Annotated in this window: 57 protein-coding genes and 2 pseudogenes (1 of these 59 running past the window's edge); 44 read left to right on the top strand and 15 right to left on the bottom strand. The window is 57.6% G+C overall.

The genetic code is table 11. From position 1 onward, the window contains the following. Together KRR23_RS21580 and KRR23_RS21575 are read left to right on the top strand one after the other, a co-directional pair. Positions 1-622 carry the 3' portion of a LysR substrate-binding domain-containing protein gene (locus KRR23_RS21580; RefSeq protein WP_216744162.1) on the top strand. 287 nt of this gene lie to the left of the window's left edge, so 622 of the gene's 909 nt are visible here — the last part of the coding sequence; the start codon falls outside the window, past its left edge; the stop codon is at positions 620-622. After that, the gene (locus tag KRR23_RS21575) at positions 619-978 is read left to right on the top strand and encodes an MmcQ/YjbR family DNA-binding protein (RefSeq protein WP_216744161.1); all 360 of its coding nucleotides are present in this window, start codon (positions 619-621) and stop codon (positions 976-978) included. The genes KRR23_RS21580 and KRR23_RS21575 overlap by 4 nt, the downstream gene beginning before the upstream one ends. Here the strand turns inward: KRR23_RS21575 and KRR23_RS21570 are convergent. Continuing rightward, positions 975-1,379, bottom strand: coding sequence for a DUF1294 domain-containing protein (locus KRR23_RS21570; RefSeq protein ID WP_216744160.1), 405 nt, complete (start codon positions 1,377-1,379; stop codon positions 975-977). The genes KRR23_RS21575 and KRR23_RS21570 overlap by 4 nt on opposite strands. Next, the gene (locus tag KRR23_RS21565; RefSeq protein ID WP_216744159.1) at positions 1,376-2,206 is read right to left on the bottom strand and encodes an undecaprenyl-diphosphate phosphatase; all 831 of its coding nucleotides are present in this window, start codon (positions 2,204-2,206) and stop codon (positions 1,376-1,378) included. The genes KRR23_RS21570 and KRR23_RS21565 overlap by 4 nt, the downstream gene beginning before the upstream one ends. Positions 2,207-2,504: 298 nt before the next feature. On the opposite strand from KRR23_RS21565, the gene KRR23_RS21560 reads away from it, so the two are divergent. From KRR23_RS21560 to KRR23_RS21520, 9 genes are all read left to right on the top strand, one after another. Further along, on the top strand, positions 2,505-4,139 hold the full coding sequence (locus KRR23_RS21560; protein ID WP_216744158.1) for a methyl-accepting chemotaxis protein: 1,635 nt from the start codon (positions 2,505-2,507) through the stop codon (positions 4,137-4,139). A 204-nt stretch (positions 4,140-4,343) separates the two neighbouring features. After that, positions 4,344-4,907: a nicotinamide riboside transporter PnuC gene (gene pnuC, locus KRR23_RS21555; RefSeq protein WP_216744157.1), complete on the top strand. Its 564-nt coding sequence runs from the start codon at positions 4,344-4,346 to the stop codon at positions 4,905-4,907. Further along, positions 4,904-5,428: an AAA family ATPase gene (locus KRR23_RS21550; protein ID WP_216744156.1), complete on the top strand. Its 525-nt coding sequence runs from the start codon at positions 4,904-4,906 to the stop codon at positions 5,426-5,428. The genes pnuC and KRR23_RS21550 overlap by 4 nt, the downstream gene beginning before the upstream one ends. 358 nt (positions 5,429-5,786) lie before the next feature. Next, on the top strand, positions 5,787-6,227 hold the full coding sequence (locus tag KRR23_RS21545) for a hypothetical protein (RefSeq protein WP_216744155.1): 441 nt from the start codon (positions 5,787-5,789) through the stop codon (positions 6,225-6,227). Further along, positions 6,224-6,796, top strand: a complete 573-nt coding sequence (locus KRR23_RS21540) for an adhesin (RefSeq protein WP_216744154.1) — start codon at positions 6,224-6,226, stop codon at positions 6,794-6,796. Before KRR23_RS21545 ends, KRR23_RS21540 begins: the two co-directional genes overlap by 4 nt. Before the next feature lie 53 nt (positions 6,797-6,849). Then, positions 6,850-8,085: a heme utilization protein gene (locus KRR23_RS21535; RefSeq protein WP_216744153.1), complete on the top strand. Its 1,236-nt coding sequence runs from the start codon at positions 6,850-6,852 to the stop codon at positions 8,083-8,085. A 71-nt stretch (positions 8,086-8,156) separates the two neighbouring features. Continuing rightward, positions 8,157-8,837 (top strand): C39 family peptidase, encoded by a 681-nt coding sequence (locus KRR23_RS21530; RefSeq protein ID WP_216744152.1) that lies wholly within the window; start codon positions 8,157-8,159, stop codon positions 8,835-8,837. A 33-nt stretch (positions 8,838-8,870) separates the two neighbouring features. Next, the gene (locus tag KRR23_RS21525; RefSeq protein ID WP_216744151.1) at positions 8,871-9,611 is read left to right on the top strand and encodes a hypothetical protein; all 741 of its coding nucleotides are present in this window, start codon (positions 8,871-8,873) and stop codon (positions 9,609-9,611) included. A gap of 46 nt (positions 9,612-9,657) precedes the next feature. Then, positions 9,658-10,932, top strand: a complete 1,275-nt coding sequence (locus KRR23_RS21520; RefSeq protein ID WP_216744150.1) for a hypothetical protein — start codon at positions 9,658-9,660, stop codon at positions 10,930-10,932. 65 nt (positions 10,933-10,997) lie between these two features. Here the strand turns inward: KRR23_RS21520 and KRR23_RS21515 are convergent, their stop codons facing one another. Beyond that, positions 10,998-12,323 carry a sigma-54 dependent transcriptional regulator gene (locus KRR23_RS21515; protein ID WP_216744149.1) on the bottom strand — a complete coding sequence of 442 codons (1,326 nt, stop codon included), beginning with the start codon at positions 12,321-12,323 and terminating at the stop codon, positions 10,998-11,000. A 345-nt stretch (positions 12,324-12,668) separates the two neighbouring features. Between KRR23_RS21515 and KRR23_RS21510 the strand changes: the two genes are divergently transcribed. The 3 genes from KRR23_RS21510 (at position 12,669) to nhaB (ending at position 16,126) form a co-directional block, all read left to right on the top strand. Next, on the top strand, positions 12,669-12,935 hold the full coding sequence (locus tag KRR23_RS21510; protein ID WP_216744148.1) for a hypothetical protein: 267 nt from the start codon (positions 12,669-12,671) through the stop codon (positions 12,933-12,935). Between the two features lie 281 nt (positions 12,936-13,216). Beyond that, entirely contained in the window at positions 13,217-14,506 is a 1,290-nt protein-coding gene (locus tag KRR23_RS21505) for a hypothetical protein (RefSeq protein ID WP_216744147.1), read from the top strand. 117 nt (positions 14,507-14,623) lie between these two features. Beyond that, positions 14,624-16,126 (top strand): sodium/proton antiporter NhaB, encoded by a 1,503-nt coding sequence (gene nhaB, locus KRR23_RS21500; RefSeq protein ID WP_216744146.1) that lies wholly within the window; start codon positions 14,624-14,626, stop codon positions 16,124-16,126. A gap of 64 nt (positions 16,127-16,190) precedes the next feature. On the opposite strand, the gene zwf is transcribed toward nhaB, so the two are convergent. Next, positions 16,191-17,705: a glucose-6-phosphate dehydrogenase gene (zwf, locus tag KRR23_RS21495; RefSeq protein ID WP_216744145.1), complete on the bottom strand. Its 1,515-nt coding sequence runs from the start codon at positions 17,703-17,705 to the stop codon at positions 16,191-16,193. After that, complete coding sequence (gene gnd, locus KRR23_RS21490; RefSeq protein ID WP_367880664.1) at positions 17,702-18,706, bottom strand: phosphogluconate dehydrogenase (NAD(+)-dependent, decarboxylating); 1,005 nt, start codon at positions 18,704-18,706, stop codon at positions 17,702-17,704. Before gnd ends, zwf begins: the two co-directional genes overlap by 4 nt. Before the next feature lie 251 nt (positions 18,707-18,957). Between gnd and KRR23_RS21485 the strand changes: the two genes are divergently transcribed. The 3 genes and pseudogenes from KRR23_RS21485 to KRR23_RS21475 all read left to right on the top strand — a co-directional run. Then, positions 18,958-19,125: a DUF6026 family protein gene (locus KRR23_RS21485; RefSeq protein ID WP_216744143.1), complete on the top strand. Its 168-nt coding sequence runs from the start codon at positions 18,958-18,960 to the stop codon at positions 19,123-19,125. 92 nt (positions 19,126-19,217) lie between these two features. Beyond that, complete coding sequence (locus KRR23_RS21480; protein ID WP_216744142.1) at positions 19,218-19,355, top strand: phosphoethanolamine transferase CptA; 138 nt, start codon at positions 19,218-19,220, stop codon at positions 19,353-19,355. After that, positions 19,336-19,518 (top strand): annotated as a pseudogene (locus KRR23_RS21475) (hypothetical protein); the annotation flags it as partial. The gene KRR23_RS21480 and the pseudogene KRR23_RS21475, both read left to right, overlap by 20 nt. Before the next feature lie 304 nt (positions 19,519-19,822). Here the strand turns inward: KRR23_RS21475 and KRR23_RS21470 are convergent. Next, positions 19,823-20,314 carry a GNAT family N-acetyltransferase gene (locus tag KRR23_RS21470; RefSeq protein WP_216744141.1) on the bottom strand — a complete coding sequence of 164 codons (492 nt, stop codon included), beginning with the start codon at positions 20,312-20,314 and terminating at the stop codon, positions 19,823-19,825. A gap of 417 nt (positions 20,315-20,731) precedes the next feature. Here KRR23_RS21470 and KRR23_RS21465 point away from each other — a divergent pair, with 417 nt between their 5' ends. The 13 genes from KRR23_RS21465 (at position 20,732) to KRR23_RS21405 (ending at position 37,068) form a co-directional block, all read left to right on the top strand. Further along, positions 20,732-21,856: a C45 family peptidase gene (locus KRR23_RS21465; protein ID WP_216744140.1), complete on the top strand. Its 1,125-nt coding sequence runs from the start codon at positions 20,732-20,734 to the stop codon at positions 21,854-21,856. A gap of 141 nt (positions 21,857-21,997) precedes the next feature. Next, positions 21,998-23,536 (top strand): ABC transporter substrate-binding protein, encoded by a 1,539-nt coding sequence (locus tag KRR23_RS21460; RefSeq protein WP_253912206.1) that lies wholly within the window; start codon positions 21,998-22,000, stop codon positions 23,534-23,536. 10 nt (positions 23,537-23,546) lie between these two features. Further along, positions 23,547-24,488, top strand: a complete 942-nt coding sequence (locus tag KRR23_RS21455) for an ABC transporter permease (RefSeq protein ID WP_123581713.1) — start codon at positions 23,547-23,549, stop codon at positions 24,486-24,488. Beyond that, positions 24,485-25,345 carry an ABC transporter permease gene (locus KRR23_RS21450; protein ID WP_216744138.1) on the top strand — a complete coding sequence of 287 codons (861 nt, stop codon included), beginning with the start codon at positions 24,485-24,487 and terminating at the stop codon, positions 25,343-25,345. Before KRR23_RS21455 ends, KRR23_RS21450 begins: the two co-directional genes overlap by 4 nt. 2 nt (positions 25,346-25,347) lie before the next feature. Then, complete coding sequence (locus KRR23_RS21445; protein ID WP_216744137.1) at positions 25,348-26,997, top strand: ABC transporter ATP-binding protein; 1,650 nt, start codon at positions 25,348-25,350, stop codon at positions 26,995-26,997. Positions 26,998-27,099: 102 nt separating this feature from the next. Continuing rightward, positions 27,100-28,374, top strand: a complete 1,275-nt coding sequence (locus tag KRR23_RS21440; RefSeq protein WP_216744136.1) for an OprD family porin — start codon at positions 27,100-27,102, stop codon at positions 28,372-28,374. Positions 28,375-28,593: 219 nt separating this feature from the next. Beyond that, positions 28,594-29,904, top strand: coding sequence for a sugar ABC transporter substrate-binding protein (locus KRR23_RS21435; RefSeq protein ID WP_216744135.1), 1,311 nt, complete (start codon positions 28,594-28,596; stop codon positions 29,902-29,904). Positions 29,905-30,124: 220 nt separating this feature from the next. After that, positions 30,125-31,024 carry a carbohydrate ABC transporter permease gene (locus KRR23_RS21430; protein WP_237143007.1) on the top strand — a complete coding sequence of 300 codons (900 nt, stop codon included), beginning with the start codon at positions 30,125-30,127 and terminating at the stop codon, positions 31,022-31,024. 8 nt (positions 31,025-31,032) lie between these two features. Continuing rightward, the gene (locus tag KRR23_RS21425; RefSeq protein WP_216744133.1) at positions 31,033-31,863 is read left to right on the top strand and encodes a carbohydrate ABC transporter permease; all 831 of its coding nucleotides are present in this window, start codon (positions 31,033-31,035) and stop codon (positions 31,861-31,863) included. 35 nt (positions 31,864-31,898) lie between these two features. Further along, positions 31,899-33,002: an ABC transporter ATP-binding protein gene (locus tag KRR23_RS21420; RefSeq protein ID WP_216744132.1), complete on the top strand. Its 1,104-nt coding sequence runs from the start codon at positions 31,899-31,901 to the stop codon at positions 33,000-33,002. A gap of 15 nt (positions 33,003-33,017) precedes the next feature. Next, entirely contained in the window at positions 33,018-34,493 is a 1,476-nt protein-coding gene (locus tag KRR23_RS21415) for a mannitol dehydrogenase family protein (RefSeq protein ID WP_216744131.1), read from the top strand. A 126-nt stretch (positions 34,494-34,619) separates the two neighbouring features. Then, positions 34,620-36,110, top strand: a complete 1,491-nt coding sequence (gene xylB / locus KRR23_RS21410; protein WP_216744130.1) for a xylulokinase — start codon at positions 34,620-34,622, stop codon at positions 36,108-36,110. Positions 36,111-36,123: 13 nt separating this feature from the next. Further along, positions 36,124-37,068: a carbohydrate kinase gene (locus KRR23_RS21405; protein WP_216744129.1), complete on the top strand. Its 945-nt coding sequence runs from the start codon at positions 36,124-36,126 to the stop codon at positions 37,066-37,068. 125 nt (positions 37,069-37,193) lie between these two features. Here KRR23_RS21405 and KRR23_RS21400 read toward each other — a convergent pair whose 3' ends face one another. After that, positions 37,194-38,495 (bottom strand): OprD family porin, encoded by a 1,302-nt coding sequence (locus KRR23_RS21400; RefSeq protein WP_216744128.1) that lies wholly within the window; start codon positions 38,493-38,495, stop codon positions 37,194-37,196. A 383-nt stretch (positions 38,496-38,878) separates the two neighbouring features. On the opposite strand from KRR23_RS21400, the gene KRR23_RS21395 reads away from it, so the two are divergent. From KRR23_RS21395 to KRR23_RS21360, 8 genes are all read left to right on the top strand, one after another. Continuing rightward, entirely contained in the window at positions 38,879-39,052 is a 174-nt protein-coding gene (locus tag KRR23_RS21395; RefSeq protein ID WP_216744182.1) for a hypothetical protein, read from the top strand. Between the two features lie 129 nt (positions 39,053-39,181). Further along, positions 39,182-40,054: a hypothetical protein gene (locus KRR23_RS21390; protein WP_216744127.1), complete on the top strand. Its 873-nt coding sequence runs from the start codon at positions 39,182-39,184 to the stop codon at positions 40,052-40,054. A 131-nt stretch (positions 40,055-40,185) separates the two neighbouring features. Continuing rightward, on the top strand, positions 40,186-41,124 hold the full coding sequence (locus KRR23_RS21385; RefSeq protein WP_216744126.1) for a type VI immunity family protein: 939 nt from the start codon (positions 40,186-40,188) through the stop codon (positions 41,122-41,124). 169 nt (positions 41,125-41,293) lie between these two features. Next, positions 41,294-41,971 (top strand): hypothetical protein, encoded by a 678-nt coding sequence (locus KRR23_RS21380; protein ID WP_216744125.1) that lies wholly within the window; start codon positions 41,294-41,296, stop codon positions 41,969-41,971. 81 nt (positions 41,972-42,052) lie between these two features. Continuing rightward, positions 42,053-42,586, top strand: a complete 534-nt coding sequence (locus KRR23_RS21375) for a hypothetical protein (RefSeq protein ID WP_216744124.1) — start codon at positions 42,053-42,055, stop codon at positions 42,584-42,586. Beyond that, positions 42,583-43,251, top strand: coding sequence for a hypothetical protein (locus KRR23_RS21370; protein WP_216744123.1), 669 nt, complete (start codon positions 42,583-42,585; stop codon positions 43,249-43,251). Before KRR23_RS21375 ends, KRR23_RS21370 begins: the two co-directional genes overlap by 4 nt. A gap of 171 nt (positions 43,252-43,422) precedes the next feature. Further along, a complete protein-coding gene (locus tag KRR23_RS21365) occupies positions 43,423-43,686 on the top strand; it encodes a DUF2790 domain-containing protein (RefSeq protein WP_216744122.1) in 264 nt (87 codons plus the stop codon). Between the two features lie 90 nt (positions 43,687-43,776). Beyond that, positions 43,777-44,175 carry a hypothetical protein gene (locus tag KRR23_RS21360; RefSeq protein ID WP_216744121.1) on the top strand — a complete coding sequence of 133 codons (399 nt, stop codon included), beginning with the start codon at positions 43,777-43,779 and terminating at the stop codon, positions 44,173-44,175. Here the strand turns inward: KRR23_RS21360 and KRR23_RS21355 are convergent. Then, positions 44,172-44,444, bottom strand: a complete 273-nt coding sequence (locus KRR23_RS21355) for a DUF1652 domain-containing protein (protein WP_216744120.1) — start codon at positions 44,442-44,444, stop codon at positions 44,172-44,174. The two genes, KRR23_RS21360 and KRR23_RS21355, sit on opposite strands and share 4 nt — an antisense overlap. Before the next feature lie 319 nt (positions 44,445-44,763). Here KRR23_RS21355 and eco point away from each other — a divergent pair, with 319 nt between their 5' ends. Both eco and KRR23_RS21345 read left to right on the top strand, forming a co-directional pair. Next, positions 44,764-45,243 (top strand): serine protease inhibitor ecotin, encoded by a 480-nt coding sequence (eco, locus tag KRR23_RS21350; RefSeq protein WP_216744119.1) that lies wholly within the window; start codon positions 44,764-44,766, stop codon positions 45,241-45,243. A gap of 14 nt (positions 45,244-45,257) precedes the next feature. Further along, positions 45,258-45,563: an NIPSNAP family protein gene (locus KRR23_RS21345; protein ID WP_216744118.1), complete on the top strand. Its 306-nt coding sequence runs from the start codon at positions 45,258-45,260 to the stop codon at positions 45,561-45,563. 15 nt (positions 45,564-45,578) lie between these two features. Here KRR23_RS21345 and ilvA read toward each other — a convergent pair whose 3' ends face one another. From ilvA to KRR23_RS21330, 3 genes are all read right to left on the bottom strand, one after another. After that, positions 45,579-46,604, bottom strand: a complete 1,026-nt coding sequence (gene ilvA / locus KRR23_RS21340; RefSeq protein ID WP_216744117.1) for a threonine ammonia-lyase, biosynthetic — start codon at positions 46,602-46,604, stop codon at positions 45,579-45,581. Positions 46,605-46,820: 216 nt separating this feature from the next. Further along, a complete protein-coding gene (locus tag KRR23_RS21335; RefSeq protein ID WP_216744116.1) occupies positions 46,821-47,861 on the bottom strand; it encodes an asparaginase in 1,041 nt (346 codons plus the stop codon). Positions 47,862-47,963: 102 nt separating this feature from the next. Further along, the gene (locus KRR23_RS21330) at positions 47,964-49,550 is read right to left on the bottom strand and encodes a RimK family protein (RefSeq protein WP_253912205.1); all 1,587 of its coding nucleotides are present in this window, start codon (positions 49,548-49,550) and stop codon (positions 47,964-47,966) included. Positions 49,551-49,642: 92 nt separating this feature from the next. Between KRR23_RS21330 and rimI the strand changes: the two are divergent. After that, positions 49,643-50,098 (top strand): annotated as a pseudogene (rimI, locus tag KRR23_RS21325) (ribosomal protein S18-alanine N-acetyltransferase); the annotation flags it as partial. A 41-nt stretch (positions 50,099-50,139) separates the two neighbouring features. Here the strand turns inward: rimI and KRR23_RS21320 are convergent. Together KRR23_RS21320 and lpxO are read right to left on the bottom strand one after the other, a co-directional pair. Continuing rightward, positions 50,140-50,517, bottom strand: coding sequence for a hypothetical protein (locus KRR23_RS21320; protein WP_216744114.1), 378 nt, complete (start codon positions 50,515-50,517; stop codon positions 50,140-50,142). Positions 50,518-50,689: 172 nt separating this feature from the next. After that, positions 50,690-51,589: a lipid A hydroxylase LpxO gene (gene lpxO, locus KRR23_RS21315; protein WP_103316590.1), complete on the bottom strand. Its 900-nt coding sequence runs from the start codon at positions 51,587-51,589 to the stop codon at positions 50,690-50,692. A 599-nt stretch (positions 51,590-52,188) separates the two neighbouring features. Between lpxO and KRR23_RS21310 the strand changes: the two genes are divergently transcribed. From KRR23_RS21310 to KRR23_RS21300, 3 genes are all read left to right on the top strand, one after another. Further along, positions 52,189-53,619 carry a GGDEF domain-containing protein gene (locus tag KRR23_RS21310; protein WP_216744113.1) on the top strand — a complete coding sequence of 477 codons (1,431 nt, stop codon included), beginning with the start codon at positions 52,189-52,191 and terminating at the stop codon, positions 53,617-53,619. Between the two features lie 310 nt (positions 53,620-53,929). Beyond that, positions 53,930-54,565: a LysE family translocator gene (locus tag KRR23_RS21305; protein WP_216744112.1), complete on the top strand. Its 636-nt coding sequence runs from the start codon at positions 53,930-53,932 to the stop codon at positions 54,563-54,565. A 687-nt stretch (positions 54,566-55,252) separates the two neighbouring features. Next, positions 55,253-55,456, top strand: a complete 204-nt coding sequence (locus tag KRR23_RS21300) for a hypothetical protein (RefSeq protein ID WP_216744111.1) — start codon at positions 55,253-55,255, stop codon at positions 55,454-55,456. Between the two features lie 82 nt (positions 55,457-55,538). Here KRR23_RS21300 and KRR23_RS21295 read toward each other — a convergent pair whose 3' ends face one another. Further along, on the bottom strand, positions 55,539-55,742 hold the full coding sequence (locus tag KRR23_RS21295; protein ID WP_216744110.1) for a hypothetical protein: 204 nt from the start codon (positions 55,740-55,742) through the stop codon (positions 55,539-55,541). A 103-nt stretch (positions 55,743-55,845) separates the two neighbouring features. Further along, complete coding sequence (locus KRR23_RS21290; RefSeq protein ID WP_054597555.1) at positions 55,846-56,061, bottom strand: hypothetical protein; 216 nt, start codon at positions 56,059-56,061, stop codon at positions 55,846-55,848. Positions 56,062-56,149: the final 88 nt, after the last annotated feature.

The raw sequence follows: 56,149 nt of genomic DNA, 5'->3' as shown, positions 1-56,149 counted from the left end.
TTCCTGCCCCGTTGGGCTGGCTCATGAGTTTTTGCCTTCGGTCATCAGCACGTTTCTGGAACGCTTCCCCCAAGTGCAATTGGAGATGCAGTTGCTCAATCGCCGGGTCGACCTGGTGACCGAAGGCATCGATGTTGCCTTGAGAGTGCGCGATCTGGGTGATGAAGACCCGCTGCTGGTCACCCGACGTTTGCGCCAGGCGCAAATGGTGATGATCGCCAGCCCGGTCTTTCTACGTGATCACCCGATCAGCAACCCGGAAGATCTGAAGCAGGTTCCGGTGCTCGGCGCCCTGGAAGCTGATCGCATGGTGCATGTGCGCATGCTCGACGCTCAGGGCACAACGTGCGACCTGTCGCTGGAAGCACGACTGGGGATCGATGATTTCATCGTGCGCAAAGCCTGCGCGCTGGCGGGACTTGGCTTCACCCTGCTGCCGATGATGTACTGCGAAGAAGAACTCGAAAACGGCTCGCTGGTGCAACTGCTGCCCGAGTGGTCGCTGCCTGGCGGTTGGCTGCTGGCAGTCTACCCTCATCGGCGCGGTTTGCTGCCGGCGGTGCGCGCCTGGATCGACCATTTGATCGAATCATTCAAAGCCTGTGGGGATCGACTGTTATGAAGGCCAAACCGATGACTGAAGAAGACGTGGCACGTTTCTGCCTGGCATTGCCCGGCGCGCAAGAAGATTACAAATGGGGCGGCGTACGGGTGTTTTCAGTGGCGGGAAACAAGATGTTCGCCCTGATAAACCTGCGGGGTGAGTCATTGGCGTTCAAGGTCGACAAAGAGCTGTTTCTGGGGCATGTCGACCGCCCGGGTATCGGGCCTGCGCCCTATCTGGCAAGGGCGCAGTGGATCATCATGCAAACGCCCTACCCACTTGGCGCCGATGAACTGCAAGGCTTGCTGCAACGTTCTCACCAACTGGTGGTGAGCAAGTTGCCCAAGCGCGTGCAGGTCGGGTTATTGATTTAGAAGAGCCTGAAGAGGCCGGCATCGATAAACAACTGGTCGATCCAGAACACTTCATGCAACAGCACGATGATCCAGAACACCAGTTGATAAGACACTTTGCGGGTCTTGTGCCGAAACACTTGCTGGGCGAGCAAAGCGCCCGGCCAGCCACCGGTCAGTTCGATTGCGTGCAACACGTTTTCCGGTGTACGCCAGCTGTCTGCCCGGGCCTTGCGCTTGTCGCTCCAGTACAAGCAGAACGCCAGCAGGCTGACAATCGCATAGGCTGCGAGCGGAATCAGCGAAATCCCGCGCCACCAGAGAAGCATCGAGCCAAATGCCGGCAAAGCGCACAGCGCCAGGAACACCAGGCCTTTGAGGCGCGGGTTTTGAATCCCGCGCCCATTGCGTGGCTCAATCATGATGTAGCCGCCGCCCAATCGACCCAACCGAACTGCCAGGTCGCCAGGATCAACAAGCCGAACACGATCCGGTACCAGGCAAACGCAGCGTAGCTGTGGCTGGCGATGAACTTGAGCAAGCCCTTGACCGCGATCATCGCGAATATAAACGCAGTGACGAAGCCGATGGCGAACACCGGGAGGTCAGCGGCCTGAAACAGGTCGCGATACTTGTAGCCGGAGTACACCGCGGCGCCGACCATGGTCGGCATGGCCAGGAAGAACGAAAACTCGGTGGCGGTTTTGCGCGACAGGCCAAACAACAAACCGCCGATGATCGTCGAACCGGAGCGCGAAGTGCCGGGAATCATTGCCAGGCACTGGGCAAAACCGACCTTCAGGGCATCTTTCCAGGTGATCTCGTCGACGGTTTCGGCGTGCACGGTGTGCTCGCGACGCTCAGCCCACAACATGATGACCCCTCCCACTACCAGCGCCGTCGCCACGGTGATGGGGTTGAACAGGTATTTGTGGATCATATTGGCGAAGATCACACCCAGCACCACCGCTGGCATGAAAGCGATCAACAGGTTGACGGTAAACCGTTGAGCGTTGCGCTGCGTTGGCAACCCGGTCACCACGTCGAGGATCTTGCGGCGAAACTCCCAGACCACGGCCAGGATCGCGCCGAGCTGGATGATGATGTTGAATGCCTTCTCGCGCTCGCCACCGAAGTTGAGCAAATCCGCGACGATAATCTGGTGCCCGGTACTGGAAATGGGCAAAAACTCTGTCAGTCCTTCTACAACGCCAAGAATCAAAGCCTGAACGGTGGTCCAAAAATCCATTAATCCCCCAATGAAACGATGCCTCCAAGGCATGCCTCGCTAATAAAATTCAAGCGTCCACTGCGATCAGCGTCACCAAATGACAACACGCACGATCCTCACGCAAAACCGTAAAAACCCCATGAAAAATCAGCGCAACTTCAGGTTTTTGCTGATGCGGCCGAAATCCTATCAGACATGCCTGAATAACGCTGCGCCGTAATTGGACTTGAGTCGGATAGGCTCAACAGCAAAAACATGCCTGAATGCTGGCGGTCGTTTATGACAGAACAAGAACAAAAAACGGAGTAACAAGGTTATGAGTAGCTTGCGCAGTGTGTCGATCAGCCGCCGTCTGTGGCTCATCCTGATTGTGGCTGTGCTGATGCTGTTGACGTTGGGTGTGCTGATGCTCAAGCAGATCCACGATGACCTTTATCAGGCCAAGGCACAGAAAACCCAGCATGTGGTGCAGACAGCCAGCGGCATTCTGGCCTACTACCACGACCTGGAAACCGCCGGCACCCTGACCCGCGAAGCGGCGCAGAAACAGGCATTGAGCGTGGTGCGCGGATTGCGCTACGACCAGAACGACTACTTCTGGATCAACGACCTGACGCCCGTGATGGTCATGCACCCGACCAATCCGAAACTCGAAGGCCAGAACCTTTCCACGATCAAGGATCCGGACGGCTTCGCGTTGTTCAACGAGATGGCGGCCATCGCCAAGGCCAAGGGCGCCGGTATGGTTGACTATCGCTGGCCAAAACCGGGCGCCAGTACACCTGTCCAGAAGACTTCCTACGTGAAACTCTTCGAGCCTTGGGGCTGGGTCATTGGTTCGGGTGTGTACATCGATGACATGCAGGCCGAGTTCTACGCACAAATGTGGCAGACATCGCTTGTCGGGCTTGCCATTGCTGTCCTTATGGCACTGCTGGTGATCCTGATTGCGCGCAGTATCGTGCGCCCACTCCAGGAAACCGTGAACGCTATGGCCAATATAGCCAGCGGTGAAAGCGATCTGACCCGTAGCCTTGATACCCATGGTCAGGACGAAGTGACCGAATTGGCGCAGCATTTCAACGCCTTCACGGAAAAACTGCGCCGGGTCATCACTCAATTGCAACTGTCCGCCAGTGCCCTGGGGCAATCATCCAGCGACTTGGGCAACGATGCGGCCCAAGCCCAGGCGCGCAGCCAGCAACAGTCCCAACAAATGGAGCTGGTGGCGACCGCGATCAATGAAGTGACCTATGGCGTGCAGGACGTGGCCAGGAATGCCGAACACGCCGCCAGCGAAATGCGCGATGCGCAAGCGCAGGCACAGCAGGGACAAGTAAACATCGATGGGAGCTTGCAGCAGATCGATCAACTGTCGGGCACCATCGATCAAGCCGTTGAGGTTATCCGTACCCTGGCCACCGAAAGCACACAGATCGGCAGCGTGCTCGAAGTGATTCGTTCGATCGCCGAACAGACCAATCTGCTGGCGCTCAATGCGGCCATTGAAGCGGCACGTGCCGGTGAGCAAGGACGGGGTTTTGCGGTGGTGGCCGATGAAGTCCGGCTGCTGGCGCAGCGCACGCAAAAGTCCACGGCCGAAATCCAGTCGATGATCGAGCGCTTGCAGAGCCATTCCGAGGCGGCAGTCAAAGTGATCGGCGACAGCAGCCGCGCCTCGCAACTGACCATTGAACAGGCCGGGTTGGCGGGTGCCAGCCTGAACGCGATCGGCCAGGCCCTGAATAATCTCAACGGCCTGAACGCCTCGATTGCCAGCGCAACCCTGCAACAGGCGCATGTGGTCGAGGACATCAACCAAAACGTCACCCAGGCCGCGGGTTTGTCCCACAGCACCGCCTTGGCCGCTGAGCAGTCGAGCGTCGCAAGCGTGCATTTGAAAGAACTCAGTGAGCAGTTGAATGGCCTGCTCAAGCAGTTTCGGGTGTAGACACATTTCGCGCTGAAACACCGCTCCTGTGGGAGCGGGCTTGCTCGCGAAGCGAACACCGCAGTTTTCAGGTGTTGCGCGTCATCGTTCTTCGCGGGCAAGCCACGCTCCCACAGGATCCGCGTCTTAACTGACTGGTATTCGGGCAAGTCCCCTCGCCTGCGTTACAATCGGCGCCCTTTTCAACTTCACCAAGGATCCGTCATGTCCGGGCTTGAACTGTTTGCCGCCGTACTCGGCGTGATTGCCGTCTGGTTGACGGTCAAACAGAACCCCTGGTGCTGGCCGATCGGACTGGTCATGGTGCTGCTCTATAGCTGGATCTTCTTCGAGGTGAAGCTGTATTCGGACATGCTGCTGCAGGTGATTTACGCCGGCTTGCAGCTCTACGGCTGGTGGCAGTGGACCCGTGCCGGCGAAGCGCAGCATGGCCGGCAAGTCACGCAACTGGACAATGCCTCGGTGCTTTTCGGGCTGACGCTAGGGGCCGCCGGCAGCTTGCTGCTGGGCGCGGCCATGGCTCATTGGACCGATGCCGCGCAGCCCTGGCTGGACGCAGCATTGACCGGTTTCAGTCTGATAGCGCAATTGTGGATGGCACAAAAACGCCTGCAATGCTGGCCGCTGTGGATTGCCGTCGATGTGATTTTTGTCGGGCTGTTTATCTACAAGGGCTTGTACCTGACGGCTGCGCTCTATGGCCTGTTTACGCTGATCGCCGTGCAAGGCTGGCGCGAATGGCAGGCCGATCCGGCGTTGCGCGCATGAAGGTCCTGGTACTCACCGGCCCGGAGTCCAGTGGCAAAAGCTGGTTATCGGCAGAGCTTCAACGCCACTTTGGTGGGTTGCTGGTAGGTGAATACGTTCGTTACTTCATTGAGCAGAACCCTCGTGATACCTGCCTTGCCGATATCCCGCAGATTGCCCGTGGTCAGATAGCCTGGGAAGACAGCGCCCGAGCCCAGCGCCCCGCGCTGCTGATTCTCGATACTCACTTGCTGAGCAATGTGTTGTGGAGCCAAACCCTGTTTGGCGATTGCCCCACCTGGATCGAAGACGCGCTGCTGGCCAGGCAGTACGACCTACACCTGCTGCTTTCCCCCGAGTCGGTTGACTGGACGGATGATGGCCAGCGCTGCCAACCGGATCTGAACCAGCGCCAGGCGTTCTTCAACGCAACAAAAGCCTGGCTGGAACAACACCAGCAACGACTGCAGGTCATCAACGGCGATTGGGCTGAACGCCGTCGTCAGGCCTTTGCTGCCGTGGAGCAATTGCTCACGCCGTGAAGTTACCCCTGCTCGGAACGTCCCCCGTTTCCCCCTGCTTTTTGGGCCATGTGTCCGTTCCTGAAACACTCCAGTGCAGCGCAACTGCCCTATCAGCGGCCTTCATCCTCTTGTCATGCTGACTGTTAAGTCATTGATACACTCGCCCGCGAACACTTGATTTAGAGCTTTTCGACCGATGGGGGCGGCTCGCGATGGCGGGCACCGTCTCACGGTTGATACAGCTCAAACATCCCCCTGCCTGCCCTATTCCATAACGTATTGAATTAAATCAATAAATAAAAAGCGGCACAGCTTCTGCTCTCTCCTTCACAACGCTGACCAGAGCCAGCGCAAAAAAAGAAGAGGGAGTGCCGACGTGGAGACAATCGATAAAGGCTTTATCCGCCTCCTGCTGATCGGATGTGCGTTCAGCTCTGTCATCAGTCTGCCTGTCCAGGCCGCCGATGGGATCATCATCATTCAGCGGGATGTCCAAACGCGTAACGCGACTCGCCGCCCCCTGGTTCCCGACCCTAGCCCCCTGACCGTCAATGCCAACCCGTCCAAACAAGTCATCAGTGCAACCAATGAACTGACGGACAGTGACATTTCCGGCATCAGCAGCGGCGCAAGCATCGCCGGCACGATCACTCAAGCCACCGGCACGCTGAGCGGCAACATCAACGGTCAGTCACAACTGCCCGGCTTGTCCGCAGGACATTCCGCAGGCTCCGGCAACGGTGTTGCCAACAGGATCAACGGCACCATCCAGCAAGGCCTGGGCAGTCTGAATGTTATCGGGGGGACAATGAAATGAATCGCACTCTGCTGATTCTGGCCATGTTTTGCAGTGCGCCGACCTTTGCCCAACCGCCAGTCATCGATACGGCCACCATCGACAACTCCGGCAGTCAGTACCAGGGCAACTTCTCGGTCAACCAGGCTGCCGGCGATCAGCAACAACAGGCCAACGCCCGTGCCATCGCCATTGACACCGACGCCAGCGCCACCACGCAGATTCGCCAACGGTTGCGTACTCATGTCGATCCCAGGATCGATGCCCAGTCAGCCATTAAAGGCAACGCCTTCAGTAACGGCAATGGCGTACTGGGGGTCAACCAGAGTTCGGGCGCCAGCAACCAGCAAGCCAACGCCCTGCGGATAAGCATCAGTGCTACGCCGCAAAGTATCGACGACAGCGTCCTCAAGCAACAGAACGTGGCGCTGCTCAACAGCTCCGATTCAACGGATCTTACTCCTGGCCATCGCCAGGTCGCTATCAGCGACCAGGCCTTCACCGGTAGCCGTGGGGTGATCCAGTTGAATCAGAGCGCCGGGGTGGGAAACCGAACGGCCAACACCCTGAGCGTACGGGTCGCGGATTGACCCAAAAGGTAAAAAACAACACTTAACCTAAAAATAAAGTACGGAGAATCAGCATGAAACCTTCAATGGCACTCAAGCCTCTGGTTTTCGCAATCGCTGCGGTAATGGCTATAGCTGCACAAGCTGGCCAGGGTGGTGGTGACGACCATCACCACCACCATCCAAAACCAGTAGTCAATCCAAAAGACACCACCAATGCTGGCGCCACCGCCAACGCCACAGATACTCAAACCAGCACTAACAACTACATCAGCAATGAAGGGACTAAAAACACCGCCAACATGACCAACTCGGCCACGGGCGCCTCCGGTAACGTGGGTGTCAACGTTGCAGCAGGCGACGGCAACCAACAAGACAACGCTGCCGCCATTGCCAGCGGCGATGGTTCGTTTGTCTTTGGTTCTGTGGCGGCAACCGCCAAGGTCACGCAAAAACAAAACAACAACGTGGTCGACAACTACTCCACCAACAACAGCGCCAACATGAGCGGTTCGGCCAACGGTGGCAGCGGCAACCTGGGCATCAACATGGCTGCTGGCGACCTTAACCAACAGAAAAACACCATGGCGATCGCTGTGTCTGGCGGCAAGTACGCTACCGCAACCGCGAGTGCCGATCAAACAGGCCCAGGCCTGAAGGTGTATAACGACGCCGATCGGACATACCGCGTGGATACGCTGTCGCGTACCGTCTCAGCCAGCGGACATGAGTCTTCCAGCGAGGCATCCGCTTCGCACTCTGCTTCGGACTATGCCAAGTACTCTGCTTCGGCCTTTACTTCGGACTTTGATGCGAGTTCTGCTTCGAAATCTGCCAGCGCCTCTGCTTCTCACGCAGCTGTGAAAGCTAGTCTGGATGCGAACGTGGACGTGGACCTTAGCTCTAGCAAGACTAATGGCTGGCACCACAGCAGCAGCAGTGCGAATTTCGACGCAGATATCGACGCATCGCTCGCCGCATCGATCGACAAATCGCACAGCAAATCGAGCAGCAAATCGAGCAGCGTATCGATCGACGCATCGGGCAGCGCATCGTACGGCGCAGCTGGCAGCGAATCGAAAGACAAATCGCAGAGTTTCAGCGAGTCCAGTTCTTTTGACTTGAGCAACACTGTGTCCTGGCAAGTGCTGACCCCAACTGGCTGGGCAAACCCTGTGACCAACACTGCCAACCTGAACGGTTCTGTTAACGGCGGCAGTGGCAACCTGGGTGTCAACGTGGCTGCCGGTAATGGCAACCAACAAAGCAACTCGCTGTCCATTGCATCCGGTTGCAAAACCTGCCTGTAAACCAAGCTCCAGAGTCTGGAGAGCCCCCTTCGGGGGGCTTTTTTTCACTCTTGCACGGAAGGCTTACGATCATGCGCATTTTCGCCCTGATGTTCCTGGTTTTTCTGGCTGGCCTGAGCGAAGCGGGACAAATGCCGCTTTCCGTCTTGCCAGGTGGAGCGGTCATTTTCAAACCGGTCCAGAGCATGCGTGAGCGCAAATTTTCCGACCTGGTCCAACAGAAAACCGACTTCAGTTGCGGTGCAGCGTCCCTGGCGACCGTATTGCGCCAGGCCTATTGGCTGGACGTAACCGAGGCACAAATCATCGAAGGCATGCTGGCTCACTCCGACCAGAATCTGGTTCGGGTCCAGGGCTTCTCCATGCTCGACATGAAGCGTTACGTGGAAAGTATCGGCATGCGGGCCCGTGGTTACCGGGTAGCGCCGGAAGGTCTGACCAGTGTCGCCATTCCGGTCATCGTGCTCATGGACATCCGCGGCTACAAGCACTTCGTGGTCATGCAAAAAGCGGAGAAAGACTGGGTGTATATCGGTGATCCGGTACTCGGTCACAAACGCTTCAAGTTCGACGATTTTGTCAAAGGCTGGAACGGCATCATCTTCGCCGTCATAGGCCAGGGCTACGACAAGACCAACGTCTTGCGCGAACCACCTATGCCATTGACCGCCAAGAACCGCATCAACACCTTCAGCCCGATACCGGACACAGAATTGATGGATTTCGGATTCATCCAGAGCGACTTTTTCTAATGACAAGGGAGCACGAAGCTCCGGGAGTATCCAATGAAGACTCCATACTGGCTGGCCGTCGTTTGCCTGGCCGCCAGCCTGCCAACACAAGCACTCACCTTCAAACCGATTGAACTCAAGGATCAGGAGTTGGCGACCCTTCGCGGCCGGTATGTCATGCCGGGCCGGATCATCAGTTTCGGGATTGTCATGACCAGCACCTGGCAAAATGCCAGCGGCGAAGTGATCGGTGCAACCTCCTCGATGCAGATTCAAGAATCGACCATCAAGCCACAGTTCTATGTGTCGATGATCGACAAGAAAGGTGATGGTTCACCGGTCTCCCAGGGTTCCGGCAATGTCAGCGGCGGCGCCGGCCTCAGCACCACCCAGGGCGTAACCCAGGTCGTGCGCGCCGCTGGCGACTACAACAGCGCCTACAACAATGTCGCCATCAACGTCAAAGAAGCCAACCAGGCACCACAAATGGATACCCAGGGCCAGCCATTGGCCGCCGGTACGACCCTGTCCGCGTCCAACGGTGCCGGGACCTTCAGTATGTCGTCGAGTAACACTGGCGTGCAGTTGAATATTCAGGCCAACAACAATCAGGGCAGTACCGTGCAACGCCTTGCCCAAGGCGGCCTGATGCAGAACGCGACCTTGCTCGGCGGAGGAAACCAGGTGAACAACCTGACGTCCCTCAATGTTGTCCTGCGCAATAACCTGCCGACCGTCGGGGCGCTGGACTGCAGTCTGGATCAACTAAAAGGCCTACGCACTCTCGGATACTGATCTACGCTCAGTCTCATCGAATGTAGTCAGAAGGGACGGCAAACCCATGCACAGATCTTTCACGTTCAGAGCTGTCGTTTGTTTGAGTACCCTGGTCCCGGCCACTTTGCTGCAAGCAGCACCGGACCCCCAGGTAGAAGCCTTAAAACAAGAACTCATGGAGCTGAAACAGCGTTACGAAGCACAACAAAACGCGCTGATGGTACTTGAGCAGCGCGTTAAACAAGTCGAAGAAACACCAGCAACACCTGCTCCCAAGCGCCTGACCCGCTCCCCTGCCGAAAAGACCACAGGCGCCAAGGTCGCGGCCACGGGTGCCCCGGGGACCAGTTCGTATGGGCAGTCGCTCAAGGACGACTCGGGACCGGCGCAAAGTGTGTCCAACCTGTATGACGAAGCCAGCGGCTTCTTCGGTGGTGGCAAGTTCAGTCTCGAAACGGGCATGACTTATACCCACTACGATACCCGTGCATTGGTGCTCAATGGCTTTCTGGCTCTTGACTCGATTTTTCTTGGCAACATCAACATTGACCGCATCAAGGCCGACAGCTGGACCCTGGACCTGACAGGCCGCTACAACGTGGCGCAACGCTGGCAGTTCGACATCAACGTCCCGGTCGTCTATCGAGAATCGACATACTCTTCTGGTGGTGCAGGAGGCGCAGCCCCAGTCTCATCCGACGCCACCGTCAAGCGCGATCCGACCATAGGCGATGTCAACTTTGGTATTGCCTACAAGTTCCTGGATGAATCGGAAAACCTGCCCGACGCGGTCGCCACTCTGCGAATCAAGGCGCCGACCGGCAAAAATCCGTACGGAATCAAGCTGATCAAGGACCCGGGCAACGACAATTTGTCGGTACCTCAGTCACTCCCTACCGGCAACGGTGTCTGGTCGATTACCCCGGGTATCTCGCTGGTCAAGACCTTCGACCCTGCCGTGCTCTTCGGCAGCCTGTCCTATACCTACAACATGCAGGACTCCTTCAGCGATATCAGCCCCACTGTAAATTCCACGGTCCCGGGAGACGTGAAACTGGGCGACTCCTGGCAGGTCGGCGCCGGTATTGCGTTTGCCTTGAACGAAAAAATGAGTATGTCGTTTTCGTTTTCCGACCAATTCGCCCGCAAAAGCAAAGTCAAACCAAGCGGCCAGGACTGGCAATCAATTCCGGACAGCGACTACAACGCTGCCAACTTCAACATCGGCCTGACCATGGCGGCAACCGACAAACTGACGATAGTCCCCAACCTCGCCATCGGCTTGACCCAGGACGCACCGGCCTTCTCCTTCAGCCTGAAATTCCCGTATTACTTCTAAACGCCACACAAGGAAAAGGCCCGCTGCGACGTCAATCGCAGCGGGCCTTTTCGTTTCTCCGCGCCCTAGCGGATCTGGTGCTTGTGCAGCAATCGGTAAAAAGTCGGCCGGGAAACGCCCAGTACTCGAGCGGCCACGCTGAGGTTGTCACTGTGGCGGTTCAATACGTCGCACAATGCCTGGCGTTCGGCGCGGGTCTTGTAGTCTTCGAGGGTGCCTATCGGCGCGGTAATCGTCTGTTGGCCAACCAACCCCAGGTCCCGTGCCTCGATCTGTCGGCCTTCAGCCAGCACCAACCCTCGACGCACCCGGTTCGCCAGCTCACGGACATTGCCCGGCCAGTCGTGCTTGCCCATGGCAATCAGCGCGTCTTCGCTGAAACTGCGCGGCCGACGTCCGGTTTCCTGGCTGTAAAAGTGGGAAAAATGGTTGGCCAGCATCGCCAGGTCGCCGTGACGCTCGCGTAGCGGCACAGTGACCACCTGCAGGACGTTGAGCCGGTAGTACAAGTCCTCGCGAAAACACTTGGCCTCGATCGCAGCTTCCAGGTCCACGTGAGTGGCTGCCAAGACCCGGACATCCACGGGAATCGGTTGACTGCCGCCGACCCGTTCGATGTGTTTTTCCTGCAGGAAACGCAACAGGTTCGCTTGCAATTCAAGGGGCAGATCACCTATTTCATCCAGAAACAGGGTGCCACCATTGGCTGCTTCAATGCGTCCGACTTTACGTTGGTGTGCACCGGTAAAAGCGCCCTTTTCGTGACCAAACAGCTCGGATTGAATCAGATGCTCGGGAATCGCCCCACAATTGATCGCGACAAACGGTTTACTGTGGCGTTGCGACTGACGGTGCAAGGTTCTGGCGACCAGCTCTTTACCGGTACCACTTTCCCCTCGAATCAACACCGGCGACTCGGTAGGCGCCAATTTGCTCAGCAATTTGCGCAGTTCGCGGATCGGCCGACTGTCGCCCAGCAGTTCATGCTCGGGCTGGTGGACGTGAATCGTGCCCTGGCCGCGCAAACGCGCCATGCCAAACGCCCGCCCAAGGGTCACTTGAACCCTGGAGACGTCAAACGGCAAGGTATGGAAATCGAAAAACCATTCGCAGACAAAATCGCCGGCATTCTGCAACCGCAGGACTTCCTGGTTGAGAACAGCAATCCATTCAGTGCCACTACGGCTGATCAGTTCCTTGACGGCTTCAGGACGTTCAAAATGAACAGGTTGAAGGCGCAGCAGGCCGACATCACAGGAACGATGGGAAGCGTTCTCCAGGGTACAACTGTCGACATCCCAGCCGATCGTACGCAGGCCGGGTAATAAGCGATGGCAGTCGTCACACGGATCAACCACTAGCAAACGTCGCAATGCAGGCGTTTCGGTCATGACTGTTCCTTGGCGCCAAAAATTAGAAAATTTATTAGAAACAGTCGTTTGGCGCCCGTGAATGTAACGTTAGCAAGATCTTGACGCAGCCTTGTATCGTTTAATAATAAGGTCAACGTCGTTTACGTTATAAAAACGTGCCCATATTAGCGACCTGACACGTTTGAACCTTTCATCCAGCTTTCAATGCGCCCCTTGCCGCTGCCTTTATAAAAGAAAGTTGAAAATTCTTTTGATTGTGTGTGACCCGCCCCCCCATTGCGCGCATCAGTACAAGTAACCAGCCGAACGGTAAGCCCAACCGACGGCACATCACTTGATTGGGCACAGACGAGAGAAGACCCCATGAACGCCCCGCTCCGTATCAACGAAGCTCTTTTGATTGCCGACCGCGCATTTACCCCCTTCCAATGCGTGGCCTGGGCTCCACAGGACGGCACCGGCGAACTCAGCCTGACCGTCATCGACCGCACCAGCACCCCTATCGGCCGCAAACAGATCCCGAGCAGCGCCTACACCGACCCGGCCCAACTTGAATCCTTGCTGGAACAAGTTCGCGCCGAACTGAGCGAGGAAGGTTATCAGTTGCAATCCTGGACAATGCCGCAGTAAAAGAAATGTGCGGATCACGACGAAGTGATCCGCACTTTTTTATCGATACAGCTCAAGATATCCCCTCCTCTTCGACCCTCTCGGTTAACGCTTTATTGCGATAGACGGTCGTATAAGCCAGACCAACTTGTCAGCGGTTCGCAAAGACATTGTTCTGGCACAGAACGACGCTCCGTCTGTGATTTCAGACCGTTGTGCATTGCATCAATCAGGGATTGAATATTTCCTTCAAGGTCTTCCTCCGAGGTTCTGGATCTGGTCGACTCGCAAGGAGATGCGACATGCCCATCCATAACGCTTTTGCCTTCGCAGCCCCTCTCGGCACAGCGGGACAACTCGACTCAAGTTTTGCATCATCCGGCAAGGCCTGGGTGCAGTTCGCGGGCAGCCTTTCAAGTATGGCCAACGATGTGGCGGTCGATTCGATGGGCCGCTTGCTGGTCGTGGCCAAGGTCGGAACCTGGGACGGTTACGGTTATGGGCTGGCCCGATTACTTGAGGACGGCTCTGCGGATCGGAGCTTCGGCATGGAGGGCAGCATTACCGGACAGTTCGCAAGCGGCTTCGAAGCCACAGGAGGCAAGGTTCGAGAACTGCCCGATGGAAAAATCCTGTTATCCGGCCTGCATTACGAAAGCCCCCACCGCACACTCCCGGCACTGGCAATGTTTGACTCGCAGGGACACCCGGTTCTGCAATTTGGCGACCGGGGGGCACAGATCGTGCGTTTGCCCGGTGATTTGTCCAGAGGCCTGCGTAACGACTGGTTACCACCGGGAGTCCCGGGCGCCGAAGCCTGCGACTTTCGGGTACTGGCCGACGGCCGAATCCTGCTGTTGGCCAACCATCACTACAAATTCGCGGATCACGTCGGCATCCTGATACGGCTCAATCCGGACGGGACACTCGACGAGACATTCAACGGCCACGGATTTGTCATGGTCAGGCACCTGCTGATGAATACCTGGCTGAGCAGCCTCCTGCTGCAGGCAGATGGTCGGATTGTGGTCACCGGCTCGATCAACCTGCCGCAGGAAGGTTTGCTGGCACGCTTCGACAGCACCGGCCGGCTGGACGAAGACTTCGCTGAAGACGGGTTTTTAAGCTTCAAGGTCCAGGGGCGCAGTGCCCAGGTGAGTCAGGTGATCGAGCAACCGGATGGGCGCCTGCAGTGTTTCGGTAGCAGCCGCGACCCGATGCAATGCCTGACGCTGACCGTGCGCAATAATGGTCGGCCGGACACTCATTGCAATAGCGGTCACGCGCGACTCACTGAAATAGGTAACAGCGGCTGCCAATGGACAGCCGCCCAGGTTCTCACCGATGGCCGGGTGCTAAGCGTCGGAGCAACCATTGGCGGCATTGCAGCGGATTTCCTTTTGGCGCGGCATCTCCCGGACGGACGCCTGGATCGCCGTTTTGCCAATGGCCAAGGCTGGGTTCGTACTCGCCTGGGGCGCAGTCTGGACACCGCAACCTCGCTGGCAGTGCAGGCTGACGAGCGAATTGTGGTCAGCGGCTACTCGCTGGACGGCCACTACCGGGCGGTATTGGCGCGCTATCTGGGGTAGTGCTTTGCCGTTGTTCCTCTGCAGGTGCGCGGTCACCTATTGATAATGAAACTCAAGAGCTTGATCTTCCGGGACTGTTACGGCAAGTTGCGCGCTTCTTGATAGAAGGAGCAACTGATGTCCGGCTCAATGGCCCAGGCGTTTACACACAATTTCCTCGGGCATTCGCCACGCTGGTACAAGGCAAGCATTCTCGCCTTCCTGATTCTCAACCCGCTGGTGCTGTGGACGGCAGGTCCGGTAGCGGCTGGCTGGTTGCTGGTGGCTGAATTCATTTTTACTCTGGCCATGGCACTCAAATGCTACCCGCTGATGCCGGGCGGCCTGTTGATGGTCGAAGCGCTGCTGTTGCGCATGACCACGCCTGAAGCGCTGTATGACGAGCTGCTGCATAACTTTCCGGTGATCTTGCTGCTGATGTTCATGGTGGCGGGCATTTACTTCATGAAAGACCTGCTGCTGTTTCTGTTTTCGCGGCTGTTGCTCGGGGTTCGCTCCAAGGCACTGCTGGGGCTGATGTTCTGTTTTCTGTCGGCATTTCTGTCGGCGTTTCTCGACGCCTTGACGGTGACCGCCGTGATCATCAGTGCGGCCGTAGGGTTTTACTCGGTCTATCACCGCGTGGCATCCGGCAACGATCCACGGCAGGACAGCGAATTCAGCAGCGATCACAACCTGCCCGTTCTCCATCACGAAGACCTGGAGCAATTCCGTTCATTCCTGCGCAGTCTGCTGATGCATGGCGCGGTGGGCACGGCACTCGGTGGTGTCTGCACCTTGGTGGGCGAACCGCAGAACCTGCTGATCGGCCATGAAATGGGTTGGCACTTTGCAGACTTCTTCCTGAAGGTCGCCCCGGTCTCGCTGCCAGTACTGGTAGCGGGCCTGGTGACCTGTGTGTTGCTGGAGAAACTGCGCTGGTTTGGTTATGGCACCTTACTGCCAGACAACGTTCGCACGGTGCTGGCCAACTATGCCGCACAAGACAACGCCGAGCGCACCGCCCGCCAACGCGCTGCATTGTTGGTACAAGGTGCGGCCGCGCTGATTCTGATTGCCGGGTTGGCGTTTCACATTGCCGAGGTCGGGCTGATCGGCTTGATGGTGATCGTCTTGATCACGGCGTTCACCGGCATTACCGAAGAGCACCGGATCGGCAACGCCTTCAAGGATGCGATGCCGTTTACCGCCCTGCTGGTGGTGTTCTTCGCCGTTGTGGCAGTGATTCACGATCAGCAACTGTTCACGCCGTTGATCCAGTGGGTGCTGTCCCTGCCGGCAGATCAGCAACCGGGCATGTTGTTTATCGCCAATGGCGTGTTGTCGGCCATCAGCGATAACGTGTTCGTGGCGACGATCTACATCACAGAGGTGAAACAGGCATTCATCTCCGGCCATATGAGCCGCGAGCATTTCGAAACGCTGGCGATTGCCATCAATACCGGCACCAACCTGCCCAGCGTGGCAACACCCAATGGTCAGGCAGCGTTCCTGTTTCTGCTGACCTCGGCAATTGCCCCACTGATTCGGCTGTCTTACGGGCGCATGGTCTGGATGGCGTTGCCGTACACCGTGGTGATGGGCGTGCTGGGCTGGTATGCGGTGAGCTATTGGTTGTAACACTTACCCTGTGGGAGCGAGCCTGCTCGCTCCCACAGGGGGGTTGTATGAAGTATTGCCTGACTCAGCCGAGGCTGTGCCAGACGCGACCGTCTCGAGTCAGTAACTCATCAGCCGCATCCGGGCCATTTTCACCGGCCGCATAGGTTTGCACACTGGCGTCTTCTTTCCAGGCATCGAGGAACGGCTGAACCGCACGCCAGCCATTTTCGATGTTGTCAGCGCGCTGAAAGAGCGTTTGATCACCGGTCAGGCAGTCGTAGATCAAGGTTTCATACCCAGTGGACGGCTGCATCTCGAAGTAATCCTTGTAGGCAAAGCCCAGCTCGATGTTAGCCATGTTCAGTGCCGGCCCGGGACGCTTGGCCAGCAGGTCGAACCACATCCCTTCGTTCGGCTGAATCTGGATCCTGAGGTAAGTCGGTTGCAGCTCATCGACTTCGGTGTCGCGAAACTGCGCGTAGGGCGCAGGCTTGAAGCAGATGGCGATTTCGGTGTCGCGTACGCTCATGCGCTTGCCGGTGCGCAAGTAGAACGGCACGCCAACCCAACGCCAGTTGTCGATCATCACCTTGAGCGCAACGAAGGTTTCCGTCGTGCTGTCTGGCGCGACATTGGGTTCTTCGCGGTAACCGGCCAACGGTTTGCCAGCGATTTCACCGGCGACATACTGACCGCGTACCGAGTTGGCTCGCGCCTCTTCGGTGGACCAGGGACGAATCGCCCCGACCACCTTGGCCTTTTCACCGCGCACCGCGTCGGCACCGAAGGCCGCCGGCGGTTCCATCGCGACCATCGCCAGCAGTTGGAACAGGTGATTGGGCACCATATCGCGCAGCGCACCCGTGTGCTCATAAAAACTGCCACGGGTTTCGACGCCAACGGTTTCTGCCGCGGTGATTTGTACGTGGTCGATGTAGTGGTTGTTCCAGAACGCTTCAAACAGGCTGTTGGAGAACCGGCTGACCAAAATGTTCTGCACGGTCTCTTTGCCCAGATAATGGTCGATCCGGTAAATCTGTTTCTCCGTCATGACCTTGAGCAAGCACGCGTTCAAGGCTTCGGCGGTGTGCAGGTCGGAGCCGAAGGGTTTCTCGACCACGACCCGGCGGAAGGCATCGTCGCCCTCTTCCAGCAGCCCGGACGAGCCCAGACGGCGTACCACTTCACTGAAAAAGCGCGGCGCGGTGGCCAGATAGAACACCGCGTTGCCGGTACCACTCTCGGCGATTTTTGCGCCGAGCGCCTGATAGGTGCTGTCGTCGAGAAAATCGCCCTGGACATAGCTGATGCCCTTGGCCAGCTTGGCCCAGAGCACCGGGTCCAGAGAGTCATGGCCGACCTTGTTGGCCACTTCCGCGCGAATGAAGTCTTCAAGCTTTTTGGCGAAGTCCACGTCGCTGATCGCATTGTGGTCGACACCGATGATCCGCAATCCATCGCCGAGCAAACCGTCACGACTGAGGTTGTACAGCGCCGGCATCAGCAAGCGCTTCACCAGGTCGCCGTGAGCACCGAACAGGAACAGCGTGGTAGGTGGTGCGGGGTGTGCCTTGGATTTCTTGCGGATCGAAGTCATTTTTTCGGCGTCTCGACATGGCCGCCAAAGCCGAAGCGCATGGCCGACAGCAGCTTGTCGCCATAGGTGCTTTGCTGGCGCGAACGGAAACGGGCAAACAGCGAGTTGGACAATACCGGCACCGGAACCGATTGCTCCATGGCCGCTTCAATGGTCCAGCGACCTTCGCCGCTGTCAGCCACGGCACCGGAGTAGCCATCGAGTTTCGGATCGCTGGCCAAGGCATCGGCCGTCAGGTCCAGCAACCAGGACGAGACAACGCTGCCACGACGCCAGACTTCGGCAATATCGGCCACGTTCAGATCAAAGCGCTGATCTTCCGGCAGGTTCTCCGAGGCTTTGGTCTTGAGGATGTCGAAACCTTCGGCAAATGCCTGCATCATCCCGTATTCGATGCCGTTGTGAATCATCTTCACGAAGTGCCCCGAACCTGCAGGGCCGGCATGAATGTAGCCGCGTTCGGCACGATCATCTTCGGCAACCCGGTCCTTGGTCCGCGGGATATCACCCAGGCCAGGCGCCAATGCGTCGAACAGCGGGTCGAGGCGATCAACCACGTCAGCGTCACCGCCGATCATCATGCAGTAGCCGCGCTCCAGCCCCCAAACTCCGCCGGAGGTGCCGACATCGATGTACTTCAGGCCCTTTTCCGACAAGGTTTTCGCCCGGCGGATATCGTCCTTATAGAAGGTGTTGCCGCCATCGATGATCACATCGCCGGCGTCCAGCAACTGGCTCAGGGTGTCGATGGTTTCTTCGGTCGGCGCGCCTGCTGGCAGCATGACCCAGACCGCTCGGGGTTTATCCAGTGCCGCGACCAGTGCCGGCAAGTCCGCAACGCCAGTGGCGCCCTCTTCACTCAGGGTGTCAACGAACGCGGTGTTACGGTCATAGACCACAGTGGTGTGCCCATTGAGCATCAGGCGCCGCGCAATGTTGCCGCCCATGCGGCCCAGTCCGATAATCCCCAGTTGCATGTGCTGATGCTCCTTACTACAAATAAAGGTGTGCCAAAGGTTATAGCGCAATGAGCCTGATTAAGGTTAGTCCAGAGCGCTGCAACATAGTTTCCGGACGATTTGCCCAAGCTATAGGGATAACGTCCAAAACGTTGGCGAAGACACAGGGACCGCAAAAAATAAAAAAGTTCCATAAATAACAAAAAGAAACCAGAATCGGCGCCGACAGTGGTTCGGCTGTGGCTCCAGAGCAATCGGACCACAGATGTGACACGCCATTTGCGAGGTGAGCAATGGGCACCGTAGTAAACGCACTGCCTCCACAGACCCTTTATGTCACTATTCGTCGTGACGAATTGCGCCAGCTCAAAGCCGAACGCGAACAACTGCTCGACCAGGTCGCGCAATTGCGACGGTTGCTTGCCCAGGCACAATTGCCTGAGCAACCGCTAACGCGCTAATCCGACGGGGGCCTGAGTAACGATCCAGGTGCCGCGCTCGCACAAACAGCGATGCAACGACCACTGCGCAATACCGCGAAACGCTCGGCAGCATGCAAGGCATGCTCGACAACGCCAGTCAGATCCTGCCACTGCACAACCTCAAGGATGCGCTGGCAAACCAGCCCGCGACCCTGGTGCTGGTGATTGGCGAATCGACCAACCGTCAGCGCATGCTTGAGTTTCGATGAACTGGACCACAGCAAGAGCCTGGTCAGCGACAGTTTCAAACCGCGTCCGCTGTTGATCGGCAACCCTTATGAACGCGAGCAGAAGGCACTGATCGACTTCAGCCTGATGAAACCCAAGGCTGCTGCGCCTGCCGCTGTCAGTGCTTCAACCACCAAGCCGTAATCTCTTCAGGGGCTGGTTCCAGCCCCCTTTTTCTGCGCAACAGCGGCCAGACTCAAGAACCACCCCTCACCCTAACCCTCTCCCCAGGGGGGCGAGGGGACTGACCGAGGTGTTTACTCGAAATGTTGCGACCTGAAATATCGAGTCGAACTCAGGTTTTAAAAGCATGGAGATCTGCTCCCTTTCCCCCTCTCCCCCCTGGGGAGAGGGTTGGGGTGAGGGGTGGATTTCGGATCAGAACAGAGCATTTAGGCGCTGAGTTTTCTTAACTGACTGGCATCACCCCAAAGGTACCCTTTCTTGTTTAAAGCGCCTTGATCCAGAACAGCATCCGGCCATGAGCGGGATCGAACATCCCCGCCGAAAACCCGAACTTGCTATAGGAACCCTGTGCAATCGCGTTGCCTTCCAGCACTTCCAGAGTGATTTTGCAGCAGCCGCGCTGACGGGCAATGTCCTCGACCTTTTGCAGCATTTTCTGGCTCAGGCCCAGCCCGCGAAATTTTCCGACCACCATTACGTCGTGGATATTGACCAGTGGACGGCAAGCAAAGGTCGAGAAACCTTCGAAGCAATTCACCAGCCCGGCAGGCTCCCCGTGAACGAACGCCAGGACACTGAACGCATGGGGTCGCTTGGCCAGCTCGCCGGGCAACTGCTGCAAGACATCGGCCGATAATGGTGTGCCACCGCCCATCGGGTCTTCAGCGTAGTGATTCAGAACCAGACTGATCGCTTCGGCGTGTATCGGATTGGTGTAGCTGGCCTGGAGTACCAGGATTTCTGCGGATTCCATTTCCATCCTCGATCAAACAATGAGTGTGCATCCCTGCGCGCATCGTCTTCCTGCGCCTGGGTCAGACGACATTAGCGTGACTGGAACGCTTCGGACAACCGCCAAATCATCACAGCCCGGTGTTTTTAGCGCAATGCGCTACAGGGCAACGTCCTTCGTCACTCACGCGCACAAAAAGCAGGACCTTTCCGATTTTTACGAAAGATAAATACACAGAATATAAACAACAAAGCAGGCGACACGTTTTAAACATCGCTACACCACCGGAAAACAGGGCCTTCGCGCACATAACGCACTCAATAGCCCGCTGTAGGATTCCTACAACAAGGTTTTATCGGTCACCCAAAAGCATTGACAGTCCGTTTATATCCGGCACTCTTGTACCCAACGCAAACAAAAAACATGAGATTGCCAACTATGAACCACTCCCCTTTCCCTCTCGTCGAGATCAGCGGCACCCCCTTCGACCGCGGCCTCCAATACGGTCAAGCGGTCAGTCAGCGCATTCACAAAAGCATCGAGATCTACTCTGTCCAGCTGCTGAAGATGGGTTACACCTGGGCCGACATCCGTGGCTTTGCCAATGAGTTCGTGCCCAGCATCGAAGCATTCGAACCGGAATACGCTCAGGAAATGCGCGGTATCGCCGAGGGTGCAGGCTGCGATTTCGAAGCTATCGTGCTGATCAACGCCCGCACCGAGATCATCCAGCTGGGCCGACGCAAGGCTCGCCTGCCAGATCCGGATGGCTGCACTGGCGCGGTGATTCTGCCGACGGCATCGGCCGCCAACGAAGTGATTCACGGACAAAACTGGGACTGGCGCGCGGAATGTGCCGAGAGCGCCATTGTGCTGAAAGTCCTGCGCGAAGACGGCCCGGATGTACTGACCTTCACCGAAGCCGGCGGCCTGGCCCGCAACGGCTTGAACTCGATCGGCACCGCAATCACCGCCAACTACCTGGAGTCCGAACGCGACTACACCCAGGTCGGCGTGCCACTGCCATTCATTCGACGCAAGGCGCTGGAGGCCGCGCACTTCGCGCTGTCGATCAAGGTGGTCGCCACCACCCCCAAATCCACCTCCAACAACATGATGCTCAGTCACGCTGGCGGCTATGCGATCAACTTTGAATGCGCCCCGGATGAAGTCTTCCCGATTCAGGCCGAACAGGGGTTGCTGGTACACGCCAACCATTGGCAGAGCCCGGTGGCATTGGGCAAGTTGCGTGAAGCCGGCTTGAACAGCGTTCCCGAAAGCCTCTATCGCGACGTGCGTGTGCGGCAAATCCTCAGCGAAACGCCCGGGCAATTGACCGCCGAGCACCTGAAAAAAGCCTTCTTCGATGACTTCGGTACGCCGTGGGCGGTGTGTCGCCCGCCGCTTTCCAACATGGCCGGCAACCTGTCGGCCACCGTGGCCATGGTAGTGATGCGCCCGGCCAAGGGCTTGATGGAAGTCGCACCGCTGCCGGCCGTGAACCGCGAATTCACTGCCTATTCGCTGGCCATGGAGGGCGACATCAACCGCTACCTCAAGTAACTCACGCGACACCCTGCCCTGCGGGCGGCACGACAAGAACAATGACAATAAACAACTAACGGTTTGCGACGCCTGCCGGCTCTCACCGTCGCAAACCGCCAATGGAGAATCACTCCCGTGCATACATTCACTCGTATCGCCCTGACGCTAGGGTTCAGTAGCCTTGTCCTTGGCAGTCTCAGCGCCGAAGCTGCCAGCACCCTGCGTGTAGCCCTCAACGCGGATATTCGCAGCACCGATCCCGGCGTCAATCGCGACGAAAACACCGACGCGGTGATCCTGCACATTGTCGAAGGCCTGGTGGCTTACCGCGAAGACGCCTCGGTCGGCATGCTGCTGGCCAGCAAGGTCGAGGTGTCGGCCGATGGCCTCGAGTACCGCTTCACCCTGCGTGACGGGGTGAAGTTTCATAACGGCGCCGCCCTCACGTCCGCCGACGTGCTGTGGACCTGGAAACGCTATCTCGACCCGCAAACCCAATGGCGCTGTCTCGCAGATTTCGATGGCCGCGCGGTGGCAAAAGTCGCCGACATCAGCGCGCCGGATCCGTTGACCGTGGTTTTCACGCTGGACAAACCCAATGGCCTGTTCCTCGCACAAATGGCCCGTTCCGATTGCGGCGGCACCGGCATCCTGCACCCGTCCTCTGTCGATGCGAACGGCAAGTGGCAAGCGCCGATCGGTACCGGGCCGTTCAAGCTTGCCGAATGGATACCGGGGCAATATGTCGATCTGCAACGCTTTGCCGACTACAGCGCCCGCCCGGAGACAGGCACCGACGGCTACACCGGCAACAAGCAGGCGTTTATCGATAACCTGCGCTTCATGGTCATCCCCGATGCGGCAGCCGCCAAAGCCGCGTTGCAATCGAAAGGGGTCGACGTGCTGCCCGATGTCACGGTGATGGATGCCCACGAACTCGGCGCCTTGCCAGGCATCAAGACCTCCAGCAGCGCCAACATGTCGCTCAACGCCCTGCTGTTCCAGACCCGCGATCCACTGCTCAAGGACGTGCGTATTCGGCGTGCCATCGCGCTGTCGCTGGACAGCGAACAAATGGTCCAGGCACTCACCGAAGGCACGTCCCACGCCAACAGCTCGGTGGTGCCAGACACCAGCCCCTACCACAAGAACGTTCAGAAGCTGGGCTACAAAGCCAACATCGAAGAAGCCAAACGCCTGCTCAAGGAAGCCGGTTACAACGGCCAGCCGCTGAAAATCATCACCAACAAACGCTACCAGAGCGTGTTCGACATGGCGGTACTGAGCCAGGCCATGGCCCAGGCAGCCGGGTTGAACATCGATATCGAAACCCTCGAATGGGGCACGCAACTGGAGCGCTACCAGAGCGGTGCGTACCAGATCATGGCGTTCTCCTATTCGGCGCGTTTTGACGCGGCGCTGAACTTCGAGTCGGTGATGGGCGACAAAAACCAGCAACCCCGCAAGGTCTGGGACAACCCCCAGGCGCAGGGCTGGATGCTTGAGTCCATGCGCGAAATCGTACCGGTCAAACGTCAGGCACTGTTCGATCAGCTGCACCGACAGATGCTCGCCGATGTGCCGATGGTGGTGATGTACAACGGCAGCACCGTCGGTGCCTTTCAGGATCGGGTCGAAGGTTACCGCTCCTGGCCCATCGCCAAACCGCGCCTGTGGGGCGTGAAACTGGCCGACTAGGAGATCGATCATGTTGCGATTTATCGCTCAACGCCTGGCACTGTCGGTGCCAACCCTGTTGCTGATCTCCGTGGTGGTGTTCGCGTTGATCCGCTTCATCCCCGGCGACCCGGCGCTGCTGATGCTCGGCGATATGGCCGACCCGCAAAGCCTGGCCAGCACCCGCGCGGCATTGGGGCTGGATCACTCGATTGGCGTGCAGTTCGTGTATTGGTTGCAGTCGGTGCTCAGTGGCGACCTCGGCGTGTCGATCACCAGCAAACAACCGGTGCTCGAACTGATCCTCGACCGCTTCTCGGTCAGCGCCAGCATCGTGCTGGTGGCGGTTCTGCTGGCGGCGTTGATTGCCGTTCCAGCAGGCCTGTTCGCGGCCTGGAAACAGGACAGCGCGCTGGATCTGGGGCTGGTCACCGGCGCAACCCTGTTGCTGTCGATTCCTAGCTTCTGGCTCGGTTTGCTGTTGCTCTACGCGTTCGGGATCAAGCTCAACTGGCTGCCCGTGGTCGGTTATGTGCCGTTCGCCCAGAATCCCGGTGAAGCCGTGACCTATCTGGTGCTGCCGATTGTCACCCTGACGCTGGTGGAATTGGGCGCCATTACCCGGATGGCCCGGGCCAGCACCATCGAGGTGCTACGGCTCGAATACATCGCCCACGCCAGAGCCAAGGGTTTATCGGAACGCGCGGTGCTGTGGCGTCACGCCCTGCCGAATGCCTTTGCGCCAACCTGGACCTTGATCGGCCTGATCCTCGGCAATTTGCTGGGCGGCATCGCAGTGCTGGAAACAGTGTTCACCCTGCCCGGCATCGGTCGCTTGATGGTCGACGCCATCTTTGCTCGCGACTACCCCGTGCTGCAAGGCTGCCTGCTGTTGATCACCTTCATCTACGTGGCGGTCAACCTGCTGGTGGACCTGCTCTATCCACTCTTCGACCCGAGGGTGAAGCTATGACTGTCTCCCTGTCTTCCGCGAACCCTGTACCTGCGCGTCGCCCGCTGCGCTGGCCACCGGCAAACGCCTTGATCGGCGGCACGTTGCTGGTGTTGTTGATCAGCATGGCGCTGCTCGGTGTGCTCTGGACACCTTACGACCCGCTGAAAATCGATCTGCTGTCTCGCCTCAAGGCACCCTCGGCGCTGCATTGGCTAGGCACCGACGAGTTTGGCCGTGACGTGCTCAGCCGCTTGATCATCGGTGCGCGCACCAGTTTGTGGATCAGCTTGCTGACGGTGTGCCTGGCGCTGTTTTTCGGCAGCGTAATCGGCATGCTCGCCGGCTACCTGCGGGGCTGGACCGATCGAGTTCTGATGATGATCAATGATGCATTGCTGGCATTCCCCGGCATCCTGATGGCGCTGGGCTTGATGGCGATCATCGGGGCCAGCCAGTACGGCATCGTTTTGGCCTTGAGCATCGCCTACACGCCGTCGGTGGTTCGAGTGGTGCGCGGCAGCGTGCTGTCGCTGCGTGAACGCGAGTTCATCGAAGCCTCACGGGTGATCGGCAATTCGGAGCTCTACACACTGTACCGCCACGTTGCACCCAACTGTGTCGCGCCGCTGTGCGTGCTCGCCACCAGCATGTTCGGCTGGACGCTGCTGTCGGAAAGTGCCTTGAGCTTCCTCGGCCTGGGTGTTCCGCCACCCGCAGCGACCTGGGGCAACATGCTCGCCGCCAGCCGACCGTACATTGCCAACGCCACCTGGCTCGGCCTGTTCCCGGGGTTGTTCATCGCCCTGGCGCTGGTCGCCATCAACCTGTTCGGCGACGCCCTGCGCGACCGCCTCGACCCTCGAATGAGCCGTTGATCATGCCCAGTCAAAAACCGTTGCTTGAAGTCGACCACCTGCTGATCCGCGCTGGCGCCGAAGGCCCGTTGGCGGTCAACGACCTGAGTTTCACCGTCGCACCCGGCGAGATTGTCGCGCTGGTGGGCGAGTCCGGGAGCGGCAAGACTATGGCCGCTCGCGCCGCGATTGGCCTGCTGCCACAGCCGATGGCGGTCTGTGGCGGTGCGATCCACTTCGAAGGCCAGGACCTCAATCAGTTGAGCTGTGCGCAACTGCGTGGCATCCGCGGAGCGCGAGTCGGCATGGTGTTCCAGGAGCCGATGGTTTCGCTCAACCCGGCCATCCGCATTGGCGAGCAAATGGCCGAAGGTCTGCGCCTGCACACCGACCTGAACAAGGCACAGATTCGCCAACGCTGCGTGGACATGCTCACCCGCATCGGCATCAGCGATCCCGAGCACTGCCTGAATGCCTACCCCCATGAGTTTTCCGGCGGCATGCGCCAGCGGATCATGCTCGCCTCGGTGATGCTGCTGCGCCCGGCGCTGCTGATTGCCGACGAGCCCACCACCGCCCTCGATTGCCTGGCGCAGCTGGACGTGATCGAACTGATGCTGGAGCTGACCCGCGAGCAAGGCACGGCGATCCTGTTCATCAGCCACGACCTGTCGCTGGTGGCGCGTTACGCCCACAAGGTGGTGGTCATGCGCCACGGCCAGGCGGTGGAACAAGGCTCGATCAATCATATTCTGCTGGCCCCGCAACATGCCTACACCCGCCAATTGCTCGAAGCGCTGCCCAAGCGTGGCGAACTGGCCGCGTTGCCAGCGACCGACAAACCCTTGGTGGAAATTAACGGCGTCAGTATCGAGCATCCGGGGCATGCACGGTTCTGGGGTAAATCTCAGCCCAAACGCGCCGTGCACAGTGCCAACCTGAGCATCGCCCCCGGTGAAACCCTGGCGCTGGTCGGGGGCAGCGGCTCGGGCAAAACCACACTGGGTCGTGCGCTGGTGGGACTGGTCAAACCCTGTGCCGGCGAGATTCGCTTCAAGGGCATCGATATCCTCAAGGCCGGTCAGCGCGATCATCGGCTGCAATGCCAGATGATCTTTCAAGACCCCTACTCGTCCCTCGATCCGCGGATGCGCATTGGCGAAACCCTCGCCGAACCGTTGCGCCATCTGCCGGAGCTGAGCGAGGAACAAAAACGTCAGCGTGTCGCCACTACGCTGGTGGATATCGGTTTGTCGGAAGCGTTCATGGAGCGCTTTCCCCATCAACTGTCGGGCGGTCAACGCCAGCGAGTGGCCATCGGTCGAGCACTGGTGCGGCACCCGCAACTGGTGATCGCCGACGAACCGATCTCGGCGCTGGACATGACTATCCAGAAGCAGATCCTTGAACTGTTCGAGCGCTTGCAGGCGCAGTACGGCTTTGCTTGCCTGTTCATTTCCCATGACCTGGCGGCCGTCGAACGCATTGCCCATCGGGTCGCGGTCATGTACCAGGGCCATATCGTGGAAATCGGCAGCCGCGAAGCGGTCTTCGATAAACCCTTGCACCCCTACACCCGCCAATTACTGGCAGCCGCAAGCCCACTGGAACAATTGGCAAGCGGCGGTTACCGGCTGCGACCAAAACCCGAAAACCTGCAGCCCACACCTTAGTCATCACTGACTTCACCTCGGACGCCTTCAGACACCACTGAATGCGTCCATGGCGAAGCCATGCCCGAAAAACAACAACGAGCCCTCACAGGAGCCAACACCATGAACGCCAGACTCATGCAGCACTTGACCTTGATCGGCGGCACCAGCCTGCTGCCGATGGCCGCCGAAGCGGAATTCCTCAAGGACAGCAAGGCCACGCTGGACTCGAAAAACTACTACTTCAACCGCGACTACCGCGAAGGCGATGGCCAGTCCAAGCGTGATGAATGGGCCCAGGGATTTCTGCTGAACCTGCAATCGGGCTACACCGAAGGCACGGTCGGCTTTGGCCTGGACGCACTTGGCATGCTCGGGCTGAAGCTCGACTCCAGCCCGGATCGCTCCGGCAGCGGTTTGTTGTCCCGAGAAAGCACAGCCGAACCGGGCAAACCGAGTTACGCCAGACGTGCCCACGACAGCTATTCCAAGGTAGGCCTGACCGCCAAGGCCCGCGTTGCCAAGAGCGAGCTGCGAATCGGCCATTTGCTGCCTGACTTGCCGCTGCTGCAACCGAACACCAGCCGAGTCCTGCCGCAGAGCTTCGAAGGCGCCCTGCTCAGCTCCAGCGACATCAAGGGCCTGACCTTACGCGGCGGGCAGATCGATCAGGTCAAACAGCGGGAATCGACCGACTACGAAAAGATGGGGCTGACCAGCCAGAACGGCGCTTACAAGAGCTCGGCAAAAAGCGATGAATTCCGTTTCGGCGGCGCTGATTACCGGTTCAACCCTACGCTGACAGGCAGTTATTACTACGCGCAGCTTGAGGACATTTATCAGCAGCACTATGTCGGTCTCAAGCACAGCCTGGCGCTGGGCGGCGGTACGCTGAAAAGCGATATCCGCTATTTCAGCGCCGACGCTGCCGGTGCAGGCCTGGCCGGCACCGTCGACAACCGCGCGTTGAGCACACGCTTCATGTATGCGATTGCCGGACACTCCATCGGTGGTGGCTTCCAGCAGCAGTACGGTGAAACACCCTTTGCCTACGTCGACGGCAGCAACACCTACCTGTTCACCGAATACCAACTGAGCAACTTCTCGCAAACCAGGGAACGCGCCTGGCACGCCCGCTACGATTTTGACTTTGCTACGGTGGGCATTCCGGGGCTGCTGTTCTCCACACGCTACGCCAAGGGCGATCAGGCGCAGATCAAAAAATTTGTCGGCGAAGGCCGGGAGTGGGAACGAGACATCGACCTGGGCTACACCATCCAGAGCGGCCCGCTGAAGAACGTCAGCGCCCGCTGGCGCAACGGTATGAGCAAAAGCAACTACCAACGCGACACCAACGAAAACCGCTTGGTCCTCAGTTACAGCGTCAAACTGTGGTAAGACGATATTAAAGATCACAGGCTGCACCATCTCCAACAAAGGGCTGGCGTAGCCTGCGGTCTCTTCAAGTGCAAAAAAGTATCAGCGCAAGTGCTACCAATGATTTGTCATCGCGTGTGTTGAGGGCTGTAATCAGCCTCAGATTCTTCCTACCTCCGGAAGACACAAAAACAATAACTGTCCTTCTGCTGCCCCCAGGGCTCAGAAGAGGAGTGCGCGATGAAACCCACTGTAAAAGCTCTGCTTGCCTGCACCTGCATGACCCTCAGCAGCGTCAGCCTTGGCGCACAAACCCTGACCATTGCCACCGTCAACAACAGCGACATGATCCGCATGCAAAAGCTCTCGAAAACCTTCGAGGCCGAGCACCCGGAGATCAAGCTCAATTGGGTGGTACTGGAAGAAAACGTCCTGCGTCAGCGCCTGACCACCGACATCGCCACCCAGGGCGGCCAGTTCGATGTGTTGACGATCGGCATGTACGAAGCTGCACTGTGGGGCGCCAAGGGCTGGCTGGAGCCGATGAAGGATCTCCCCGCCAGTTACGCGCTCGACGACGTATTCCCTTCCGTGCGTGAAGGCCTGTCGGTCAAGGGCACGCTCTACGCCCTGCCGTTCTATGCCGAAAGCTCCATGACCTATTACCGCACCGACCTGTTCAAGAACGCAGGCCTGGCCATGCCCGAGCATCCGACCTGGGAGCAGATCGGCGAATTCGCCAGCACACTCAACAAACCCGACCAGGAACAGTACGGAATCTGCCTGCGTGGCAAGGCCGGCTGGGGCGAGAACATGGCGCTGATCACCACCATCGCCAACGCCTATGGCGCACGCTGGTTCGATGAGAAATGGCAGCCGGAATTCAGCGGCCCCGAGTGGAAGAACGCGCTGAACTTCTACGCCGACACCATGAAAAAGTCCGGCCCACCGGGTGCTTCCAGCAACGGTTTCAACGAGAACCTCGCGCTGTTCAACAGCGGCAAGTGCGCGATCTGGGTCGACGCCAGCGTTGCCGGTTCGTTCGTCACCGACAAGACTCAAAGCAAAGTCAGCGACCACGTCGGCTTCACCTACGCGCCCCATCAAGTGACCGACAAAGGCTCGGCCTGGTTGTACTCCTGGGCACTGGCGATTCCCACCAGCTCCAAAGCCAAGGATGCAGCGAAAACCTTCAGCGCCTGGGCCACCTCCAAAGAATACGGTGCACTGGTGGCCGAGAAGGACGGCATCGCCAACGTGCCGCCTGGCACTCGCGCCTCGACCTACAGCGAGGCCTACATGAATGCCGCGCCGTTCGCCAAGGTCACGCTGGAATCGCTGAAGGTTGCCGATCCAGGCAAACCGACCCTCAAGCCGGTGCCCTACATCGGCATCCAGTTGGTGACCATTCCTGAGTTCCAGGCCGTTGGTACGCAGGTCGGCAAGCTGTTCTCCGCCGCGCTGATCGGCCAGACCACCGTCGACCAGGCCCTGGCGGCCGCCCAGCAAACCACCGAACGTGAAATGAAGCGCGCCGGTTATCCCAAATAACCGACTGACATCTAATTGTGGCGAGGGAGCTTGCTCCCGCTGGGCCGGTCCGCGTTCGGGCGAAGCGGCCCCAAAAACGGCGAATGCGATTTGTCAGCGAACGCATCGACGAGATTGGCGTGGGCTTTGCCCACGAGCGGGAGCAAGCTCCCTCGCCACAGGAAACTCGCTGTACAACGAGTAAGTGATCGCCATGAATACCTCGACTCTCAAAGCACATATGGATATCCCGGCGCCGCTGCGGAAAAGCCGGCTGGCCAACCCGGGCTGGTTTCTGGTCAGCCCTTCGGTGGCCCTGTTGCTGCTGTGGATGATCGTACCGCTGGGCATGACCCTGTACTTTTCGCTGATCCGCTACAACCTGCTGTACCCCGGCGACAACGCGTTCGTCGGGCTGGAGAACTTCAGCTACTTCCTGACCGACTCGGGCTTCCTGCCGGGCGCCACCAACACCTTGCTCTTAGTCGGCAGTGTGCTGCTGATCAGCGTGGTGTTCGGCGTATTGATCAGCGCCTTGCTGGAGGCCAGTGAGTTCCTGGGTCGCGGCATCGTGCGGGTGATGTTGATCTCGCCATTCTTCATCATGCCCACCGTCGGCGCGCTGATCTGGAAGAACCTGATTTTCCATCCGGTCTCGGGGATTCTCGCGGCCGTGTGGAAGCTCTTCGGTGCGCAACCGGTGGACTGGCTCGCGCACTACCCGCTGCTGTCGATCATCATCATTGTCTCGTGGCAATGGCTGCCCTTCGCGATCCTGATCCTGATGACCGCCATGCAGTCGCTCGACCAGGAACAGAAAGAAGCCGCGCGCCTGGATGGTGCCGGCCCCATCGCGATCTTCTGGCACCTGACCCTGCCGCACCTGGCACGGCCGATTGCAGTGGTGGTGATGATCGAAACCATCTTCCTGCTCTCGGTATTCGCCGAAATCTTCACCACCACCAACGGCGGCCCCGGCTACGCCTCGACCAACCTCGCCTACCTGATCTACAACCAGGCGCTGGTGCAGTTCGACGTCGGCATGGCCTCGGCCGGTGGCTTGATTGCGGTGGTGATTGCCAACATCGCGGCGATCATCCTGGTGCGGATGCTCGGCAAAAACCTGACTGACAAAGCCTGAGGCCTGCCATGACTCTTCAACAATCCCGTCGCCTGCAAAGCCTGTTGCTCGGCACCCTGGCCTGGGCCATCGCGATCCTGATTTTCTTCCCGATCTTCTGGATGGTGCTGACCAGTTTCAAAACCGAAATCGATGCGTTCGCCACGCCGCCGCAGTTCATCTTCACGCCAACTTTAGAGAACTACCTGCACATCGAGGAGCGCAGCGGCTACTTCAGTTTTGCCTGGAACTCGGTGGTGATTTCGTTCAGCGCCACCGCCCTGTGCCTGCTGATTGCGGTGCCGGCGGCGTACTCCATGGCGTTCTACGAAACCCAGCGCACCAAAGGCACGCTGCTGTGGATGCTCTCGACCAAGATGCTGCCGCCGGTGGGCGTGCTGATGCCGATCTACCTGCTGGCCAAGAGTTTCGGCCTGCTCGATACGCGGATCGCGCTGATCATCATCTACACGCTGATCAACCTGCCGATTGTGGTCTGGATGATTTACACCTACTTCAAGGACATTCCCAAGGACATCCTCGAAGCCGCCCGCCTGGATGGCGCCACCCTCTGGCAGGAAATGCTCCGGGTGCTGCTGCCGATTGCCAAGGGCGGCCTGGCTTCGACCGTGTTGCTGTCGCTGATCCTGTGCTGGAACGAGGCGTTCTGGTCACTGAACCTGACCTCGTCGAAAGCCGCGCCATTGACCGCGTTGATCGCCTCGTACTCCAGTCCCGAAGGGTTGTTCTGGGCCAAGTTGTCGGCGGTCTCGACGCTGGCCTGCGCACCGATCCTGATCTTCGGCTGGATCAGTCAAAAGCAGCTTGTGCGCGGCCTGTCGTTCGGCGCCGTGAAATAACGCCCCTTTCGAATCATTAAAAGCGGAGGCCCATCATGGCCCACCTGAAAATCAAGAATCTGCAAAAAGGTTTCGAAGGCTTTTCCATCATCAAAGGCATCGACCTTGAAGTGAACGACCGCGAGTTCGTGGTGTTCGTCGGCCCGTCCGGCTGCGGTAAATCAACCCTGCTGCGGCTGATCGCCGGTCTGGAAGAAGTCACTGCCGGCACCATCGAACTGGACGGACGCGACATCACCGAAGTCAGCCCGGCCAAGCGCGATCTGGCGATGGTGTTCCAAACCTATGCCCTCTACCCGCACATGAGCGTGCGCAAGAACATGTCTTTCGCCCTCGACCTGGCCGGGGTGAACAAGGCCGAGGTGGAGAAAAAGGTCAACGAAGCGGCACGGATTCTCGAGCTCGGGCCGATGCTCGAACGCAAGCCGAAACAGCTCTCCGGTGGTCAGCGTCAGCGCGTGGCGATTGGCCGGGCGATTGTGCGCAACCCGAAAATCTTCCTGTTCGATGAACCACTCTCCAACCTCGATGCCGCCCTGCGGGTTCAGATGCGCCTGGAACTGGCGCGGCTGCATAAAGAACTGCAAGCGACGATGATTTACGTAACCCACGACCAGGTCGAAGCCATGACCCTGGCTGACAAAGTCGTGGTGCTCAATGGTGGCCGGATCGAGCAGGTCGGCTCACCGCTGGAGCTCTATCACCAGCCGGCCAACCTGTTTGTCGCAGGCTTTCTCGGCACCCCGAAAATGGGCTTTCTCAAGGGCAGGGTCACCCGTGTCGAACGCCAGAACTGCGAAGTGCTACTGGACGCCGGCACTCGCATCACATTGCCACTGAGCGGTGCCAACCTGAGCATTGGCGGCGCGGTGACACTGGGTATTCGCCCGGAACATCTGGAACTGGCGCAGCCCGGCGACTGCACCTTGCAAGTCACCGCCGACGTCAGCGAACGCCTGGGCAGCGACACCTTCTGCCACGTGCTGACCGCCTCCGGTGAAGCGCTGACCATGCGCATTCGCGGGGATCTGGCGAGCCGTTATGGCGAACAACTGAGCCTGCACCTGGACGCCGAACACTGCCACTTATTCGATGCCAACGGGGTGGCGGTGGCCAGACCGCTGCGCGCCGCTGCCTGATTGCCGAGATCCGACATGAAACTGAACAAGCCCAACCTTACCCGCCTGGCACCTGAAGTGGCTCTGCCCGCGTACACCCTGAGTGCGACTCGCCAAGGTATCGCACACATCGGCGTCGGCGGTTTCCATCGCGCCCATCAGGCCTATTACACCGATGCCTTGATGAACACTGGAGAAGGCCTGGACTGGAGCATCTGCGGCATCGGCCTGCGTGCCGAAGATCGCCGCGCCCGGGATGACCTGGCCAGCCAGGACTATCTGTTCACCCTGTTCGAGCTGGGCGATAGCGGCGACACCGAAGTACGGGTCATCGGTGCCATCAGCGACATGCTGCTGGCCGAAGATGGTACCCAGGCGCTGATCGATAAACTCGCCAGCCCGGACATTCGCATCGTCTCGCTGACCATCACCGAGGGGGGTTATTGCATTGACGACAGCACGGGTGAGTTCATGGCCCAGCTGCCACAGATCCAGCATGACCTGGCGCATCCGAACGCACCGAAAACCGTGTTCGGTTTCCTCTGTACAGCCCTGGCCAAACGCCGCGCCGCCGGCACTCCAGCGTTCACCTTGATGTCCTGCGATAACCTGCCGCACAACGGTGCGGTCACCCGTAAGGCGCTGCTGGCCTTCGCCGCCCTGCGCGATGCCGACCTGCGGGACTGGATCGCCGCACACGTCAGCTTCCCCAACGCCATGGTCGACCGCATTACCCCAATGACCAGCTCGGCTCACCGCTTGCACCTGCACGATGAGCACGGCATCGACGATCTATGGCCAGTGGTCTGCGAACCCTTCGTGCAATGGGTGCTGGAAGACAACTTCGTCAACGGTCGCCCGGCCTGGGAAACAGTCGGCGTGCAGTTCACCGACGACGTCACCCCTTATGAAGAGATGAAAATCAAACTGCTCAACGGCAGCCATCTGGCCCTGACCTACCTGGGCTTTCTCAAGGGCTATCGCTTCGTCCACGAAACCATGAATGACCCGCTGTTCGTGCGTTACATGCGCGCCTACATGGACCTGGACGTAACGCCGCAATTAGCACCGGTGCCGGGTATCGATCTGACGCAGTACAAGAACACCCTGGTCGAACGGTTCTCCAATCAGGCGATTGCCGATCAACTGGCGCGGGTTTGCTCTGACGGCTCGTCGAAGTTTCCGAAATTCACCGTACCGACCATCAACTGCTTGATTGCCGATGGCCGCGAGACCCGGCGCGCGGCGTTGGTGGTGGCAGCGTGGGCGATCTATTTGAAGGGCGTGGATGAGAATGGCGATACCTACCCGATTCCCGACCCGCGGGCAGAGTTCTGTCAGGCGCTGGTGGCCGATGATGCGTTGATCACTCAGCGGATGCTGGAGGTTGAGGAAATCTTTGGCACGGCGATCCGCCATTCTGCGGAGTTTGTTGCAGCTTTTGAATGGTGCTGCAACAGCTTGCGTGAGCATGGCGTGACGCGGACGCTGGAACGGGTGTTGGCCGGTTGATCGTTTCCACGCGCAGCAAAGGAATGTAACCCGTGACGCTCCGCGTCACATCCAGAAGCGGACGCAGAGCGTCCATTGAGGCATTCCCACGCGGAGCGTGGGAACGATCTTTGGCAGGGTGTTTCCATGGCAAACCAACTATTCCTCGGCATCGACTGCGGCACCCAGGGCACCAAAGCGCTGATCCTCGATTCGCGCAGCGGTAAAGTTCTCGGCCAAGGCGCCGCCGCCCACAGTCTGATCAGCGGCGCCAATGGCCGTCGTGAACAAGACCCGGCCCAATGGCTTGAAGCCTTGACCCTAGCCACTCGCCAAGCCTTACTCGCCGCCAACATCAGCGGTCAGGAGATTCTCGGCATCGGCGTCTCAGGCCAGCAACACGGCCTGGTCCTGCTCGATGAACAAGGCCAGGTACTGCGCCCGGCCAAGCTCTGGTGCGACACCGAAACCACCGCAGAAAACCATCGGTTGCTGACTCATCTGGGCGGCGAAAGCGGCTCGTTGGAACGTCTCGGCGTGGCCATCGCACCGGGCTATACCGTGTCCAAACTGTTGTGGACCCAAGAGCAGCATCCGCAGATTTTCGCCCGCATCGCTCACATTCTGTTGCCCCACGACTACCTCAACTATTGGCTGACCGGGCGCTGCTGCAGCGAGTTCGGTGACGCGTCAGGTACTGGCTACTTCAATGTGCGAAGCCGCCAATGGGATGTAGAGCTACTGGGCGACATCGACCCCAGTGGCCGCTTGCAAGCGGCGCTGCCCAAACTGCTGGAGGCACATCAGGCGGTCGGCACGATTTTGCCGGACATCGCCGAACGGTTGGGCATCAATCCAAAGGCGCTGGTTGCCAGCGGTGGCGGTGACAACATGATGGGCGCCCTCGGCACCGGCAATATCCAGCCCGGTGCAATCACCATGAGCCTGGGCTCTTCGGGCACTGTGTATGCCTACGCCGAACAGCCCAACGTCAGCCCGGACGCGTCAGTCGCAACGTTCTGCTCCTCCAGTGGCGGCTGGCTACCGTTGATTTGCACGATGAACCTGACCAACGCAACCAGCGCCGTGCGTGAACTGTTCAATCTCGACCTCTCACAATTCAATGCCCGGGTCGAGCAATCACCGATTGGCGCCGAAGGCGTGAGCATGCTGCCGTTCCTCAATGGCGAGCGCGTCCCCGCCCTGCCCCATGCCACCGGCAGCCTGCTGGGGCTGAACATGAGCAACCTGACCCAGGCCAACCTCTGCCGCGCGGTGGTTGAAGGCACCACCTTCGGCTTGCGTTATGGTCTGGACCTATTGCGTCACAACGGATTGCAGAGCCGCAGCATTCGCCTCACCGGTGGTGGCTCAAAAAGCCCGGCATGGCGGCAGATGGTCGCCGACATCATGAACACCCCGGTGGTGTGCACCGAACACAGCGAGGCCGCAGCCCTCGGTGCAGCGATTCAGGCGGCGTGGTGCGAGTCGGCCGCCGGTACCCAGCAAAGTCTGTTGGCGTTGTGCGAGCGCTGTGTCAGCCTCGACCCCACCAGCGAAACCCAACCCGCTGCGGCGAATGTAGCGGCCTACCAACAGGCCTATGAGCGTTATCGCCAACAGGTCGCAACCCTTTAAAGAGTGAACAACTATGTATCTGGTGTGTGGAGAAGCACTGTTCGATTTCTTCAGCGAAAACGCGGCCAGCGGTCAGGCCTCAACAGTGAATTACAAGGCAATTGCTGGCGGATCACCATTCAACGTGGCGGTCGGCTTACGTCGATTGGGGGTGGACTCGGCGCTGTTCGCCGGGCTGTCCACCGACTACCTCGGCCGTCGCTTGCAGCAGGTGTTAGCTGACGAAGGGGTGCGTGCGGATTATTTGCTGGACTTCGACGCGCCAACCACCCTGGCGATGGTCGCGGTCGGTGCCAACGGCTCGCCACATTACAGCTTTCGCGGTGAAGGTTGCGCTGATCGCCAGCTCACGCTCGCCCATCTGCCAGAGTTGAGCGATGAGGTGCGCGGTCTGCACATCGGCTCGTTCTCGCTGGTGGTGCAACCGATTGCCGACACGCTGCTGACGCTGGTACGTCGGGAAAGCGGCAAACGCCTGATCAGCCTCGATCCGAATGTACGGCTCAATCCCGAGCCGGACATCGAATTGTGGCGTTCGCGGATTGCCGAGTTGATGAAATACGCCGACCTGATCAAGGTCAGCGACGAAGACTTGAGCCTGCTGTATCCGGGTCGCGAGCCGCAGAGCGTGATCGACGGCTGGCTCGAACATCGCTGTCAATTGGTGTTCCTGACCCGTGGCGGCCAGGGTGCGACGGTGTTCAGCCGTCGTCATGGCAGTTGGTCCGCGCCGGCAAGCAAGGTGGTCATTGCCGACACCGTCGGTGCCGGCGACACCTTCCAGGCCGCATTGATCACCTGGCTGACCGAGCAACAGCTCGATTCAGTCGACGGCTTGCAGCGCTTGAGCCGCGAACAGATCGACGCGATGCTCAGGTTCGCCATCAGCGCAGCCGCCCTGACGTGCAGCAAGACCGGGCCGGATTTGCCGTACCGGCATCAGTTGGAAATGCGCTGAATGTGAGGGCCTCTTCGCGAGCAAGCTTTGCTCCTACAGGTCATGTGTTACTTGACGACATTGATCACCCGTAGGCGCAAGGCTTGCCCGCGAAAGCGGTCTACCTCACACCACCACTCTCACTGTCACAACACTGAGAAGTTGTAACTCACAATCAACCGGGTCTCATCCACATCCCGGGCGAACTTCTCGTAGTTGGTCCGATACGTCGCGTTGCGCAGCCGCAGGCTCAGATCCTTGAACGTCCCGCTCTGCACTACATACTTGAGCTCGCTGTCGCGCTCCCACTCCTTGCCTTCCTGCTCGCTGCCCGGCACCTTGATGTGATCGCCATTCACATAACGGGTCAGGAAGCTCAAGCCATTGAGGCCGACGGCCTTGAAGTCGTAGTCGTAGCGCAGCTGCCAGGAGCGTTCCTGGGCTGCAGCGAAGTCGTTGACCTGCACATAGTTGACCAGATACGGGTTACTGCCATCCAGGTACGGCATCGAGTTGTCACCGATCATTCGCTGCCAGCCGGCGCTTAGCGTGTGACTGTCGATGGCGTAGCCGAGCATGCCACTCAAGGCGCGGTTCTCGATGGAGCCAGCGCGAGCGACACCGATGTCGGCACTATCGAGTACGCGCAGATCAGCCTTCAACAGACCCGAGCCTAACGGCTGGTTGGCCAGCAAACCGACAAAGTGCTGACGGTAGATGTCTTCCAGTTCGGCGTAGTGATACTGACCGGTCAGGCGCTCGTTGATCTTGTAATCGATGCCATACATATCGAAGTGATCAGCCGTGACGTTGCAGGCATAACGCTTGTTCTTGCAGTGCACGCGGATGTCCTGGGCGTCGGTGGAATCCCGGGCGGTGTACTTGTCCAGGCGCGCGGCCGTGAAGGTCAGATCCTTGAGCTCTTTCGATGTGAGCATTGCACCGTTGAACATCGTTGGCAGCAGGCGACCGTCGTTGTACTTCAACAGCGGTAGATCCGGTAGCAACGCGCCGTACTTCAGAACGCTTTGCGAGACGCGGACTTTGGCCGTCAGGCCCAGCTTGGCGTATTGGTCTTTCGAGCCTCGCGGGTTCTCCCCGGTGGACGGCAACAAGCCGCTGTTGCTGCTGTCGGGGCTGGAATCGAGCTTGAGCCCGAGCATGCCCAACGCATCGACGCCGAACTCTACTGTGCCTTCGGTGTAGCCCGATTGCAGATTGAGAATGAAACCCTGAGCCGACTCGTCACGCTTCGACGCACCCTGCTCGTTCGAGGTATGACCATCACGAAAATCGCGGTTGAAATACACCGTGCGCGATTCGACTTTGACGCTGCTGTCTTCGATAAAACCGCTGGCCTGGGACTGCGCGGTAAAACCTGCGCACAGGACTAAAGCGCCGAAGCCCAGAACCGGGCACGGTGTGATGAGGGGAAACGGGGGACGCATGAGAAAAAAAGCTCCAACAGCGCATCTTTGCGACAGGACAATCAGCCAACACAAATAGCGTTCATCCAGCGAAAAGGTTCGCTGCGATGAAGTGAAAAGTTACGGGGGTGATCGCCAATGGTGGCAGATGGCTGCTAGCTGATACAGACGACTTTAGTCTGAAAATGACTGCCAATTACTGCCCGCCGATAAGTTACCGATAGCGCTTAATGAACACGTACTATTTGCCGCCCCCCGAATTCATTGGCCTGAACCCTGTAAATAGGCGTTTTCCCGATACCCGTCACTGCCCGCATCTAGGTCATTTGCACCTTGAGCCAGTAGGTTTAATCCTGCACCATCGCCGCCTGGTTACTCAAAGGACGGAATCAAAGGCATGCTGGATGCTAACGCTACCCATATTTCTCTCACCCTCGAAGGTGTTTGGCCTGGTCTACCGCATCACTCAGGGTGATTCGGGCAAAAGCCTGACGCGCTACAGCATCAGCCTGACCTCGCCGCTCAACTACCTGCGACACAACCATGACCAGCAGATTTTCCCGCAACCGCTGGATTGAAACTTCAGAAGGATGGAGGCCCTGTCAAGGTACCGAAAAGTCAAACCGTTGTCAGAATCCGCCTACTTTCAAGAAATTCAGAATGGGCGGACGCGAATGCACAATCTACCCGACCTGCAAGAGTAACTAATGAGCTCAATATTTTTATTACGTTGCATTGGGTCTGTTTTTTTTCTTGCTCTCCCATTGGTTGGCGCGTGCAGCATGGCTGGGCAGGTCGCCAAGGACGCCGTCGAGGATGCGACCAGTCATTATGGGGGCGAACACTTCACATTAATCGCAACAACCCCGGCTAATTTCGAATTCACATCAAAAGCACAATACGCACCACGCTCCGGCCAGGATTGCAAAACTCATATCACTGCCTTGGGTGGAGAAATAATCAGACACAAGCAAAAAACAGAACACATTACGGCCAAAGATACTATCCAGACTGCCAGTTTCGAAATACCTCTTGAATATCATATCGCTGGATGCGCCATGGATTTAACTCGCATAGATACCAGCATCGACGGCAGATATGGACCAACCTCTCTAGACATCGGCGGCGACGGTGGCGGGATAACCATCCGGGATATTGCCGAGCGAGATATTAAAAAAGAAACAGAATCAAGTGAGGCTAATTTTCGTGGCGTTTGCAGTTGGATGTTTCAGTTGAGCGTGGCTAGAATCAAAAAAAACGGCATATCCAAAATATTATCGTGTAGTGCCGCAGACGATCAATGGAGAGTGCCGGAAGATCGGTTCAGTAAGAAAAAACCCGGCGGCGCTATAAACCGTAGTGATTTACCGGGGAAAGTAGTCCGTCTCGAAATGCGCTACTCAGCCGATGAAAAGCCTGCATTCGACAATAAGTGGCAAAGATTCCCAAACGGCTGGAAACCGTGCCTTGGCAAAGGAGTAGATGATCCTTACGGTTTTTGCAGAGGAAACACTACGAATTTCAGGACGTTCAAGATGAATGGCCGTGAATGCACCATTTATCCTGGCTGCACGAATTAAGGAGTACAGAATGTGGGGGAACGGGCTCTTAAACAAACCTATCCCCTGTCTTCTCAATCAGCGACTAACCGTACATTTCGGTAGCCTGCTGATCGTTCCGGCCGTAGCACCTGCAAACTGAGAAAATGAATATGATTGAATTTGAAAAGCTTGCTGCAATGGCACCGAATTTGTGCTTTGAATTGCCGGATGGTACGCCTGTGGTAAAACTCGGGCTCATTGCCACGATCTACTTTAAAGAAGGGTACACCACCGAAAAGAAGCTCAAGGTAATGGAGTGCTTTCGAGCTTTCTATGAAGAGTTTGGCGAGCACTTGAAAGGTCAGCTCCAGGATAAGTATAAAAGGCTGACACCCGAAACATTCGAAAAAGCAGCGGCAAAAATCGTGGCACTGGGTGGTAATGATCGGTACGAACTTCAACTTACCAGTGCCGCCAGCACTAAAGAAGCCGAGGCCTACGGAATATCAACTTTTAACTCATTTGAGTTGCACAAAGATAGCGCCCGCTCCTATATAAAAATCGTGCTGCCTTGGAATTCACTCCAAACGGAAGCTGGACGTATACGGTATAACGCCTGGATCAGCTACCTCTGCAACCAAGTTAATGCGGATCATGGCTATGGTGGATTGTCCACTATTCTGCCCTTTGACTTTGACAGTTACCTACCAATTGAATTTGAACTAGCCCAGAAGTATCTGGGGCTGGAAGTCGACTCGATGGTGCACAGCTTGGCCCTAGAGCTGATCGATTATATAAAGGGCGTTAACTGGCAAACCATTATTGGCGCATCGTTCGTACGCAGCCTTGGTGGTGAAGACGTTATGCGTAAAGCTTTTAGCGGCCGGGGCGACATTGGCATAAGGGGTTATGACGACGGTTTGATCATACAGGCAGGTCAATACCCTCAACTCGGTGAGCTGCATGAGGGCACCCCCGCTGCTTATGTCGCGGTTAACCGAATCATAAAATCGATTCGGCATTCCGGAACCAGACCAACTTCATCAATACTCACCATACGGCGATTGCTTCGAAGAAGACAACACTGCTCAATGGTATGCCCGCTTTGACTGTGAAGACTCCAGCCACACTGCGCCCTCCCATCGCTTTTCTTTACGCCATTGACGACAGCAAAATCGAACACATGGTGTACCCCAAAGACCTGGTTGCATATACCAGGAGCAGCGTAAACACGTAAACTAGCGCCCTCATCAGGAAACGGACTTCGGATTCAACGTCATGGAATTGCAATTCAGCATTACCCCCGAGCATACCGAGATCAGAATCAGCAAACTGCTGGAGCGCGAGATGCTCAAGCATGATCAACAGCAGGCCCGACTGCTGGGCTATGTCGCACGCTTTCAGGACCGCCTGATCGCCCCGCTGCTGTTTCTCCTGGGCCTGGTTGGCGGCATGCTGGCAATCTATTTCCCTGCGCGCGAGTTCAGCACTCAGAAATTCATCACCATGGCGCTGTTCGGGGTGATCTTCTTGGTGTTCTGGCGGGTCTACTCCGGTCGCCTGCTAAGCCATTTACGTGAACGTATCGCCGACAACCGTGCCAAGCCGCGCGCGCCTTTTCGCAGCGCGAACCAGCGTCTCATAGAAATGAAATTGCGCATTTCCCTCAAGGCAGCAGAAGGTGGTTATCGCCTGCAATTCGACGACCAAGGCTTCACCCTGATCAATACCAGGGGCAAAGGCGCCATAAGTAGGCTGGCCTGGGGGCAGATTGTGCATCTCAAAGTTACGCCCGACTTCTACTCCGTTGCCTGCGCCAAACTGTATCGTGAGGGCAAGGCCTATCACATCCCCAGGCATAGCGATGTGATGGACGCGGATTCGTATCAGCAAGGTTTGCAGCTGTTTTTGAGCCGAGTGCCTGTCTCGGCCAAGGAGTCATGCGTCGCGCCCTGAGCCTCTTCTGACCAGCGTGACCCTTTCTGTGTTCCTCTCCCTTTAACCCGCCTCAGCGCAGATATTCAGGAACATGGTCAAATGAGAAAAATTTGGCTATATACGATAGCTCTGCTGGTGGGGGGCCCTGCTTACGCGGAACCCATCAAGACGATCCTCAACTGTCCATTCTCCGATGGAACGCATGCATTGCTGTTGGCCACATCGACTTTGGAAGGTCAAAAGCTGTTTTTGAAAGTCGACGGGAACATCCAGAGTGCATTTTCCGATATGCCGAACTCTGATTTTGTCGGGCAGATTGTCATGGCCAAGTGTGTTGCGTCCGGCTTGATATTCGCACTCAACTACGGAACCCCGTACTCCAAGGGAGTCCTCTTACGAAAGAATCCAATAAGCCACGCTACCGAACGGATTGATTTTTCTGAAAAAGCGCTTCCTCGCTGGCTCTATGTCGGGCGTAAACAGATGCGACTCGTCATTCCAAACAGTGGATATGAAGTCGCGGCAAAGTTTCTGATCTACGATTTCGTCAATGCAAAGGGACAGCCAGAAGAAGTCGAAGGCGTTGATACTCTTCCAGACAAACTCGGGTTTAAGGTTCTACGCTTGAAATGAGCAAACGTTTGGCATTGACACTTCCATCACTGCTCACATGCCAGGCAGTTAGCCGCATTAATACTCTTTACTCCGACTCAACACGGCTCATACGGCATATCATTCAAATGAGACGAATTTCGCTTGGCATCTCGCTTGCCCTATTCTGCGTTCATACTTTTGCTGCACAACCACAGATAAAATCTGTCGTCAGCTGTGAGTTGGCAGGCCCCAAGAAGACGGTCGAACTGTTACGTGGCTCACCTATTGTTGACTCCTACATCTACAACATCCGCCACACTCAAAAAAACCGACTTATCTTTGGCACCCAGGATGCCTCTCGAGGTACCTCTGTTCAGTGGCAGTGCGCATCCAATCAATCGAATATGAACGTACTGGTGGTCTCTGGTGAATTCACGTCGAACTATCTCCAGGGTGCTCTTTTTTACTATGACCCGAAAACAGGGCAAATAGAGCGTGTCGATTTCGCCGAAAGAAATCGCCCGCGCTGGGTGCAAATGTCCGAACAGGGGGCTCGCGTGATTTTCGAGAACACGGGTAATGAGAGCTCCCACAAGTATTTGGTCTACGGAAAAGGCAACACGTATCTGGAGCTTGATGAGTTACCACAAGCATCTGATGAAAATGGAGGCCCCCTGATCGAACTGAATGGTCCTCAACCGTAAGTCGATCAACCCGCTACGTCCGTTAGAAACCCCACCGAGCTTAACCCCCGGTTAATCCTGCGGTCTAAAATTAAATGGACCGCGTTCGCGCAGAATCTTCTGACGCCCTGCGCGGCAGGGCCGACATCGTCAGGTGTCGCGCTGACTTCATGTCTGCACCGGAGACTTCTCATGAACATGCGTATTTTGCTGATGGCCTCTGCCCTCGCCTGCACCGGGTTTGCCGGGCTGGCACTGGCTGACACCGCGCCTACTCAGCCTGTGCCTTATCACTACGGAATGTCGCTGCACGTCAAGAAAGTGGTTTCGATGACCGAGCCCACAACGCAAGACTGCAAGGTGGTGACGGCAGAGATGAAGTTCATCGACAACGTGGGTAAACAGGAGGACATCAGCTACCTCAAACTGTCGGATGCCTGTAACTATCAGAACTGAATCATGGCGCTGCGCAGCGATATTTGGCGATGGGCGTGAGCGAGGCCAAAGGTTATGCTTTGGCCTCCCTTACTGCCGCAAGGATTCGCCATGCAGTTTTCGTTTCGCACACTGTCGATGTTTACCGCTGGTCTGTGTTTTGCGCTGGCGCTGGTCTGGGGCTTTATACCCGAGGTGATGCTGTCGATCTGGAGTATCGGGTACTCGGACGCGACAGGGTTGGTGGCCAGACGCAGTGCGATGTTGTTTGTGGCGCTGGGCGTAATGTTTTATCAGGCTCGCAACGCGCCGCCGTCCGCTTCGCGTAGCGCGCTGAGCAGCGGTCTCGTGGTGGGGGGGTTCGGGCTGGCCACACTGGGTGTCGGTGAATGGCTCAGTGGCCACGCCGGCCCAGGTATCTTGCTGGCAGTGACGGTGGAGATTGCGCTGGGCCTGGCATTTCTCCAGACCCGGCGTGTGCCCGTCGAACTCGCAGAAATCGTGGATTAATGCGCGCGGACCTTTGATGCGAGCACATGGCTGCCGGGGGTGTGATCCTCCAGGTCGTGGCGCAATTCAGCGATCAGATCGTTGATTTCACGACAGCCGTTAAGAGCGTTCGCGTCGATGCCCGTCACCACCAGATCCAGTTGATCCGTCCGGTGGTTGTCGTAGACCTTGACGGTCATCGACAGGTCCGGTGACAAGGTGCATTGGCACCGTTTAGGCAAAAAACTGTGTTCAATGATATTGCGAAGTTCCAAGGCAGAAAGAAACATTACAACCCTCCCTTTTTATAGGACCATCGATCAATCGTCGGGTTAACCGCCGTCAGTCTTGTCCATCCTTATCTCGCGGTTTTTCCTGGCGCGTTTTTCATGCACTGGAATGAAGCATAAAGCATACCCGGGAATTCGCACGACGGGCCGTCGATAAATCTGGGATTTACGACGAACAGGCCAATAACCTCATGCGAAACGCAAGAGCCGCGACAAATGAGCCGGCAATCTGCCAGCCTCAATATCGAGGTTTGCATTGAGCGGCCAGCGCAGTAAGAATGCTCGCGGTCACTGACTCAACCAAGAGCAAGGAGGCATCATGCGCTCATCCATTCTTACCGCGTCGGCGGTGCTGCTGTCCGGTCTGTCCACTCTGGCCAGCGCTGCGAAACTCGAAGACGTTGCCCCCTATCCCAAGGCTGAAAGCGGCTTTACCCGCCAGGTGATTCACCTCGCGCCGCAGACTCGGGAAGACAGCTACCAGGTCGAAATCCTCGCCGGGAAAACCCTGACTGTCGATTGCAATCACCAGCGTCTGGGTGGCACGCTGGAGGAGAAAAACCTCGAAGGTTGGGGTTATCCATTCTATCGACTGGAGAAAGTCATCGGCCCGATGAGCACCCTGATGGCGTGCCCGGATGGCAAGAACAAGCAGGACTTCGTGCCGGTCGTCGGTGAGGGTTTCCGGCTGCGATACAACAGCAAACTGCCAATTGTGGTCTACGTGCCGAAAGACGTCGAAGTGGGCTATCGGATCTGGTCGGCGTCGGACAAGGTCGAGAAAGCCCGTCAAGAATAAACGGAACACACACGATGATTACCTGCCACGTCAAATATGTGATCGACCCTTACCAACTCACCGAGTTCGAAGCCTACGCCAAGGCCTGGCTTGGTGTTGTCGAACGCCTGGGCGGTACGCACCACGGGTACTTTCTACCGTCCGAAGGCGCGAGCAACATCGCTTATTGCCTGTTCAGCTTTCCTTCTCTAGCCGACTACGAAAGCTATCGGCATATTGCCTTGACCGACACCGAAAGCACCGCTTTGGTGGCGCAGGTGGTGGAGAAGAAGTTCATCCTCAGTTACGAGCGGACGTTTCTGCGTCCGCTGCTCGCCTGAATCCCTTTCAGCGACTTACACCGGGACGCCGCACAATGCGGCGCGCTCGGCCACATGCCGCAAGCTATCAAAATTGATATTGGCCCCCGAGTCGATCGCCACCAGGGTCTGCCCCTGCACACCGGTTTGTGCCACGTACTTCTTGATTCCGGCTACGGCCAGCGCGCCGGATGGCTCGGTGATCGAGCGGGTATCGTCGTAGATGTTCTTGATCGCCGCGCACAGTTCGTCGTTGCTGACGGTCAGCACTTCATCAACGTGATGGCGGCAGATTTCAAAGCCATACTCACCGATCTGCGCGACCGCCACGCCATCGGCGAAAGTACCCACACTAGGCAGCACCACTCGCCTGCCCGCCAACATTGCCGCTTGCAGGCATGCAGAGTGTTCCGACTCAACGCCAACGATGCGGATCTCCGGCCTCAGGTATTTGACGTAGGCGGCGATGCCGGCGATCAAACCGCCGCCACCCACCGGGACGAAGATGGCCTCCAATGGGCCTTGGTGCTGACGCAGGATTTCCATGGCCACCGTGCCCTGCCCGGCGATCACGTCCGGATCGTCGAAGGGCGAAACAAAGGTCCGGCCGGTTTGCCGGGCCAGGTTCAATGCGTACTCCAGGGCGAACGGAAAGCTCTCGCCATGCAACACCGCATTCGCGCCACGACTGCGCACACCAATCACTTTCAGCTCCGGCGTTGACGTGGGCATGACGATGCTCGCCTCGATCCCCAGCTCCCACGCCGCCAGTGCCACGCCTTGGGCGTGATTGCCGGCCGAGGCGGTAATCACCCCGCGAGCCTTTTGTGCGGCACTCAGTTGGGCCAGTTTGTTGTAGGCGCCACGAATCTTGAAGGAAAAGGTCGGTTGCAGGTCTTCACGCTTGAGCAGGATCTGGTTGCCCAGCACCTCGGATAACGCCGGGGCCACCTGCAAAGGCGTGCGCACTGCCAGTTCATAAACCGGTGCAGCGAGGATTTTTTTCACGTAACGCTCAAGCAGGGCCTGCTTGGCGGTTGCAGTGTCGGTGTTGGTGTCCATCAACGTCTCCTGGCTTTGTTCACGGTCCCGGAGACAGAAAATGAAAACCCGCCTCTAGGGCGGGTTGGGTGCAGTCGTCAGCTAGCCCGCCAAATAAGGAATGGCGGTAATAATGCTTGGCTGGCAGCGCGATACGGTGGAAGTCATGGCTCGAAATTAGCCGCGCGTGAAAGGCAAGTCAATGGCCAGTTTTCTGTCGGATGCGATAGCTGATCACTAAACGGGCTCGAGTAAAAACGTCAGCTCCATACGCCCGGTCCTCACCTTCATCGTGTTGAGCATTGGCGGGTGATGCCAGGCACTGAGTTGGGCACGTTGTGCGGCCGTACCGATGTTCAGTTGCGTCAACACTTCACAGACCACCGCATAGAGGACGGTCTGATTTCCGTCCTCGACTTTTACCGCAATACCCCGCGCCTGCTGGTCGGTCACACCGCGTATACCGATTGCATAGCTCGCATCAGCACCGACCTTGCCCACCAGTTGACCGTTGAAGGCCTTCATCAGTGCTGTACAGAAACGGCCCTCCCCGGCGACCAGCTCTGGGTATGTGGTCATGGCTCGGTAAATCCGCGCCAATTCAGTTTCACGTGGCGACCGGGCACTTTCACCGGTATCGGCAGCACTGGCTATTTTGGCAAAGAGCAACGCCAGCCGATCCAGCGCGAAGGCCGGCGTCGGCAGGTTGCAGCCATCGGTAGCCCACTGAATGGCGTCACCTGAAACCTCGCAAACCTCAGCCACCGTCTGCATCACCCGCTGCTGAAGCGGATGAGCTGGAAGGTGATAACCCTCCAGCGTTGCACCCAACGCTTTGGCGGCCGCCACCATTCCAGCGTGTTTGCCTGAACAATTGCTGCACACCGGACCGGGGACAAAATCGCTTTTGATCCAGGCCCGATAAACCTCATCCGAGATCGGTGGATGGCCGCCGCAGCGCATGTCTGCTTCACTGGCGCCAGCCTTGGCCAGCATGCTCAGTGCTCGCTGGATATGCCGCGCTTCGCTGCTATGGGAGCCACACATCAAGGCCAGGTCAGCATCGTCCAGACCAAATTGTTCGAGTGCACCAGTTTCCATGACCGCCAACGCTTGCGCAGGTTTGGCGGCGGACCGGGCCAATGTCATGCGCGATGAATCACCAAAACCGCTGAGCAAGCAGCCTTGGGCATCGACGACCGCGACATGCGCGATGTGAGTGTTTTCAACGCTATTGCCACGATAGACGACCGCGGCAATCGCCTGTTCCCTGTTCATCCGGCATTCCTGCTGATTGCTTGAAAACCCTGCGCGGATGACACCGCACTAATGCAGGGGAGCGTAGTTCAGCTTAAGGATGTTGTCGGCATGAACGATTGTTCACCAGACTTGCCCGCGACGCTTGAGTTCGAGCCTGCGGACGAACTCCTCGAGCACCAGTGAATACAGATCGTCCTGCAAGTAAGCATCTTCGATACCGGCGTCGATGTTCGGGTTGTCGTTGACCTCGATCACCACCACTTTGTCGCCGGACTGCTTGAGGTCGACGCCGTACAGACCGTCGCCGATGAGGTTGGCGGTTTTCACTGCAAGGTCCACCACGGCCTTGGGCGCCTCATGAACCGCCAGGGTACGGCACTCGCCGTTGATATCCTGGCCCTTGGCTTTGTGGTTGTAAATCTGCCAATGGCCTTTGGACATGAAGTACTGGCAGGCGAAGATCGGTTTGCGGTTGAGCACGCCAATACGCCAGTCATACTCGGTGTAGAAGAACTCCTGAGCCAGCAGCAACACCGAGTGCTCGAACAATTCAGCGGTGGCTTCGAGCAAGGCTTGCTGACTTTCGACCTTGATCACCCCTCGCGAGAAGCAGCCGTCAGGAATTTTCAGCACCAATGGAAAACCCAGTCGCTCGCCTACCCGCTCAAAATCTTCCGGTCGTTCCTTGTAGAGAATTTCCGTGGCCGGCATGCCCAGTTGATGGCTGTTGAGCAAGTCGGTCAGGTAGACCTTGTTGGTACAGCGCAGAATTGATGCCGGGTCGTCCATCACCACCAAGCCTTCACTTTCGGCCTTTTTCGCAAATCGGTAGGTATGGTTATCGACGCTGGTGGTCTCGCGGATCAGCAACCCGTCGTATTCGGCGATACGCGCGTAGTCCTTGCGCTCGATCAACTCGACATCGATGCCCAGGCCCTTGCCCACCCGAACGAAATTCTCCAACGCCCTGGCATTGGATGGCGGCAGCGCTTCCTGCGGATCGTGGAGGATTGCTAGGTCATAACGGGCCAGCCGGCGTGAACGCGGCAGGCGCCAGATCTTGCGACTGAAGTTGTCCAGAGCGTTGGCGAAGTGATCTTCCTGATCTTCTCGCAACTTATGTAGCGCGCCAGACTTAACGCCTTCGATGTGCCAACCGTTACTTCGGCGAAACTCCACCAATAATATCGGACAGGGAAACACTTCAAATAATTGACGGGCTAAATCCTGCAACGGTTCGATGTTGGTCTTGCCGAAATACAGCGTCAGGGTAAATCCTTCAGTGTCGCTGTAAAGGTGATTATTGAGCGCCTTATCCAAGGCTTTATCCAAATCGTCCAGAGACAGGCCATACAGGGACTTGCGCGTCAGCTCACTGATGGTTCGCACCGAAGGAATCACCTTGTGCCCTCGGGCTTCGGCCAGCAATGAGCAGTAGTAGCCGTGTCCCAGGTACTTGTAGCTGCGGCACAGGTTGATTACCTGTACCCGCTTGTCCTGCTCGCTGCCACGGGTTTGCTCGAGATACTCCTGGGCACTGACGATGTCTTCACTGGGAAAGTAAGACGCCCAGTCTTCCTTGCGTTCGACAATAATAACCAACTGACTGGAGGTTCTGGCAGCCTCTGATAAATAAGTTGCTTTAGTTATTGCTGTCGGTAAACGTTGCTCCGATACTTCACGCCAATGACCTTGTAGCGCTGACATAGTGATTGATCCGTTGGAGAACAAGACCTTTCCTATTAAGCACGAAGTTTTTCGAAAGTCTCGTTCCGTTACGCAACTTTTACGGTGGTCATATGAATCTTGTCTTTCGCCTTGCAGTACCGGCTGACCTGGCAGCACTCCTGAAACTTGAGCAGCAATGTTTCACCAGCGACCGGCTTAACCGCCGTAACTTTCAGTGGATGATCAACCGCGCTCATGGACAGTTGATCGTCGCCGAGCGCGCGCACCAACTGCTCGGTTACGCCTTGGTGTTGTTTCACCGCAGTACCTCGCGGGCGCGGCTGTACTCGATTGCCATCTCGGTTCAGGCCCGCGGTACGGGTCTGGGCAAACAGCTGTTGGAGCGAATCGAGGCTTGTGCGCTGGAACATGACTGCACCTGTCTGCGACTGGAGGTGCGTATCGACAACCCGGTAGCGATTGCGCTGTATGAACGTAACGGCTACCGGCGTTTTGCGTTGATTCACGACTACTACGCGGACCATGCCGATGCCTTGCGCCTGGAAAAACCCATCCCCGAACACCGCCCTGCCGGGAAGGATGGCTCCTGCGTTACGGTGAATGCCGCTCAATAACTGCTGGAGTCCGAATCTCGGGGGGCTGGCTTGGGCGGGACATACGGTTTGACCGCTCCCGGCGCAGTGCCGCTGCGCGGATAGCCATTACCGATCCCGCCGTTTTCGAGGGTCGGTGGACGGGGAACCGGCACAGTGTTCGGCCCGCGAATAACCGGTGCGCTGGGCTGGGTGCCCTGCATGCTGTTGGGATTTACCCGGCGAATCGGGCTGTTGTAGGGGTTATCGGGGCTGTCAGGGAGATTCTGGGCCAGCAGTGCCGGATGCTCCACCGTGGCAGCCAGCATGCCAATGTCTGCGCCGGCCTGGGTCAGAGTGCCAAGCAAGCCACTCAACGCCAACGCACTGGTACCGAGCACAAACCTGTTCATGGTGGAGTTCCTCCAGTACATGCAGATAGGGTCTTCGATAACACGCTACGCGCAGGATTCATCCCTGTGAAGGAAATACTCCAGCGTAGATGTCACACCGATTGAGCGTATTGCAGACTCGCCGGAAACCTCAACGCCGCGCCAGCAAAGGTTGCTGGCGCAATGGTCGTGCTCAGATCAATACAATAATGGCCAGCAAACCACCGAAAATCGCCCACTTTTCCAGGTAGTAACGCGTCCGGTTGCGCTTTTTCAGTTCTTTACCGCGCAGACGGATCTTGTAGATCTTGCCGAAGAACCGGTTCAAGCCACCGGTTTTATCGCCAGCGTCATTTGGCGCGCCAGCAGCGGACATCACATTACGGCTGAACCAGCGATTGAACGCTGTGGCCCAGCGGTATTTCAGCGGGCGCTCGATGTCGCAGAACAGGATGATGCGGTTTTGCTGGGTGGTGTTCTCGGCATAGTGAATGTAAGTCTCGTCGAACATCACCGCCTCACCATCACGCCAGTGGTAGCGCTCGCCGTCGACGTCGATGTAGCAACCCTCATCGTTCGGCGTGTCCAGACCCAGGTGGTAACGATACGAGCCGGCATACGGGTCACGGTGACGGACCAGTTTCGAACCCGGTGGCAATTCGGCGAACATCGCCGCCTTGATCGAGCCAATGCTTTGTACCAGCTCCGTGGTACGCGGGCAGAGCTTGGTGGCCGATGGGTGGCTGTCGCCATACCACTTCAGATAGAAGCGCTTCCAGCCGGTTTTGAAGAACGAGTTGAAGCCCACATCGTCGTATTGGTCCGAGCGTTTGATCTCCCCTGCCCTGAGCAGATTCTGGCCCTCGGCGCGGATTTCCTGCCAATTGGCCTGCAAGGGGCTCAGGTCCGGAAAGTCGGCCGGATTCAGATAAGGCTTGTTGGGGATTTTCGAAAACAGGTACAGGAAGCAGTTGACCGGCGCCAGAAAGGTCGAATGATCACTCAATTGGCGACTCAGTTTGTGCCGGATGCGACCACGTAGATGCACATACGCGATGGATAAAACATAGAGGGAGACAATGATGAGTTTCACGGGAATTCGTCACAGTTCAGAAGAGTACATGCCGCGCGCCACAAACCTGATTTAAACGCAGCGTCCGAGATCCAACGATCAAGTGAATCGGTCAAGCACGGGAGCCTGAGCAGAAAGCTAGCTCATGGCCACCGAGGCGTATTTTAGTCATACTTTGTAATCAAAGGTTAACTTACATTTGTGAAAAACGGTGCAGGCGTTGTGCCAGAAGCGCGCCTGCTCAGCTCAGCCAGACGCAAGACATCATTGAGAGCTGCGATGATCGTCTCAATAGACGTATGCCTGCTGGCTCAAATCATGCGCAGACTGAAAATCCCTCCCTCGGTGTCCTGCCGACCGAACGAAAGCCCCTCTGTCGCCTCAAGATTTCCTACCGCTGCGTCGCGACCTCCGCGAAGGAGTTCGCGATACCAAATTCAGACTGCTCCTTCTGCAGCCCTGTCATTACTCGACTAGGCTATTAATCGCCACAGGAGCCAAAGCCATGGAAGACCGGAGTCCGATCAATTTCGCGCTCTAAATCCAACGCAGCGTGTATGCGGCTACGGAGCTACTACCGGTCCGGTGCTGGCAAAATATATTGAAAATTGGAGGGAGCCATGAGCAATAGCGTCGCCACCGGCGAGCCACCTGAAGCCGTCCGTCTCATCATCAAGATTTATGCCTGCCTGCTGCTCGCAGGATTTGCGTTCATTCCGGCCTACCTGATTAGCTACTTGTACTTCTTTCAAGACCCCACTCTTCTATTCGAGAACCACGCGTTCCATATCATTGCGATCACGGCAGCCACCCTGGAAGGCTTGTTTGTCACTTACGTGACGTGGCGCTGCTATCAGTCATCGGGAGAGCCGCTGCTGCGATGGATGACGCTTGGTTTTCTCGGTTTTGTACTGATCTATGCATTGCATGGTGCGTTCACCGGGCTCGCACACCACAACATCTGGCTCTTCCTGCTTTATGGACCGGCCTCTCGACTGGTCATGTCGATACTGCTGCTGGTCGGGATGCTGTCGTACCACCGCCCACCGGATGCTGCGGACCGCCGAATGCAGCCCCGCCGGTGGTTGACCTGGATAGGACTGTTCCTGCTGGTTGACCTGGTAGTGGCGTATGTCGCGAACTCCTCAATCGCCGGCGAACTTGCGGTGCGCCTTTCGCTGGAAGGTGGTGCCCTGGTTTTTTCCACATTGAACGTGGCAATGCTCCTGCTGCGCCGTATCCGTTCGCAACTGATGGTGATTTTTGTCATCTCGGTCACGGCGTTCGCGCTGTCATCTGTTGCATTCATCCTTGCACGTCCCTGGAACCACATGTGGTGGCTCGCCCATGCGATCTTCGCCGCTGGATTCTTCCTGTTGAGCTATGGGGTCGTACAAGCGTTCCTCACCACGCGGTCTTTCTCGACAATTTACACCCAGGAGGAGCTGATGGTGCGTCTTGCCGAGGCTATGGAGTACACCGAGAACGCTCTGGTGGAGCTCCAGCGCACCAATCAGGAACTCGGACACCTTGCGGCGACCGATCCACTGACAGGCGCTGATAATCGGCGTCGGTTCATAGAGCGGGTCGAAGCCGAAATTGGCCGGACCAACCGCGGCGGTGCGCCGTTTTCCGTGCTGGCACTTGATCTGGACAATTTCAAGTCCATCAATGATCGCTTCGGGCATCAGGTTGGCGATGACATCCTGAAAGAGTTCGTGCAGAAATGCCTCGATTCGATCCGACCGTATGACGGTGTAGCCCGAGTGGGCGGGGAAGAATTCATGATACTGCTACCTCAGACTCCACTAGAAGCCGCGCATGTAATCGCCGAGCGTTTGCGAACCACCGTGGCAAATACTTCTTTTAATAGCGGCTTCCAGCGGTTGACCGTGGTCACCGTGAGCATCGGCATATCGCAATCTGGCCGCGACGGCGACACCATCGAGGCCATTCTGCACGTAGCCGATCAACGCCTGTATCACGCTAAACACCAAGGCCGTAATCGTGTGGTCACTGCCATCAAGACCAGCCTCCAACCGCTGCCCTGAACATCATAAGGATCATCGCGAGCCTATCGCTCTCTCTCGTAAATAACAGCCAAGGTGCCTATAAGGCACCTTGGCTGTTATTAATGGAGCAAGCCATTACTCACGTTGAACTTGCAACGTATCCCGCGGAGTGGATACCGGGTGCTGCGACCGCTGTATGACGTTTTGCAAGTCAATCTGTGTCTAACACTCTCCCGTTGACCGCCCTACTATCGTTCGCTCCAGGTGCAAACCTCAGCGGTGGCGAAAACCGCTTGTATTGATTTAGCGGAGCTTTCGATTCGTTATCTCATCCATTAGGAGTTACGCGATGCCCGAACTGTCCAACCTGCTCGCCTACGGCCTGATCTCACTCGGCATGGTGCTGACTCCCGGCCCGAACATGATCTATCTCATCTCGCGGTCGATCTGCCAGGGACGAATGGCCGGACTGGTTTCCCTGGGTGGCGTGGCGTTGGGTTTCGTCGTTTATATGTTTTGCGCCGCATTGGGCATCACAGCCCTGGTCCTGGCGGTTCCCTATGCGTATGACGCCCTGCGACTCGGCGGCGCGCTCTATCTGCTTTACCTGGCCTGGCAGGCGGTCAAGCCCGGCGGCCGTTCCCCGTTCCAGGTGCGAGACCTGCCCAAGGATGGCCCGCGCAAGCTATTCATGATGGGCTTTGTCACCAACCTGCTGAATCCCAAAATCGCAGTCATGTATTTGTCGCTGCTGCCCCAGTTCATCGACCCCGTCGACCACGGTAGCGTGCTGGCGCAATCGGTCGTGCTTGGCTTTACGCAGATCGTCATTAGCGTGAGCGTCAACGCTCTGATTGCCGTCATGGCTGGCTCCATCGCGACATTTCTCGCAAGCAGACCCCTGTGGCAGATCGTGCAACGCTGGTTGATGGGGACGGTCCTTGCGGGCTTGGCCGTGCGCATGGCCATCGAAGGGCGGCGCTAAACCCAATCGGCTAGCATTCGCCAGTCGCGTGTAGCTCGCCAATTTCGATACGATGTTGATACCAATGACCATCAGCGAACGATGCCGTGCCGAGATTATCTTTTGCCATCCGTGCTCTGTTTGCGGGCTGCCTCCTCGTTGCAACAGCCAATCACCTGCATGCAGACCTTACGCATGGGCTGCTCTGGGACTACGGATACGGTGACAGTACTCCATGGGCCAGCCGTTTGTTCTGGGCAGCGCTCACGTTTTTAGATCCTCTGGCCGCACTCTTGCTCTTCACGAACCCCCGACCTGGCATCGTTTTCACAGCTGCAATCATCATTGTGGACGTGATCCATAACACGTTCTATGTGGCGCTAAACCGACAATGGCTGGAGACGTTCTATATTTCGCAGACAGTGTTTTTGCTGGCAGTACTACTTCTAGCGCCTGTTGCCTGGAAAAGTATCAAGCAGCACTGAAGCCACGAGCGACAGAAGATGTCTCCCGGTACGAATCCCCGCTAACGCCCCGACAACCACGGATAGTAGCCTCCTTACCCCACGCAACGGATTCCCCATTCCTTTGCCTGCCGGCCCAAGAATCGAGACTTCACCAATACCGGCGCGGATAGGATCCTGGAGGTCAAGTCCGGTTTGCGACGCAAGCGACCAGCACCTGATCACGGGTTTGAGGACGACAGCAATGCAGAAAAAACAGCAGGAAAATAAAGCGGCGGCGACCGCAGCTGAAATTGAGCGCTCTATCCAGGCGCTGAACAAAATGGCTGAACGCCTGTGGGGGGACGGTCGGGAAGCTGAGGCGAAAGCCCTTCTCGATGCCTTGAATGCGTTAAATCGGGCGCTGGATCGGATCAGGATTGGTGAGAGCCGTAAGACACTCCATTGAGCCCCTGTAAAGGCTGGATAGCGATTCCATGCGTAAAGACCCAGGCGACGAACACTTCACGCCCTGAACGCCATACCTGCAATCAGTTGCCTCGACTGAGTTGCAGATTCTGAGTCGTGCATTCAGTGGTGCTCACAGTGCCCATCAAAGCATTCATCTTCACAGCGCACTTCTCGATATTCAGACCGTTACGCCCGTCACTTGAGATGTTGGTGACATAGGGGCCAGCAGTTGTGCAGCCCGCCAAAACAGCAAGCAGGCCTAGGGCAATGATATTGAGTTTCATATGAGTCCTTGCGAGTAGTGGCTATTGAGATTTAGCCCAAAGCGTAGACCAGCCAGGAATACACCACCCACCCCACTGTCGCATCCGCTCACGGAGGGCGATATCAGGCCAGCTTCATCAGCGCTCCAGAGACATTATCTCTGGCTTGCCGCAACTCGCTCGCATCCTGATTCAGGCGGTGGACCACGCCCAACAGCCGCTGGCGCAGCACTTCGTCACCAAGCTGATCAATGGCCCGCATGACATCAAGTGCTGCGGCCTCGTTATTGGCTGCTGCAGCGTCCAGTGTTTTACGCAGGTTTCGTGCTGATCGGTTCACTTCAGTAGCCCTCATGAATCAGGCCAGCACTCTATAACAGCAATGTTTCTTTTTAATTTCAGTCGTTTAGCTTTGGATGAGTAGCACC

This window comes from Pseudomonas sp. CVAP#3 (assembly GCF_018986375.1).
Lineage (GTDB): Bacteria > Pseudomonadota > Gammaproteobacteria > Pseudomonadales > Pseudomonadaceae > Aquipseudomonas > Aquipseudomonas helvetica.
The sequence above is the reverse complement of the archived record's forward strand: the minus strand, read 5'-3'. Positions and strand labels throughout refer to the sequence as shown.

What these genes read in the sequence shown, in the direction of transcription:
- KRR23_RS21380 (WP_216744125.1), top strand. Translation starts at nt 41,294, where the DNA reads ATGGAATTGCAATTCAGCATTACCCCCGAGCATACCGAGATCAGAATC.
- KRR23_RS21365 (WP_216744122.1), top strand. Translation starts at nt 43,423, where the DNA reads ATGAACATGCGTATTTTGCTGATGGCCTCTGCCCTCGCCTGCACCGGG.
- ilvA (WP_216744117.1), bottom strand. Translation starts at nt 46,604, where the DNA reads ATGGACACCAACACCGACACTGCAACCGCCAAGCAGGCCCTGCTTGAG.
- KRR23_RS21330 (WP_253912205.1), bottom strand. Translation starts at nt 49,550, where the DNA reads ATGTCAGCGCTACAAGGTCATTGGCGTGAAGTATCGGAGCAACGTTTA.
- KRR23_RS21345 (WP_216744118.1), top strand. Translation starts at nt 45,258, where the DNA reads ATGATTACCTGCCACGTCAAATATGTGATCGACCCTTACCAACTCACC.
- KRR23_RS21525 (WP_216744151.1), top strand. Translation starts at nt 8,871, where the DNA reads ATGAAGACTCCATACTGGCTGGCCGTCGTTTGCCTGGCCGCCAGCCTG.
- KRR23_RS21505 (WP_216744147.1), top strand. Translation starts at nt 13,217, where the DNA reads ATGCCCATCCATAACGCTTTTGCCTTCGCAGCCCCTCTCGGCACAGCG.
- KRR23_RS21575 (WP_216744161.1), top strand. Translation starts at nt 619, where the DNA reads ATGAAGGCCAAACCGATGACTGAAGAAGACGTGGCACGTTTCTGCCTG.
- KRR23_RS21465 (WP_216744140.1), top strand. Translation starts at nt 20,732, where the DNA reads ATGAACCACTCCCCTTTCCCTCTCGTCGAGATCAGCGGCACCCCCTTC.
- KRR23_RS21420 (WP_216744132.1), top strand. Translation starts at nt 31,899, where the DNA reads ATGGCCCACCTGAAAATCAAGAATCTGCAAAAAGGTTTCGAAGGCTTT.
- KRR23_RS21540 (WP_216744154.1), top strand. Translation starts at nt 6,224, where the DNA reads ATGAATCGCACTCTGCTGATTCTGGCCATGTTTTGCAGTGCGCCGACC.
- nhaB (WP_216744146.1), top strand. Translation starts at nt 14,624, where the DNA reads ATGTCCGGCTCAATGGCCCAGGCGTTTACACACAATTTCCTCGGGCAT.
- KRR23_RS21570 (WP_216744160.1), bottom strand. Translation starts at nt 1,379, where the DNA reads ATGATTGAGCCACGCAATGGGCGCGGGATTCAAAACCCGCGCCTCAAA.
- KRR23_RS21335 (WP_216744116.1), bottom strand. Translation starts at nt 47,861, where the DNA reads ATGAACAGGGAACAGGCGATTGCCGCGGTCGTCTATCGTGGCAATAGC.
- KRR23_RS21355 (WP_216744120.1), bottom strand. Translation starts at nt 44,444, where the DNA reads ATGTTTCTTTCTGCCTTGGAACTTCGCAATATCATTGAACACAGTTTT.
- KRR23_RS21520 (WP_216744150.1), top strand. Translation starts at nt 9,658, where the DNA reads ATGCACAGATCTTTCACGTTCAGAGCTGTCGTTTGTTTGAGTACCCTG.
- KRR23_RS21560 (WP_216744158.1), top strand. Translation starts at nt 2,505, where the DNA reads ATGAGTAGCTTGCGCAGTGTGTCGATCAGCCGCCGTCTGTGGCTCATC.
- KRR23_RS21300 (WP_216744111.1), top strand. Translation starts at nt 55,253, where the DNA reads ATGCAGAAAAAACAGCAGGAAAATAAAGCGGCGGCGACCGCAGCTGAA.
- KRR23_RS21385 (WP_216744126.1), top strand. Translation starts at nt 40,186, where the DNA reads ATGATTGAATTTGAAAAGCTTGCTGCAATGGCACCGAATTTGTGCTTT.
- KRR23_RS21440 (WP_216744136.1), top strand. Translation starts at nt 27,100, where the DNA reads ATGAACGCCAGACTCATGCAGCACTTGACCTTGATCGGCGGCACCAGC.
- KRR23_RS21405 (WP_216744129.1), top strand. Translation starts at nt 36,124, where the DNA reads ATGTATCTGGTGTGTGGAGAAGCACTGTTCGATTTCTTCAGCGAAAAC.
- KRR23_RS21425 (WP_216744133.1), top strand. Translation starts at nt 31,033, where the DNA reads ATGACTCTTCAACAATCCCGTCGCCTGCAAAGCCTGTTGCTCGGCACC.
- eco (WP_216744119.1), top strand. Translation starts at nt 44,764, where the DNA reads ATGCGCTCATCCATTCTTACCGCGTCGGCGGTGCTGCTGTCCGGTCTG.
- KRR23_RS21450 (WP_216744138.1), top strand. Translation starts at nt 24,485, where the DNA reads ATGACTGTCTCCCTGTCTTCCGCGAACCCTGTACCTGCGCGTCGCCCG.
- KRR23_RS21455 (WP_123581713.1), top strand. Translation starts at nt 23,547, where the DNA reads ATGTTGCGATTTATCGCTCAACGCCTGGCACTGTCGGTGCCAACCCTG.
- KRR23_RS21480 (WP_216744142.1), top strand. Translation starts at nt 19,218, where the DNA reads ATGCAAGGCATGCTCGACAACGCCAGTCAGATCCTGCCACTGCACAAC.
- KRR23_RS21310 (WP_216744113.1), top strand. Translation starts at nt 52,189, where the DNA reads ATGAGCAATAGCGTCGCCACCGGCGAGCCACCTGAAGCCGTCCGTCTC.
- KRR23_RS21375 (WP_216744124.1), top strand. Translation starts at nt 42,053, where the DNA reads ATGAGAAAAATTTGGCTATATACGATAGCTCTGCTGGTGGGGGGCCCT.
- KRR23_RS21470 (WP_216744141.1), bottom strand. Translation starts at nt 20,314, where the DNA reads ATGGAATCCGCAGAAATCCTGGTACTCCAGGCCAGCTACACCAATCCG.
- pnuC (WP_216744157.1), top strand. Translation starts at nt 4,344, where the DNA reads ATGTCCGGGCTTGAACTGTTTGCCGCCGTACTCGGCGTGATTGCCGTC.
- KRR23_RS21415 (WP_216744131.1), top strand. Translation starts at nt 33,018, where the DNA reads ATGAAACTGAACAAGCCCAACCTTACCCGCCTGGCACCTGAAGTGGCT.
- KRR23_RS21445 (WP_216744137.1), top strand. Translation starts at nt 25,348, where the DNA reads ATGCCCAGTCAAAAACCGTTGCTTGAAGTCGACCACCTGCTGATCCGC.
- KRR23_RS21305 (WP_216744112.1), top strand. Translation starts at nt 53,930, where the DNA reads ATGCCCGAACTGTCCAACCTGCTCGCCTACGGCCTGATCTCACTCGGC.
- KRR23_RS21530 (WP_216744152.1), top strand. Translation starts at nt 8,157, where the DNA reads ATGCGCATTTTCGCCCTGATGTTCCTGGTTTTTCTGGCTGGCCTGAGC.
- KRR23_RS21435 (WP_216744135.1), top strand. Translation starts at nt 28,594, where the DNA reads ATGAAACCCACTGTAAAAGCTCTGCTTGCCTGCACCTGCATGACCCTC.
- KRR23_RS21430 (WP_237143007.1), top strand. Translation starts at nt 30,125, where the DNA reads ATGGATATCCCGGCGCCGCTGCGGAAAAGCCGGCTGGCCAACCCGGGC.
- KRR23_RS21565 (WP_216744159.1), bottom strand. Translation starts at nt 2,206, where the DNA reads ATGGATTTTTGGACCACCGTTCAGGCTTTGATTCTTGGCGTTGTAGAA.
- KRR23_RS21370 (WP_216744123.1), top strand. Translation starts at nt 42,583, where the DNA reads ATGAGCAAACGTTTGGCATTGACACTTCCATCACTGCTCACATGCCAG.
- KRR23_RS21485 (WP_216744143.1), top strand. Translation starts at nt 18,958, where the DNA reads ATGGGCACCGTAGTAAACGCACTGCCTCCACAGACCCTTTATGTCACT.
- KRR23_RS21295 (WP_216744110.1), bottom strand. Translation starts at nt 55,742, where the DNA reads ATGAAACTCAATATCATTGCCCTAGGCCTGCTTGCTGTTTTGGCGGGC.
- KRR23_RS21390 (WP_216744127.1), top strand. Translation starts at nt 39,182, where the DNA reads ATGAGCTCAATATTTTTATTACGTTGCATTGGGTCTGTTTTTTTTCTT.
- xylB (WP_216744130.1), top strand. Translation starts at nt 34,620, where the DNA reads ATGGCAAACCAACTATTCCTCGGCATCGACTGCGGCACCCAGGGCACC.
- KRR23_RS21510 (WP_216744148.1), top strand. Translation starts at nt 12,669, where the DNA reads ATGAACGCCCCGCTCCGTATCAACGAAGCTCTTTTGATTGCCGACCGC.
- KRR23_RS21550 (WP_216744156.1), top strand. Translation starts at nt 4,904, where the DNA reads ATGAAGGTCCTGGTACTCACCGGCCCGGAGTCCAGTGGCAAAAGCTGG.
- KRR23_RS21515 (WP_216744149.1), bottom strand. Translation starts at nt 12,323, where the DNA reads ATGACCGAAACGCCTGCATTGCGACGTTTGCTAGTGGTTGATCCGTGT.
- KRR23_RS21320 (WP_216744114.1), bottom strand. Translation starts at nt 50,517, where the DNA reads ATGAACAGGTTTGTGCTCGGTACCAGTGCGTTGGCGTTGAGTGGCTTG.
- KRR23_RS21535 (WP_216744153.1), top strand. Translation starts at nt 6,850, where the DNA reads ATGAAACCTTCAATGGCACTCAAGCCTCTGGTTTTCGCAATCGCTGCG.
- KRR23_RS21395 (WP_216744182.1), top strand. Translation starts at nt 38,879, where the DNA reads ATGCTAACGCTACCCATATTTCTCTCACCCTCGAAGGTGTTTGGCCTG.
- KRR23_RS21360 (WP_216744121.1), top strand. Translation starts at nt 43,777, where the DNA reads ATGCAGTTTTCGTTTCGCACACTGTCGATGTTTACCGCTGGTCTGTGT.
- KRR23_RS21400 (WP_216744128.1), bottom strand. Translation starts at nt 38,495, where the DNA reads ATGCGTCCCCCGTTTCCCCTCATCACACCGTGCCCGGTTCTGGGCTTC.
- zwf (WP_216744145.1), bottom strand. Translation starts at nt 17,705, where the DNA reads ATGACTTCGATCCGCAAGAAATCCAAGGCACACCCCGCACCACCTACC.